Consider the following 57,671-nt stretch of genomic DNA (forward strand, 5'->3'; position numbering starts at 1 on the left):
AGCGAAGCTAGGCTAGGTGTGTGGGAGGCCTTTTTCATTAAATCTCATCCATCATACTTACGTTGAAAATAAAAAAGATTGTAGAAAAACATGAGTTTCTCTACAATCTGAGTGAGCAAATGCTCACTCTCACTTTTTCTCGTATGTCCAGCCTTCTTTTTGAAAGACTAGATCATTTTTCATCAGATGACCTAATGCGCGTTTAAAGGCTGCCTTGCTCATTTGAAATCGTTCACGGATATCTTCTGGATCACTTTTATCCCAGTATGGCATGGCACCATTTCTCGTTCTCATATAGGTTAATATTTCTTCTGCATCAACAGATAACGCATCCTGTTTTCTAGGAAGCAATGAAACGTTCACGGTTCCATCTTCTTTCACGGCAATGACGCGGCCTGTAACGATCGATCCTAATCTTGGTTCTTCCTTTCGTTCTGTGCGGTGGATGAATCCTCTCACCCCTGTATCTGTTAGCATAAAGGAGCCTGTCGCAATTAAGCGGTAAATTGTCCCAGTGATTTCTTTGTTCATTAAGGTTTCTGGCGCCTCAGTGAATAATTCACTGATCACATCCTCAGTGGCTGGCTTTGCAAACATTCTGCCGTAGCTTGTGACTTTCAGCATACAGTAGAGTTTGTCTCCTTTTTTCGGCCATGCTTCCTCAAAAGGCGGGAGGTGTTCTGTTGCAACAAGTGCATCCTTTGATAGCCCGACATCGACAAATGCGCCCATGTCTTCTACAACGTCTACGACTTCTACCCAGCCGTATGTATGTGCATTGATTGTAGGCATTTTCATCGTAGCTGCTAGTCTTTCTTCATGATCTACATATAAGTAGACCTCTACTTCATCCCTGTCATCAATATCCTCTGTCATCTCACTGCGGTGCAAGAGGACAGAATCTTCACCATCTGTCAAAAAGTAGCCGTACTCCATCTCGTTCTCTATTTGCAAGGTCAATTGCTCACCTGGTCTCATGTTCTCTTCCTTCCTATCTGCCCATAAAAGAGCGTTCGTTCATCTTTTGATTCACTTTATTCTACTATACTTCTCTCAACATGAACATCTCTAGTTCTGTTAGCTAAAGTGGACAAACTTCCCTTGATTTATACCGCAAGCGGCTGAACTCTTTGATTTGTCTATTCGATAAAGTTTCTTCTTGCCCTGTTTGCATGATAAAATAGACGCAATATCTATACTTGGAGGTCATGTGTTATGGCAAAAGAAAGTTCATTTGATATTGTATCGAAGGTGGAACTGCCAGAGGTGCAAAACGCCATTCAAGCAGCGCTAAAAGAAATTAAAAATCGTTATGATTTTAAAGGAAGTAAAAGTGATATTTCACTTGAAAAAGAAGAGCTCGTTCTCATCTCAGATGATGACTTCAAGCTTGAACAGCTAAAAGATGTGCTTGTGACAAAGCTGATTAAACGAAATGTTCCAACTAAAAACATCGACTACGGAAAAACCGAACATGCCCTAGGCGGAACAGTACGCCAGCGTGCCAAGCTGATTAGCGGTATCGATAAAGACAATGCCAAAAAGATCAACGCACTCATTAAGCAATCTGGCATCAAAGTGAAGTCGCAGTTTCAAGATGACCAAGTGCGTGTAACAGGAAAAAATAAAGATGATTTACAAGAGGTCATTTCACTCATGCGCAAAGCAGATTTGCCGATTGACGTCCAATTTATAAATTTTCGATAAATTTTAAATTTTCCATTGATTATTTCCGATTTTTTCGTTACAGTTGATGGAAGTTCAATTCATTGACATGTTCATATCGCTTTCTTATCAAGAGAGGCAGAGGGACTGGCCCTGTGAAGCCTCAGCAACCGGTGTAGTAGAAATGTATTTTCTATGACCAAGGTGCTAAATCCAGCAAGCAACTGCTTGGAAGATAAGGAGAAGAATTACGATACAGCCAAAAAGTCTTCTTCTTATCAGAAGGCTTTTTTTGTTACATAGAAATAAGGAGGAATACAATGGGCCTATTACAAGACTTACAAAATCGCGTATTGATTGCTGACGGAGCAATGGGAACACTTTTATACTCTTACGGCATTGACCGGTGCTTTGAAGAACTAAATTTATCAAAAGAAGATGAAGTGAAAAGAGTGCATGAGGCGTATGTGCAGGCTGGAGCTGACATCATCCAAACGAACACGTACGGTGCGAATTATATTAAACTATCCCGCTACGGCTTAGAGGAAGAAACAAAACGCATCAATACAAAAGCGGTACAAATTGCAAAAGCTGCCGCCGGCTCAGCTTATGTACTCGGAACGATTGGCGGCATTCGAACGTTTAACAAAAATGCCTACTCTATAGACGAGATCAAACGAAGCTTTAGAGAGCAGCTGTACATCCTATTAAATGAACAGCCTGACGGATTATTGCTTGAAACGTATTATGATATGGAAGAGGCGAAGGCCGTTCTCGAAATTGCACGCAAAGAAACGACTCTCCCGATTGTCATGAACGTATCCATGCACGAGCAAGGTGTTTTGCAGGACGGTACACCGCTGAAGGACGGTTTATCTGAACTATCCTCTCTTGGCGCTGATGTCGTTGGGATCAACTGCAGGCTGGGCCCTTATCATATGATTCAGGCACTCGAAGGCGTCCCGATTTTGGAAAATTCTCATTTATCTGTCTATCCTAACAGCAGTCTCCCGTCTCTTGAAGAAGGCAGACTCGTCTATGATACAGATAATGATTATTTCCGAAAAAGTGCACTAGAGTTTAGAAATCAAGGCGCACGCATTATCGGAGGCTGCTGCGGAACGACGCCTCAGCATATTAGCGCAATGGCTGAGGCTGTTAAAGATTTAGCACCGATCACTGAAAAAGAAGTGAAAATATTAAAAGAAGAAATCATTTCGATCCAAGACCAGCGCACTGAACCTGGACTTGACGAGCTGGCTGTTAAAAAACGATCGATTATCGTAGAGCTGGACCCGCCAAAGAAGCTGAACTTCAAAAAATTCCTTGTCGCAGCAAATGAATTAAAGAGTGCAGGCATTGATGCTCTGACGTTAGCTGATAATTCTCTTGCGACTCCGCGCATTAGCAATGTGGCTTGCGGCGCATTATTGAAACAGCAGCTTGATATGCGTTCACTTGTCCATATCACGTGTCGTGATCGTAATCTGATTGGACTACAATCCCATTTGATGGGACTCGACACTCTCGGATTAACCGATATTTTAGCCATCACAGGCGACCCGTCTAAAATTGGTGATTTCCCAGGTGCAACATCTGTTTATGATTTAACCTCCTTTGATTTGATCCGTTTGATCAAACAGTTTAACGAAGGACTTTCTTTCTCAGGGAAGCCGCTTGGTAAAAAGACCAATTTTTCAGTGGCTGGCGCGTTTAATCCAAATGTGCGTCATATCGATAAAGCAGTAAAACGTCTTGAGAAAAAAATAGAATACGGCGCTGATTATTTCATCTCACAGCCTGTTTATTCAGAGGAACAGCTAGTGAAAATTCATGAGGAAAGCCGTCATTTGGATAAACCGATTTACATCGGCATTATGCCGTTAACAAGCAGCAGAAATGCAGAGTTTATTCACCATGAAATTCCGGGCATCAAATTGTCTGATTCGATTCGTGACATCATGGCCAAGGCAGGCGAGGATAAGGAAAAGCAGCGAACAGAAGGCTTAGCGATTGCCCGGTCTTTATTAGATACGGCCTGCGAATTGTTTAATGGCATTTATTTAATTACTCCTTTCCTTCGATCAGATTTAACAGCAGAACTGACAACCTACATCCATCAGAAAGAAAAGGAGCCAAACGTACATGCCAACTATCACTGAACAGCTCAAGAAACGCATCCTCGTCCTTGATGGTGCAATGGGCACAATGATTCAAAACGCCAATCTCACAGCAGAGGACTTTGGCGGAGAAGAGTATGAGGGCTGTAACGAATATTTGAACATGACAGCCCCTCACATCATCTCCACAATCCACCGGGAATATCTTGAAGCAAGTGCGGACTTAATTGAGACAAATACATTTGGCGCTACGAAACTTGTTCTCGATGAATACGGGCTTGGCCATCTCGCCTATGAACTCAATGCACGAGCTGCTCAGCTGGCAAAGAATGAAGCAGACCGTTTCTCCACACCGGAGTGGCCTCGTTTTGTTGTAGGCGCAATGGGGCCTACAACTAAAACATTATCTGTGACAGGCGGCACAACCTTTGAAGAGCTCGTCGCAAACTATGAGGAGCAGGCCCGCGCACTCATTGACGGCAAATGTGATGCCCTTCTTTTAGAAACAAGCCAAGACATGCTGAATGTAAAAGCTGGATTCAAGGGCATTCAGGAAGCCTTTAACGCGACCGGCATTCAATTACCACTCATGGTATCAGGTACGATTGAACCAATGGGCACCACCCTTGCTGGTCAAGATATTGAGGCCTTTTATATCTCTCTTGAGCATATGAAACCTATCAGCGTTGGCCTAAACTGTGCAACTGGTCCAGAATTTATGACAGACCATATCCGCACACTCTCCTCCATCGCAAAGTCAGCTGTTAGCTGCTATCCAAATGCTGGTCTCCCAGATGAAGAAGGACAATATCACGAATCCCCTGCTTCCCTTGCTAAAAAAATCGCCGCCTTTGCACAGGAAGGCTGGTTAAATATCGTCGGGGGCTGCTGCGGAACAACACCTGCACATATTCAGGCATTATCAGACGAAGTGCGCTCGCTCCAGCCGCGCAGCATGGTTCATGAATCATCACAGCATACCGTATCAGGAATTGAACCCCTTATTTATGAAGAAGCAATGCGTCCGCTTTTTGTAGGTGAGCGGACAAATGTCATTGGTTCCCGGAAATTCAAACGGCTGATTGCTGAACAAAAGTTTGAAGAGGCGTCAGAAATTGCTCGTGCTCAGGTGAAAAATGGCGCTCACGTCATTGATGTGTGTCTAGCAGATCCAGACCGTGATGAAGCAGCTGACATGGAAGGCTTTTTACAAGAAGCCATGAAAAAGATCAAAGCTCCTTTTGTCATTGATTCAACGGATAAACACGTGATTGAAAAAGCACTTACGTATTCTCAAGGGAAAGCCATCATCAATTCCATTAATTTAGAGGATGGCGAAGAGCGGTTTGAAGAGATTCTTCCGCTTGTGAACTATATGGCGGCGCACTTGTTGTTGGAACGATCGATGAAACAGGGATGGCAGTGACAGCAGAACGAAAGCTCGAGATTGCCGTACGTTCCCATGAATTGCTAACGAAGAAATATGGAATTCCTGCAAGTGACATTATTTTTGATCCTCTTGTCTTTCCAGTAGGCACTGGAGACGCGCAGTATATTGGCGCTGCTGAAGAAACGATCAAAGGCATCAAAATGATCAAGGAAACACTGCCTGAGTGTCTCGCGATTTTAGGCATTAGTAACGTGTCTTTCGGACTCCCGCCTGTTGGCAGAGAGGTCTTGAATGCCGTCTATTTGTATCACTGCGTCCAAGCAGGACTTGATTATGCAATCGTTAATACTGAAAAACTTGAACGTTTCGCTTCAATTCCAAAGGAAGAAATCAAGCTAGCTGAAACATTACTTTATGAAACAAATGATCAAACCCTTGCCGAATTCACCCAATTTTACCGCGGGAAAAAGAAAACGGAGAAAAAACCAAAGGTCTCCTTATCGCTTGATGAGAGGCTGGCACTATACGTCGTCGAAGGAACAAAAGAAGGGCTGATTGATGATCTGTCCCTTGCCTTAGACCAATTCGAATCGCCTCTTCATGTCATCAATGGACCCTTGATGCAGGGAATGGCTGAAGTTGGACGTCTTTTTAATCAAAACGAATTGATTGTGGCTGAAGTGCTTCAATCGGCAGAGGTCATGAAAGCATCTGTTTCGTATCTTGAGCAATATATGGAAAAGCAGCATGCAAGCGGCAAAGGGAAGATTCTCCTTGCGACGGTTAAAGGAGATGTCCATGATATCGGGAAAAACCTTGTCGACATCATTTTGAGCAATAATGGCTTTCAAGTGGTCGATCTCGGGATCAAAGTCACACCTCAAACATTGATCGAAGCTGTGCAAAAGGAAAAACCAGATATGATCGGATTATCCGGATTACTTGTCAAGTCAGCACAGCAAATGGTACTGACCGCTCAAGATTTACAAAAAGCGAACATCTCCGTTCCCATTTTGGTCGGCGGTGCTGCTCTTTCACGGAAATTTACGAAGATGAAAATTTCGCCTCATTATGACGGACCCGTTCTTTATGCAAAAGATGCAATGGACGGCCTGTCATTAGCCAATGAGTTAAAAGCAAACCCTCTTCAATTTCAAACAAAGCCCTCAGCGGAACAAGAGGCACTTATCAAAGAGAAAGAAGTGAAACAGCCAAAAGCCGTCATTGAATTACTGGAAAAACGCGCGGCACTCCCGCAGGCACCCATTTTCACGCCAGAAAATACAAAACGCCATTATGTGCGTGACATCGATTTGCATCATATTATGCCTTATGTGAATGAGCAAATGCTTATTGGTCATCACCTCGGCTTAAAAGGAAAGGTCAAAACATTATTAGCTGAACAGCATCCAAAAGCATTGGAGCTAAAACAGCTTGTCACAGACCTTCTTCAGGAAGGCAGAGAGAAAGGCTGGTTTGCACCGGCATTTGTTTATCAATTCTTCCCTGCCAGTTCAAACGGGAATGATCTGCATATTTATGATCCGGAAGCGCCTGATCGCATCATTGAAACGTTTCAATTTCCAAGACAGGAGAAACTTCCATACCGCTCCATTTCAGACTATGTGCGGAAAAGCGAAGAAAATGAGAAAGATTATATCGCCTTATTTGCCGTCACAGCTGGTGCGCGCATACGTGAAGTGGCGCAGCAATTTAAGCAAGAAGGTGATTATTTAAAAATGCATGCTGTCCAAGCACTGGCGCTTGAGCTTGCAGAAGGCTTAGCTGAAAGAACCCACCAAGTGATTCGTGACAAATGGGGCTTCCCTGACCCAGTCGATTTCACAATGGACAAGCGGTTCCAGGCCAAATATCAAGGGCAGCGCTATTCCTTCGGCTATCCAGCGTGTCCAAATCTTGAAGACCAAGAAAAGCTGTTCAAGCTCCTTCAGCCTGAAAAAATCGGCATCCATCTGACAGAAGGCTTCATGATGGAACCTGAAGCATCTGTTTCAGCGATCGTCGTTTCTCATCCTGAAGCTCGATATTTTAATGTTCATTAATGCAGGACCTCCGTGATTGGAGGTTCTTTTTTTGATAAAGATTGGTACAAATATCAATTTTTACTCTTATTTACCGATATTACAAATGAAAGTCATTCACTTAAAAGGAGATGTTTGTCATGTTCAAAAAGAAAATGGGGATTTTACTGCTTACCGGCCTCTTCATCGCTACACCTCTCTTTCAATCACCTGCACAAGCAAGTGAAGCCTCTACGAAACAAACAAAATATTATACGGAAGAATTAGAGCACCTGTACCCTGACAGTGATTATGCAAACAATGATACGATGGAAAAAGCTCAATTCTTACAGCATTCCCTTCATCTGAGTAAAACGTATTTATATCATGAGGGCAGTATCTCTTCTATGGATGACATCGATTTTTACCGTTTCACCAGCTCCAAATTTGATGGAGCAGATGGCCGCTTTTCTATTAAACTCGTGAATGTGAAATCTGGAAATGATTTCGACCTCTACCTTTACAATAAGAACGGGTCACTTGTGTCTTCCTCTGTGCGGACAAACAACCAAAACGAGATCATTCATATGCCGAAAATTTCCGCCAGCACTGATTACTACCTAGCCGTTAAGCCAAAACGATTATTAAATGAAGAAGATAACATGTATCGCATTGTCTTTGACAAAAGCATTGAAAAAGGAACCCTCAAACGATACGGATCACCTGCCACACTCAACAGCTTCAATGAAGCCGGTTCTCCAAATTCTTCTTTTGATTTAAGCAGCTTGCCTCAGGATGCCGTCGTGACTGGCGTTTCATTAGAGGCTGAAAAAGGCAGTACAAACGCACACAATTATGTATTCACCGTTTCTTCCTTAAAAGGCGGGTCAGTGAACGTACCTTGGAACGGACAAAAAGTGGACATCTCTTCTTATAAAACAAGTCAGGTTCCGGCAAAAGATCGCTTTTTTGTGTCTTTCAATGCGACAGAGGTCCCTCAGTTGATCGGTGGACGATTAATCAAAGTAGGCGTTGTCTCAATTAAAAACTTGCAGCTCACCTTTGAATATGAATACAACCGTGACCTGAATTATTAATCCTGACAAAAAGGAAAAGGATCTCCCTTTTCCTTTCAAATTGTTGACAAAGGGCTAAAATGATCTTTATTTTAGCCCTTTGTCTTCTTTTCAGCGTGATAGAAAACCTTTGCAGTCTAGGAAGGACGAGTACCGGAGCGGAGCGAATTTGACATTCGTGAGCACCGGAACGCAGGACTGACACCGAATGCGAGGGTTTGTCTACACGCTGAAAGGAAAAGGATCTCCCTTTTCCTTTTTCTTATGACTTCTTATGGTACGATACAGATAGATCAATTCAGCTAAGAAGGAGTTGCGTGTATTGGCAAACGTTATTCAACGATCATTAACACTTGATGACATACCAGATCTCATCGCATTGTCAAAAGAGGTAGACTGGCCTGATTACAATGCAGAAGAACTCACATCTCTTTTAACAAATGGACATTTTACAGGTTTTACAACAACTGACGGACAAGTGATCTCATGTGCTGGACTTTTCCAATATGACAGGGTAGCGTCAATTGGGGCTGTCATTGTATCGGAGACACATCGCGGCTTAGGCCTTGCACGTAAAATGATTGACACCTTGCTTCGTCAAAGTGATCAGAGCGTTCCTGTCGTTTTAACGGCTACTGCACAGGGGCAGCCGGTTTACGAAAAGATCGGGTTTCACACGGCCGGTTACATTCATACATACAAAGCACAGAAAACAAACCCTTCGGCACTTCGCGTGTCAGGTAAGATCGACCTTTCTCCTGCTGGTGAAACGCACCTTTCGTCCATTGAAGCACTTGACGGGAAAGGTGCAGGCACCAATCGAGCAAGCTTTTTAAAAAAACGAATGGAACGAGCAGCGTTCCGGCTGATCGCAAAGGATGAACATCACGAAATAACCGGCTTTGCCTTTGGCGTCGAAACGCCAGCCAATCTGATGATTGGCCCGCTTGCAGCAAACGATGAACAAACGGCGCTTTCACTCATCCAATCGCTCATCTCGTCTTATTCTGGTGCCATTCGTTTAGATATGCAGGAGGAAACAGCTGAGCGCCTGCATACATCACTTATAGAAGCGGGGTTTACGAAAACAAACAAAGCGCATTTTATGATGATTCGTGGAAAAGAAAAGCAGAACGATCCGGCGCTTCTTTATTTCCTTGCGTCTCAAGCATTTTCTTAAAAAACCAAAAAGCTGTAGACAAAGGATGTCTACAGCTTTTCTTTTTTACTTCTCGCCAACGGATGAAAGAACATGAGCGAGTGCATTTGTGACCTTCCCATGCTCTGACGCATGCGGCCGGTCGTCTCCATCTCCATAGCCATAATCAATCATTCGATTACGGTTTAAGCAAAGCTTTGTCAGCTGAGGCTGGAATAGATCAAATAATTCAAAACGGTCCTTTAGCTGCGGGAATTGCTCTTGATAATGCTGAATTTCTTCTGCAAGCAAGCGCCAAAGAGTGGTTTCATCTAACAACTGATGATTGTCTAACACGTTTGATACGTAACGCAGGTTACAAATAAACAATCCTGTAAAGATAAATTGTACTAGACCTTCCGGCGGCTCACTGCGCAGCACTTCTTTTAACTCTTCTTCTAATGAAGCTAATTCAGGCAGCGGCTGATCACTAATGTTCACATCATCAACGAAATCTTTGATCGCCAAACGATGCGGCTGATGATCTTTTAACACAAGAATCGTATTTTGCCCGTGCGGTGAAAAGACTGTACCGTATTGATACATAAAGTGCAGCAGCGGCGGCATCACGACATGGAAAAATTTCGCCATCCATTCTTTTGCTGAGAGACCCGATTTTTCAATGAGCTGTTTAATATACGGCTCTCCTTCATGATCCTCATAAGTGAGTGCCGCAAGTGTAACAGGGCTCTCCTCTTCATCTAAGTACGTATAAATGCTTTCTCTAAAAATCACACCGAGCATTTCAAGATATTGATACGGCGCACCAGGCAATTTGCTGTAGTATGGATGATCGACATTGATACTTGCATTCTCACCTGGTAAAATCACGCGGCATACGTCAGATAAAAATGAGTCTTGATCAGCAATCCCTTTAATATGCGCTGTAATACGAGGGGCGATGACTGTACGTTCTGACGGGAGTCCTCGGTACACAAGTGTATTTAAAATACTCATTGGCAGTTTAATATGATGCTTACCTTTATTTGAAATGTTCGTAAAGGTTCTGATCGACTGCTGCGGAATATATTGATCAAGCCCCTCTCCTACATACACAATGCGGCGCATGGCCAAATCTTCTGGGAAATGCTGAATAATCATATGAGTCCACTGCCACTTATGAACAGGCATCATATAATAATCAGCCGCATTCAGCCCTTCATCCTTTAACACGCGGTGAAACTGGCGAATGGTCACTTCATCTAATTCTTTTGCGATCACTTGTTCATAGTTTTCATGTTCAACCGCATGGAATGTCGCAAGTTCTTTGTGAACAGCAATCCAAGACAGCTGCACACTTTCTTGCCTTTCAGGTGCATAGGCTAAGTAATCATCGTAACTGAATCCAATGCGCCCTTTGTTATACACAATCCAAGGATGTCCTGTCATTTCTCCTTCGATCCAGGCGTAATCTGTATCTGTCAGTTCATCCGCACGAAGTGCTTTTTTCGACAGCAAATGAACATCTGCTAACAGGGTATGATGAAGCTCTTTAATCAGATGGCCTGTTGTGTCAGAAGACATTGGAATGATCGGCTGGATGTCTAGTAAAAACACAATGGCACTGACATCCTTTGTCCACTTCCCGTCTTGACAGCACTCGATCGATTCAGCGATCGTATCATAACTATTAAACAAACGAGGTTTTGCGAGATAGCGATATTTCTTATGTTCATGAATGATTAATTCATATTGAGCGATGCCATCCTTACGATCTAGCTGAACGGGATGAAGCATGTCCTCATACATGTATTCAGACAGCATTTTTGCCACCATTCGCTGGTTTGCCTTTTTCCAAGCAGCAGGATTCACCGCTTTTTTCAATTCATCTTGTACACTCATCGCTTCATCCTCCTTAACCTTTGATTTCTTCAAATGTGTTTGCGTTCTTGTGTGTACCAAATGTCTGGAAGACGTGCTTTTGATATAGTGGATACACGGTTTGACGGGCAAGTTCATTGATAATCACACTGTTTCTGTAAGCCCCAAGTCCTAAATCTGGTGCGCCGACCCCATGTGTATGAAGCTCTGCATTTTGCACAAAAATATCATTTTCACCCATTGTGTTTGTTTTCAGGCGATATTCACGTTCAACTTGGAATCGTCCTTGATCATCCCACTCAATGTGGTGGGCAATCGGATCAATGAACGGCGGCAATACCGATTGGTAGCCAGTCGCCAAGACGACAACATCCGTCTCATGTGTAAAGGATTCCTCTTTTACCCATTGAGAGCAGGAAAGCGACAAGCCATCCGCTGTTTCCTCAATCAAGTTGACCTCGGTCATCGCTTGCAGCACCGTGTTCAACTGTTCTCCGCAGGCAGAACGTTCATAAAGCAAGTGATAAATATCACGGATCATCGCAGAGCTGATGCCTTTATACAGCAAGTCTTGCTGCTTTAATAACGCATCTTTTTTTGTTTGTGGAAGCTCATAAAAGAAATCAATATAGTCTGGAGAGAAATACTCAAGGCCAAGGTTTGAATATTCCATTGGGAAAAACCCTTTAGACCGAGTAAACCAGTGAATATCCTCCGCCTCATCATCTGATAAAATGTCATAAAACACTTCTGCCGCACTTTGACCAGAGCCGATGACCGTCACAGACTTTCCTTTAAAACAGCCTTCTTTCTTGCGTTTTAAATAGTCAGCAGAATGAAACACCTTATCTCCTAAAGCTGGCTGGAGCGATACTGGTATCGCCGGCTGCGTGCCAATTCCTAAGACGAGATGCTTACTTTCAAACACCTCTACGGTTTGGTCTTTCACATGACGGACATGCACTTCATATCGCTTTTCTCCTGCCTTCTCGATCAATGAGACAGATTCAACATTCATACCAAACCGGCAAGAGTCTAATTGGTCAGCGACCCAGCGGCAATAATGACTGTATTCCTTGCGCGGGATATGGAAGTCTTCCAGGAAGTAAAATGAATACAAACGGTTTTGCTCCTGCAAATAGTTGAGAAAGCTATATTTACTTTTCACATCTGCCATGCTGACAAGGTCCGCTAAAAATGGGACTTGAAGTGTCGTCCCTTCAATAAGCATACCTGGATGCCAGTGAAAGGCTTCACTTCTTTCAAAAAACAAAGCGTCAATTTCATTTACTTCTTCAGATAGTGCGGCAAGCCCTAGATTAAATGGGCCAATGCCAATCCCAATTACATCCACTACATTATTTTGCTTGTTGAACCACGTCATGGTTATACTTCCTTTCAAATCGATCTCGATCACAAAACATCAAAAGCCCTGTTTTATCAGGTAAAGTAACTGGTTTTACACGTTCAAAGCCGCATTTTTCAAATACATGAATCATTTTTTCATTGCGAATATCCGGTTCAGCAACGATTTTTTCTGTTCTTTTGTTCTGCTCAAATTGAAATGCTGTCATCGCCTGAAGCAGCGGCGCAGCAAATCCTTTTCCGACATAATCTGGCTCCCCTATTAACAGATGAATTCCTTGATCATGCGGAGAAGGCTGATAGTAGGATTCAATCACATCACCTTTGACGTTGTATGCCTCAAAATAACTCATTGGCGTCCCGTCAATGGTTCCTAAATAAAGAGTCTGATGCGGATCATGAATCGCCTGATAAAAATGCTTTTCAAAAGCAGGAAACGGAATATTCAAATGCCAAAATGGGTGAACGTACTCTTCTTGCATCCACTTATGGACAAGCTGGACGTCCCTTTCATATTCAGCGCGAATGAACTTAATACGATGCCTCATCCAATCAGCGCCTCCTTATGTAAAAAGAGAGGATTCAATACAGATGTGTATCGAGACTGTGTTTCCAGAGACCCCGTCAGCTCATCCATATCTTCAAACCTTGTCAGCAAATTCGCTTTTGAAGGCAGTTCCTTTGAGCGGAGAAGGCTGTTTGTCAGGTCAGATGTGCCATATTTCTCTTCATGAGCGAGCAATGTGTCTCTAACAAGTGCCAGCAAATTTTCTTCCTTTGCCAGCCCCTCTGTGCCAAAGCCGTTAATGAGACCAAATAAATGATTAAAGAAGAAATAATAACGCAGTCTCTCAACGGCAACATCATCAGCACAAATGGTTTCACTTCTGACGCTCAAGTTTTGGACAAGATTTGCGAGTTTATCCTTTTTCGATTCACTATAATAGTAGCCTTGGTTGTCACGGTAATAGAATGTGTCTGGATAACCATTCTTCAGCTGCACCACAGCATTTTGCTGATGGGCTTCCAGCGCAAGACCATACGTTTCAAACAGCCAGAGCATCGGCTCTAACGAAATGGTTAAATATTGTCTAAACCAATCTTGGCTGACATCCTCCGTTGATCTGCCTTCTGCGTCTGCAAGTTCATGAATGATCCCTGCTAATCTCGATTTTCCTCCATACGCATGATCCTGACATAACCCAGCAATTAAGCTTGCCCCTTTTTCATGATGCAAAAATGGATTTTGACGAATGACCACTTCAAAGCCAGATTCAGCCTCATCTCCTTGAATGGATAGATACGCTGGATCTTCAATCACCCGGAATCCAGAGAATTTGTCATATAAAGAAACACCCAATTCAGTTTTTAAAATGCGAGACATCTCAACTCCGCGGTCAAGTTCCTTTTGTTTGTTCACACGTAAGGAGTTCGTAATTTTCACAGGAACAGAGAATTTGAGCATGTAAGCAGAGTCCTTTTGATAAACGGTTCTAAAGGAAGAGGTCGCTGTGTATTCAGACCCTAGCGGCCCTAAATAAGTCAGTTTCCCTCCTTCCACATAACGCTTTACGAACGCTTTCTCCATGACCACTTTGACTTGTAGCGGGTGGATCGGAATGAGGACATATTCTCCGTCTTCTGTTAGTGTATGCAGTCTCTCTTTTTCTTCTGGCATCTGGCGCGAGAGTTCCTCTAGCATGAGGTTTGCGGCAGACTGTGAAATAGAAGAATCCTGAAGCACGATAGAATGGTGCGCTTTAAAGTAATGAAGCTGGAAAGACCCTTTCAGCTCAGGAGAATAAACCGCTTCCTCCTCTTCTGTCATTCCCTGTCTGCTCTTTGGTGTAGGATGCGTTAAATGTCCAAGGAGAAGTGACTGCTCCGCCTCAATATACTCAAAATCAGCTTGAGAAAGAGCCATTCGATCACTGACTCTTTCTTTTAAAAATCGTTCAATATTCCGGCAGCTTAAAATGATGCGAAGCATGAACTCATCCTCTGCATCTGTGCGGTCATATTCAATGAGAAGCTCCTTGGAACATAAAGCAACAAGTGTTGTGTAATCGACAATCGTGCCTTCTTGTTCACTGCCTTGCGGGCGAAAGCGAATCGGAAAATCAAATAGATGACGGCCTACAGATGAAAAATATCGGATCGGAATCACAAGCTCAAGATCTTGCTTTGCTAATTTTGCCACGAATACAAGTGAGCCATCTGCTTTGATCTCTTTTTTTGCAGATCGATCGATTCCTGTTTCACGTAAAAAACAGTTTAAAAAGCTTTGCATGGTTGCATTTTCAGCCATTTGTTTATATTGACTCAACGTAGTACCCTCCCGGATTGAATATGAGCGATCCCGATATCAACGATGTCAGAAAGGATTTCCTCAATATGTGTGATTGTCGTTCTCGGATTTAACAAAGTGAATTTCAAGCATGTTTGACCATCAACCACTGTTTTTGCAACGACAGCAGTACCTGTTTGGAATAATGTCCGGTGAATGATCTTATTGATGTCATCCTCTCGATGATCATCTATAAATCGAAACACAACCGCATTGATCTCTGGCTCAGGATTGATCACTTCAAGGTGAGCATTTTTTTCAATGAGCGCAGCCACATCCTTCGCAAAATGGATCGTATGGTCTATGATGTCGCCAAACCCTTCTTCTCCAATAAGACGAAGTGAGAGAAGTAATTTCAGTGCGTCAAACCGGCGCGTTGTTTGGACAGATTTATTCACGAGATGTAGAATTCCTTCCAGCTCATCTTCCTTTGGATTGAGATAATCTGCATGATAATCAATCAAACCAAAATGCCTTTTATCCTTTAGCAAAAATGCCCCGCAGGAGATCGGCTGATAAAATTGTTTATGAAAGTCGATCGTGATCGAATCAGCAAGCTCAATACCGTCTAATTTACTTCGGTAGGTTTCGCTTAACACAAGTGCTCCGCCATATGCAGCATCTGCATGAATCCACAGGCCGTATGGCTTGACGATGTCATACACATCTCGAACCGGATCAATACTGCCAAAATCAGTTGTCCCGCAAGTCGCCACTACCGCAAATGGCAGCAGATCATGCTCCTTTAACTCAACCAGCTTCTGCTTCAAATCATTGAGGTCCATTCGGTGATGCTCATCGGTCTCTACCAGTACGACTGCCTGTTCCCCTAAACCTAGCTGGGATGCTGATTTTTTCACAGTGAAATGAGCATTCTTAGAGCAGAGAATCCGCATACGGTGAGCTTCGCTCGGTAAACCTTTCTGCTGAACATTCCATTGCCATGTGTTTTCGCAAAATGCATCTCTCGCAAGCAGCAGTCCCATATAGTTAGATTGGGTTCCGCCGCTCGTAAATGTCCCATCTGCTAGATCTCCATAAGAAAACTTCGCACACAGCCACTTTAGGATTTCCTCCTCCACCAAAGAAGCAATGCCGCTTTGGTCGAAGGAATCCATTGATTGGTTAAAGGAACTTACCATCACCTCTGCTGCAAGTGCAGGAATGAGGGGAGGGCAATGAAGATGTGCCAAGCATTTAGGATGTGACACATCAACCAAATGCGGCAAAAGGTGTTCTTTTATATCTCGAAAGACAGAATCAATTGATTCACCAGACGGTTGAAATTGAAATAACGATTCGACACTAGCCGCTAATTTCCCAGGCAATATTCCGCTGTAGGGTCCTTTGTCTTTTTGCCACTGGGCCAGTAAGCTGTCGATGGATGTATGGAGAGCCACTTGGAAGGACTCTCTCCCAAGCTGGCTTTGATTAATAAATAATGAATCAACAGAAGACTTAGTTGATTGCATCGTAAACTGCCTCTTTAAAAATAGCGATGACTTTTTCAAGCTGTTCTTCTGTCATGATCAATGGTGGTAAGAATCGAATCACACTTCCGAAACGGCCTCCTGTCTCCACAATTAAGCCTTTATCGAAGCAATTCTTTTGAATGAGACTGGCTAGCTCTGGATTCGCTGGATAGCTTCCGTCCACATCTTGTTTCTCATTTGGATTGACTACTTCAACGCCAATCATTAAACCTCTTCCACGCACATCACCGAGTGCAGGTACTTGTTTTTGGATGTCTTTTAGATGAGCCTGCATACGATCACCTAATTGGTCTACATGATCAAGCAGATTGGATTCTTTTATAAATTTAAGCGTAGCGGTTCCAGCAGCCATCGCCATTTGATTTCCTCTAAATGTGCCAATATGTGCTCCTGGATTCCATTGATCCAAGTCTTTATCATAAATCACAACTGAAAGCGGCAGACTTCCACCAATTGCTTTTGATAATACAATGACATCTGGCACTATTCCTGCATGTTCAAAGGCAAACATCTTCCCTGTTCTGCCAATGCCTGATTGAACCTCATCGATAATGAGCGGAATTCCTTTTTCTTTTGTGATTCGTCTCATTTCTTTCATCCATTCAATGGATGCTGGTATTGAGCCGCCCTCGCCTTGCACGGCTTCAAAGATCATACCTGCAGGCGGAAGGATGCCGCTTTCAGGGTCATTTAATACACGCTCAATATAAGAGCTGGAAATGCGGTGCGAATCTTTACCACCAATCCCAAATGGGCAGCGGTATTCATATGGATAAGGCAGGAAATGAACATCTGGCATTAAACCTTGCACTCTTTCCTTTGGAGATAAGTTTCCGCTTAATGACATCGTGCCATGTGTCGCACCATGATAAGCCCCGTGGAAGGAGAGAATCGAACGATTTCCTGTCGCTGTCTTGACTAATTTAATGGCTGCTTCTATCGCATCACCACCAGTAGGTCCACAAAATTGAATTTTCGCTCTTTTTGCAAACTCCTCTGGCAAGTGAGAAAAAATCTCATTCACAAATTCTTCTTTAATTTCTGAGGTTATGTCCAACGTATGCAAGGGTCTTTTTTCATGAAGCATACGTTCAATAGCTTCTATAACAACAGGATGATTGTGACCAAGTGCAAGTGTTCCTGCGCCTGCTAGACAGTCATAAAACTCTCTGCCATCCGCATCTGTCACGATCATACCTTCGGCTTTTTGCATGGCTAATGGGAACCGTCTCGGGTAAGACCTTGCATTAGATTCTCTTTGATTTTGCTGCTCTAAAAACTGCTGATTTTTAGAAACGGTTTTGATGGACATAATAAAACACTCCTCCAATTGATAAAGATTATCATTTTCATTTACTAGACTAGAGGATATGCGATATGAAAGTCAATTGTATTCAAAAAGATGATTCGAAAATCATATGAATGCAATATTTTCTTTTTTACGAGTATTTTCGTGTATCTTTTACAAACATCTACTGCCGTAAGGAGATGAACGCTTGATTGTGAACATGTTGAAAAAAATGACAAATCATTCTTACTGGTTCTTTTATCCTACTCGTCACTGAGTGCTTATTTTATACAGAAAGCCGGATGAAATGAATGTAGAAAAAAAGAAATAACACAATTTTTATTGATATAAATGGTTATAATGGTATAATTCACCTGAAATGAAAGGGAATCGAGGGAGATCTGATGATTGTAACGAAGCATGATCTTCACCACTACTTGGCACAGGATAAGAAAGCATTAGCCATCACGCGCAGAAGACCAAAGTGGTTTGGGGATGATATATGGAAATATCAAAGGTATTTACGAAAATATGAATACTATACAAATAGCGGTGCCACATTACGCAAATGGTTTTACCGCTATTTACATAAAAAGAAAGGCATGCAGCTTGGCTTTGATATCCCGATTGGCGTCTTTGGCCCTGGGCTCAGAATCAATCATACTGGTCTCTTGATTGTGAACAGGCATGCAAAAATTGGGGCATTTTGTGATATTCATCAAGGGGTGAATATCGGTCAAAACCATCATGAAAAAGATGTACCAACCATCGGAGATCATGTATGGATTGGCCCTGGTGCTAAGCTGTTTGGAAACATCTATATTGCGAATCATATTTCAATCGGAGCAAATGCAGTGGTGAATCGTTCCTTTCATGAAGAGCAGATTGTCATTGCAGGTGTGCCTGCTCAAAAGGTAAAAGAAAAAAGCCCTTCTTCATGAAGGACCCACCTGATAAAAAAGAATCATACCGATCAAAACAGAGATCAGCAGCATGAGATAAAACAAGATGGTTAAAATGAGAATCGTCCAGCCGAGTCCCTTCCTTTCTGTCTTGATCAAGTAAATACCAAGAACGATTGTACTAAATAGCACGCCTAAAATGGCCCACAGCCATTTGTCTTTGCCATGCTTTGGAGCATCAAACCATAAATAAATGGCCACAGCAAGTGATACGAATAAACCCGTAATTCTCAAGATCAAACTCCCCCCTTATGTACACGCGTGCTCTCTATTTATGCATTTGAGTATCCAATGATCAGCAATAAGAAGTAAAAGACATAGACTAGAATGAAAATAGAATAGATGATAATGGACACGATCAGAACCGTCCAGCCCAATCCTTTTCTTCCTGTTTTGATGAGGTATATTCCAAGTGTAAAGAGCCCGAATAAAAGACCTAAAATCGCCCAAAGCCATTTATTCTTCCCATGTTTAGGCGCATCTACAAATAGATAAATGGCCGCTATAATCGACACAAACCAGCCGGTCATCCAGCGCAACTCATTCGCCGCCCTTCTTCTTCAGTTTATTCAATCATACGATACTTTTGTCCTAAAAATAAAAATAATTATTCAGAGGTATGGCGCGGGAGGCTTTGCCATTCCTCTCTCAGCATCCCATAGCGCATAGAATCATAATACTCTCCTTGGTAGTAACGGACCTTTCGCAGTCTCCCCTCAAGGGTAAACCCGCATTTCTCCGCGCACCGCATCATTCGTTCATTCCCAGACCAGGTGGTGAGACCGATTCGCGGGATATCAATGTGTGAAAATAGCTCATCTATCCATAGACTTAACGCCTTTGTTCCAACTCCTCCATTCCAAAAGCGTGAGTCATAAATAAGAATCCCGCATTCAAGCCAGCGTGTTCGTTCATTCTCCCAATAATAAGAAACGGTGCCTTTCATTTCGCCACCTATGACAATACCAAATAGCTTTGGCGGAATGGCGTCATCCTGTACGTATCGTTTCTTAAATGCAGCAAGCGGGATCTCGTGTTCATAAAAATAAGGTGCATTCCACTTTCGATAAGACTGGTCTGGTGCTTTAAATTTTAAATGCCACACCACCTCTAAATCAGTTTCGTCTAATGGCCGTATGCTCACAAGCTCCTCTTTTTTCCCTTTCATCATTTCACGTTCCTTTACTTTGTCGTTCTTCTTGCTAGATGACGGTATTGGATAGGCGGCATGCCTTCATTTTGCCGAAACAGCTTAGAAAAATAAGTAGGGTCGTCAATACCTACACGTTCTGCAATGGCCGTTATTTTTTCATTCGTTGAGGCAAGCATGCTTTTGGCTTTTTCGATTTTGAGACGATTGATGTACTGGTTAGGAGTCAGTCCATACACCGTCTGCATACATCTTGTGATGTAATCAGGATGATAATGAAGCTTCTCTGCCAGCTGCTCCATTTGTAATTTTTTCATAAAATGGCGCTCGAGATAGTGAACCACTTCTGATGCGACGGCCTCCTTTGCACTTGGAATATGAAATGCTTCTTTTTGTAAATGAATGAGCAGCTCCTCAAATTGAAGCTGTTTTTTTAACGGAAGTTCAGACGCGTCATCATTCAATGCCCTCATAGCTGAAAGGTGCTTCTCTAACACGCTTCTTCCTTTCACTTTTCCTTGACGGGGCAGGCTGAACTCATATTTTGCGGGTTTTTCAAAGGTGGCTTGATTTTGTTTCATATCAAACCAGTGTTCTCTCGGCCGGTTCGTAAACTCAAATGGATCAATTGAGAAATGCAGCCACTCATAATGGGTTTCTTCTTCGCATGGCAGATGTCCACCGTGGGACAGGCCGGGTGATAGAATGATATATTCTCCTTCTTTTACGTGATGAGCCGCCTCATCCTCTGTTATCCATAGTTTACCTTTTGTGACATAGAGAAGATCAAATACAGTGAAGATTCTAGAGATATGTCTTTCTCCTTGATGAAATACGCCTTTGCCTGAAGCAATATAAACCGGAAACGGCGGTACAGTAAATGTAATAAATAGATCCATATTCATCCCCTTATGAAGTCGGATTTCTCCAATAAGTTTCGGTTTCATCTCTTCTTATTATAGTCGAAGCAAGGTACACTATAAATCGGATTGATACGAAAGGGGGCTATGTGATGAAACCTCAAGCACTGCCATTTCAAAAGGTTCAAGCCAAAAGTGAAAGATCCCACCCTTCATTATTTGCGTTAACTTGGCCTATTTTTATCGAAATCTCTTTATATATGCTCATGGGAAGCGCGGATACACTCATGCTGAGCCAATACTCCGATAACAGCGTTGCCGCAGTAGGTGTAAGCAACCAGCTGCTAAATTTATTGATTGTCATGTTCAGCTTCATTACAACAGGTACGACGATTGTGATTGCTCAGCTTTTAGGAGCGATCCGCGAGCAGGAAGCGGCTCAAGTCGCCTATGTTTCACTAGGAACCAACTTCCTGATTAGCTTTGTCATTAGTCTCCTCATGTTTGTGTTAGCTGTTCCAATCTTACACATGATGGGGTTATCAAGTGAGCTGATGCCAGATGCAACGGTGTTTTTACAAATTGTCGGCCTGCTTTCTTTTATTCAAGCGTTCATTATGACCTATAGTGCTATTTTAAAAAGCTATGGATATACAAGAGACACGATGTATGTCACCATCGGAATGAACTTGTTAAACGTTGCCGGTAATTATTTGGTCATTTTCGGTCCGTTTGGCTTCCCAGTGTTAGGTGTGATGGGTGTTGCCCTTTCAACCTCACTTGCTCGGTTCATCGGATTAATAGCGATGATCCTGATTGTTCGCCGCCGAATTGGGTTACGGTTTTCACTGAAGAACATGTTTCATATCCAGCGGAAGCATTTAAAAAAGCTGCTAAAAATCGGGATTCCTTCTGCTGGCGAGCAGCTCTCTTATAACGGCTCTCAAATGGTTATTACGCTGTTTATTACATTTATGGGAACGCAGGCACTAGCGGCAAAAGTATATACTCAGAACTTGATGATGTTCATTATGTTGTTTGGTGCAGCCATTAGCCAAGGGACGCAAATTTTAATCGGACGCCATATTGGGGCGCAAGAATTCGATGCTGCCTATCGCAGGTGCATGAAAAGTTTATACTGGGCCATTGCCATCTCCCTTCTTTCTTCCATTGCTTTATCTTTATCATCGACGCATTTGCTTGCTTTTTTCACTAGCAACAGCGAGATCATTCAAATCGCCGGTCTACTCCTCCTATTGACGATGATTTTAGAGCCTGGACGTTCTTTTAATATGGTCATCATTAACTCCTTGCGGGCTGCTGGTGACGCGAAGTTTCCTGTGTATATGGCGATGATTTCAATGTGGGGGATCGGGCTTCCGATCGCTTATCTATTAGGCATTCAGCTTGAAATGGGCCTGATTGGGGTTTGGATTTCTTTTATCGTGGATGAATGGGTAAGAGGCATCTTCATGTATAGGCGGTGGCGTTCAAGGGTATGGACGGAGTATCGTTTTTCTTCCACATAAAAAAGACTGCGGGTGCAGTCCTTTTTCCATTACGTAATATCTTCTAAAATAAGTGCTTTTTCCTGATTTGAAAGAAATGATCGCTGCGTAAAGACGCGGTATTCATTTTCTCTAGTTTTATCTAAAATGGCTTTATAAAAGTGAGCAACTGCTTTCACCGGCATACGTGAATAAAGCGGAAATTCATGAAGATGGTCAAAAAATTCCTCGTAATACGCCTCTGCCTCAAAGGCAATGTACTCCCATACGTGCTTGAATGCTTGATTGACCACACCTTCTTGCAATTCTTGCTCTGTATACCCAAATTGATCCATCACTTGCTTAGGCAAATAAATGCGATTTCTTTCAGCTGCATCCTCACCAATATCACGAAGGATGTTGGTGAGCTGCATGCCAATCCCTAACGAAATGGCTGCTTCTTTTAGTTGTTCCTTTTTACGCGGAGCAATAATCGGAAGCAGCATGAATCCAACTGTACTCGCTACATGATAGGAATAGATGAGCAGTTCATCTAACGTTTCATATCTATGCTGCTCTAAATCCATCTCCTGTCCTTGGAGCAGGTCACGGAACGGGGCTTCATCCATACGAAACTCTTGAAATGTATGCTCTAGCGCCACCCACATCGGATCATTCCGGTCTACCTCACCATGTAAGAATCGATCAAACGCCTCCCGAAAGGATGTTAACTCCTCTTTTGGTGAAGGAGACTCATCTACAATGTCATCCGCTCTCCGGCAAAAGGAATAAACAGCCCAGACTGCCTGTCTTTTCTTTTTAGGCAGCATAGAAAAGGCGCGATAAAACGTTTTTGAATGGGTTTGAATGGTCTCCTCACATACTTTCAATGCTGTTTGCACATCAACCACTTAGCTTCACTTCCTTTCTGTCGTTCAAATCTTTTAGTAGCACAGAAGACATGAGCTTCGCACTTTGCATGACGATCGGTACCCCGCCGCCAGGATGGATGGAAGCACCTATCGCATAAAGATTGTCTGTCTCTGCCACCTTCACTTGCGGGCGAAAGACGCCTGATTGAAACAAATTAGGCGCAAATCCAAAGCTGCCTCCCTCAAACAATCCTTCTCGCATTGAATCATTTGTTGTTCTTACCTTTTTCCATACAATCGACTCTCGCAATTGCGGAAAACCTCTTTTCTCAAGACGCTTCAGCATTTTTTCCACAAAGTCTGTCTCCTCTTCCCAGTTGGTGTGATCTCCTGAAGGAACAGGAATGAGCATATACAAGACACTGCAGCCTGCTGGGGCAAGAGATGGATCAATGATGGATGGATTAAATGTATAAAATGACAGGTCTTGAGGGACTGTTTTCGTTTGAAAGACCTGTTTCATATGCTGATCAAAGTGTTCTCCCATAAAAAATTGATGAACAGGTGCTTCATGGTACACCTTATTTAAACCGAGATACACCATCACGCAGCCAGAGGATGGAACGTATTTACGCCGGTCTTGTTCATCTAAACCAAGCTGTTTTAACGCCGCTGGATAATCCCCGTTGATTACAAAGACATCAGCTGCTAACTCCAATTGCGCTACTTCTTCATTTCGTCTTACATGCACACCCATCTCTATGAGTTGTCTCTCCAATATATCTACTAAACTTGCATATCCGCCTTTTAAATAGTAGATTCCGTGGGCGTGCTCACTATATGAAACAAGCGAATAAATAGCAGATGCTTCATACGGATTTCCTCCGACATAGAGGGTTTGAAGTGCGTATGCATCTCGCAGGCGTTCATCTGAGAAATATTTTTTTAGAGCGCTTTGAACCGTATGGCACGCTTTTAATTTCATTAAAATCTTCATATTTACTTTTGTAAAAAATGTACGTTTTTCATGAAACGATTTTTCTAGAAAAGCTTGCTGCATTTCTTGAAACCGATTCGTCATGTCTTCCATAAAATTCAGAAACCCTTGATCTTCCTTTGGCAATACACGTCTGATTTCATCTAACTGGCGCAGTGAATCAGAGTACTTCGTGTAGGAGGTTCCATCCTGATATTGGATCGTGTACAGCGGATCAAGCTGCAAGAGATCAAGAGATGTTTCGTCAATTCCTACCTCATGTAAAATGCCTTTTAACATATCAGGAAGCAGGACAATGGTCGGACCTTCATCTACTTTATATCCTTTCTCACGTACAAAAGCAAGTCTCCCGCCCGTTCATTTTTTTCGACAAGGGGGACATCATGTCCAGCTTTTTTTAAATAGAGCGCTGAGATCATTCCGCCAATACCGCCACCTGCAATCAATATATGTTTCTTCATGAGGCGCTCCCCTTTTATCCTTTTTCCTCCAAATTAATTCACTTTAAGTTAATTATAAAAATTAGAAAGGTTAGATCAACTTTCGATGTGCTCTAAAAGTCTCTTGTTATGTATCAAAAAAGCCGGCTTCCTTTCAACAAGTGCAAGAAAGCCGGCCCTTTATTACGCGTCTATATCAATTCGATATGTTTCAAACCAATGATGAATCTGCGCCAGATGGGCGATTAGCTGCGGGCCCTTCATTAGCTGGCCATACCAAGGCACTTGAAAGGAAGCCCCTTCGGTTTCAATCAGCTGTTTCAATTGGTGTGGATCTAAAAATTCATGAAGCACAGAATCTTTTTGCGCAAGGCAATCTGTTAACATTTCTTTCACAGCCTGGGTATAGGCTGGATGATGCGTTTTCGGGTAAGGACTCTTCTTGCGATAAAGCACTTCATTCGGTAAAATTCCCTCTAATGCTTTTCGTAAAACCCCTTTTTCACGATTTCCATGCATTTTCATTTCCCAAGGAATATTCCAAACATATTCGACAAGGCGATGATCTGCAAATGGCACACGCACCTCAAGGCTCGCGCCCATACTCATTCGATCTTTTCGATCTAGCAGCGTTGTCATGAACCAGATCATATTTAAGTAAAAAAGTTCTCTCCGGGCTTTATCTACTCCAGTTTCTCCATCTAAAAGAGGTGTTTCTGCCACGGTTTCTTCATATTTGCTGTGCGCATATTCCTTCAGTGATAGTTTCTTTTGCCACGAGTCTTGAAGAAGCTGCGTGCGGGCTTCAGTCGATCTCATCCAAGGAAAACCATTCGTTTCATTTGCCATATGAAACCACGGATAGCCTCCAAATATTTCATCAGCACATTCACCTGAAAGGCCGACAACGAAATCCTTTTTAATTTCTCGGCAGAACCAAAGTAAGGATGAATCAATATCTGCCATGCCCGGTAAATCTCGAACTTCAACTGCTTCCTTCAAATAAGAAGCCAGTTCCTTTTGGCCGATGACACAGCTGTGGTGATTCGTTTGAAATGCTTTGGTCATTTGATCAATCCAAGGGCCGTCAGCATTCGGCTGGAATTGACTTGCCTCAAAGAATTGATCATTTCCTTCGTAGTCAATGGAATACGTATGAAGCGGCGCTTTCCCTATTTTCTCAAAGTGCTTGGCGGCAATGGCGGTTATGGCACTAGAATCAACGCCACCAGATAGAAATGTACAAACAGGCACATCAGAGACGAGCTGTCTTGTGACAGCATCTGTAAAGAGATGCTTGACGTGCTGAGCGGTGTCATCAAGTGAGTCTGTATGCTGCTCGCTTTTGACATTCCAGTACCTCCATACACGCAGGCCATCTTTTGAAAAGGTCAAAGCATGTGCAGGTCTCAGCTCTTTTACACCTTTAAATACCCCTTGCCCTGGTGTTCTAGACGGTCCTAAGCCAAAGATCTCCGATAACCCCTCATGATCGACTTTTGCTTTCATATCAGGGTGAGCAAGAAGTGCTTTGATCTCTGAACCAAATAAAAAGGAATGATGACGTTCTGTATAGAAAAATGGCTTGACGCCGAGCCGGTCTCTCCCTGCAAATAATAATTCACGCTCACTATCCCAGATCACAAATGCAAAAATACCATTAAAATGGGTGACACACTCTTCCTTCCATTCTGTGTAAGCGTGAAGAAGAACCTCTGTATCAGAATGCCCAAGAAAGCGGTGCCCCTTTTTTAATAATTCTTTTCTTATATCCTCCGTGTTATAGAGCTCTCCATTGTATACAACCGTATAATCATGGTTTTGATGTGTATATGTCATCGGCTGCTTTCCGCCTTCTACATCTACAACCGCTAACCTTTTATGCCCGAAAAGCACATGCTCACTTTTCCACGTATTTGTATCATCTGGCCCTCTTTTAGATAATGTCTCTGTCATTTGATTGATTACATGATCCTGTTGGATGAGCTGCTTTTTAAAGTCTGCCCAGCCTGTTATTCCACACATCATCATCAGCTCCCATCCGTTTTTCATCAAGTGTTCTCTTTCAGCCTTTCTTAGTCTATGCATCGTCTCCTTGATAGTTGATTTGTCCTTTTTTCCTAGCGTATAGGACAAGCATCATTTGGTAAGAAAAGAAAGAGGAAAGGAGCTTTTGCAAATGGAGAAACGAATGAAGCATCTCGAGCGCTGCAGCCGAAGGTGGTGTAACGGGTATTTGCTGATTGAAAACGGGCATTGTTTAATCGAAGATGAAGAAGGAGAGATCATGCTGCCAGAAAGTCTTCAAAGCTCTATGATCAGTTTGAAAGAGAATGACCGATGGACAAAAGGAGAATTGCTCGGGTCTATGATTCTTCATGAAAACGGGCAGTTGCTGGAGGTACAAGGCGGTGAAATGATTCAATATACAGCATCTCTTGCCAAAGGGTGGCTTGACCTACTCATGTTCGTACCTGAAAACGTTTTTTATCAAATCATTGAACAAGTAGAACAGCTTGGCTTTTCCGTCTACGATTGTGTCTTCTCTTCCTTTCACCCTTTTCAATGCGTCTCTTTCTTTCAGTTTTCAGCAGATACACAATCGCTAGCACTACAATGTCACCATGAGTCCACCGCCAGTCAAATTCGTTTTGAATGGACCACTTCTGACGGTCACCGGTCGGTTTTCAAGTTTGATGTCACATAAAAAGGGCACTGCTTCATATAAGCAATGCCCTTTTTATGTTAAAAGATATGGAAACCGATCGGCAGACGTAAACCAAGAAGAATGGTCACAATCGCAATCACGATAAAACCAATAAACACACCCGTCACTGATTTTCCTTTTTTCTTGCGTACAAGGACCATTTCCATTAAACCGATCACAAGGATACCGAGTACCATTTTGCCGATATACTCGCCCCCGAAACTTGGAATTTTCATTCCTGTGCGAACATACAGCTCTACACCTGTTGCGATAATGAGCAAGTAGAATAGTCTGACGATCATGTGCACAATTTTAGCACCTTTGTCGTTTTTACCTGCTAGAGCAAAGGCCACGAAGAATAAAATAATCCCTAGTACCCACGCTGTAATATGTAAATGTGTTCCCATCTGTTATTTCCCCCTTTATCAGAACAAGTACCTTCTCATCGTACCACGAAATAAGTCGAACACAAAGCGACAATCCTGTGTCAACATGCCCTTTATTTGACGCGATTCGATAACGTCCCAATCGGTTCAATCGTGATTTCAATATGATCTCCTGAAGCTAAAAACTTTGGCGGTTCAAAGCCTTTGCCAACCCCAGAAGGTGTACCCGTTGCAATGATATCACCTGCTTCTAGCGTCATCCCTTTTGAAAGAGTTGAAACAATGTCCTCAATTGGGAAAATCATTAATTCTGTACTGGCAGACTGACGAACCTCTCCGTTTACCTTTGTTTCCACATGGAGCGCTGCATGATCCTCGATCACTGACTTATGGATGATATAAGGTCCCATCGGACAGGATGTATCTAAGCTTTTGCCTATGAAAAATTGTTTATGTTTTTTCTGCAAATCTCTTGCCGTTACATCATTTAAAATGGTGTAACCGAAGATATAATCGCGTGCCTGTTCAGGTGCAATATTCTTCCCTGATTTGCCCATGACGATGGCAAGCTCACCTTCGTAATCCAATTCACTTGTCACACCTTCATGAAGAAGAATGTCCGCTTCGTGTCCAACCACTGAAGTAGGCGCCTTTGTAAAAATCATCACGTCTTTAGGAATATCTGCCGCACTTCCCATCTCCATGACATGATCTTGATAATTCTTTCCAACACACATGATGTTTTTAGCTGGTTTTGGAATCGGTGCATGGAGTTTGACCTCCGAAAGCGGATATACATAAGAGCCGCGGTCTTCTTCTTTTTTCTCAGCCCAATCTAGAAGCTGCCTGACGTGTTCGACAAACTTGTCCCCCATGTTGATGCATTCAGCTAAAGAGTTTGGCAGTGTCTCCAGCTCAAATAATTTAGCCTCTGCTTTTTTAACGTCCATCACCCATTCATCATCAATGACTACCCCAATAAACATCCTGTTATGTATCTCACCTGTAAAAAACTTCATGCCTTCCCCTCACAATCTTCATTTCGCTAAGTTATGATGTCTCATTTTATTTCTCTACGAAATAAAAAAAACCCTTTTTTATCATACTCTCTTTTAAAAAGGGTTTCAAAAATGATGACCTCATGTTTAGCGGTAGCGTCGATACTCCCACATATTCCCTTGATCCCATTTACGATCAACATTTCCTCTGCTTCGGGAATGATGCTTTTTCTTTCCGCATCTTCGGCAAGAATGACTTCGTCTGTGATGATGAGAACGTTTAGATCGATGGCTGCGGTGTGACTTGCGGCAGCTTTTCTTATGATGGGATCTGTGTTTGCTACGGCATGATTTTTTTGGTTCACTCTTTTTGCTTCGGCATGATTTTTTACTTTTACACGACTTTTTACTTTTGCATGGTTTCTCGCTCTTCACGCTTTTCTTTGAACAGCGGCTTTTTTTAGAGCGATAGCTTTTGTGGCTTTTTTTACTGCGGTGTGACTTACGGCAGCCGCCTCCACCAAAGAACCAATGACGGCGTTTTGAATGACGAGAACGATCTGATTTGTGCGAATGTCTCGATTCTGGTTCACGATCTAAGTGATGATCACGTCCCTCACTTCGAAGTGAATCAACTGCATGTTCAATATGTGAATGATCAAATGTGCTCACGAACAATTCCCCTCCCCAGTCTATGCTTTGACAAAACAAACAGACAAAACTGTTTATCTTCTCTGCTTTATGTTACGAGACTGGGTAGACAAGTGTTCTTGGCGAATGCCTCTTTCTTTTAAAACTCCATGATTACCTATCAGCAGGGGTACAGGACATTCCTTCATTTTCATATAGTAAAGAAGATCATAGGAGGCTGATGAACGCATGACCACAGAACCTTTACAACCACTTGATATTTGGATTCACCCAAAGGATCTTATTGCATTAAGAAAAGACATCTGGAACGATGAACCTGTTGAGGCCATTCTTAAAACCGGCCAGACCAAATCACATATTTATGCTTCATACCGCGGATCACACATTAGAAAGCTCAAGAAAAAGTCCTATCAAATTGAATATAGAAAACCAAAAAAAAGACAAGGTGAAGCCATCTTTCATTTAAATGCAGAGTACAATGACCCTTCTTTTATTCGAAACAGGCTGTCCTTTTATTTCTTCGAACAGATGGGGGTGCTAAGCCCTGCCGCTTCTCATGTATTCCTGACCATCAATGGAAGAAAAGAAGGCATTTATTTAAAAATAGAATCCGTCGATGAGCTATTTCTTCAAAAAAGGCAGCTATCAGGAGGCGGTATTTATTATGCAGTAGATGACGACGCCAATTTCTCCCTTTTAAGTTCGTTTGATAAAAAGCCCAAAAAGCATCTTCTTCTCGGGTACGAGAAAAAAACGGGTACATCAAGACATGACGAGCAACTGAGCGAATTTATTTACTTTCTGAATACAGCAACAGACGACATTTTTGCAGAAAAGATTGAGCAATACCTTGATGTCAATCAATATTTCCGCTGGCTCATTGGTGTCGTGTGCACCCAAAATTTTGATGGCTTTGTTCATAACTACGCTCTTTATGTGAATGAACAAGGGAGGTTTCAAGTGCTTCCTTGGGATTATGATGCGACATGGGGCCGTGACATTCATGGAGAAGAAATGGCGTTCGATTATATCCCAGTAAGCGGATTTAATACATTAACCGCTAGATTACTAGATATTCCTTCGTTTAAGAGAGCCTATTTTGCTCTTTTCCAGCATGTACTAGATACACATTTTTCACAGGACCGTCTCTGTCCTATTATCGAGAAATGGCATGACTCTATTGAGCACCGAATCACAGACGACCCATATACGAAAGATCGAAAAGAAGTACTACAGTCAGAGCGAGAGTTAATTCGGCAGTATATCAACAAAAGAGGACGTTATTTACAAGCTGAGATTAGAAAAGAGACCTCTGGCACGTAAGAACTTTTTCGAATTTTGTCACTTTATTACTCATATTGACGAAACAGCTTTTTTTATAGAAAAATAGAGTATACTAACCATATCCTTCTATTTGATAAAAAATGTGAGAGTTGGCGTCCGTTATGATCAATTATGAAATTGAACAAAAAAGATTACATTTAATTGAGACTGCAAAAAAATTCGGTATGAATGCTGAAGAAACCATCAGGTGCAGTCAAGAGCTTGACACACTCTTAAATAAAGGCATCAAATACACCTCTAAAGAATGCTCGAATAAAGGGTAAACCATACACTTCAACCTCTTATTAAAAGTCTTCAAAAAGACAATCACATATTGAAAGACCCATCATAAGCTATGGTGAAACGCCCAAGATCAAAGCGCCCTAATTTTATAAAGGATGTGCACCGCTATGCCGGCTATTGTTGGAGCCTTTAAAGTAAATGCCGTCGGAACGAGCGGAGTCGTTCATGTTGGAGACTGCATCACCATTTCTCCAAATAGTCAGGTTAAAACGTTTGCTGGCGCAGGCAGTTTTAACACTGGTGATCAATTGCGCATTAGCAACTATAAAAGTGTGACAAATACGTACGACAGTGATGTCATTGATCAACCGCTTGTTGGTAACTTGTAAGGAGTGAGAATCCGTTGAACTTCTATATTAATCAAGCGATACAAATTAATTATTTACGTGTGGAGTCTGTGAGTAACTCATCTGTTCTGCAAATTGGGAGTGCTGGATCAATCAAGGCGCTTTCCAACCTGTATAACACGGGTAGTTACCTTGAACCAGCACCTGCCGCAGTAGGCACAGAAGGAAATGAAGAATCGGAAGGCGCAAGCACAGTACCTTTTGTACCGCTTCAGTCACCAACAACTTAAGTTCATCTGCAATCCCCGGAGGTGTATGTAAATGTATGACTATCAAAGCAACGCTTCACAAGTGTATGGCATCATTCAAAAGCAAACACAACAAATCATGATGCTTGAAAAAAGGCTTAACGAGCTTCAGCAGGAAATACAAATGATCAAAGATAAACCGACAACGAATATTGAACGGATTGATTATCAATTTGATCAACTGAAAATCGAGCGGCTGGAAGGTACATTGAATATTGGCCTCAATCCATCTGATCCAAACAGTGTTCAAAATTTTGAAGTGGGCCAAACAACAACCCCGGGAATTGGAATGATGCAGCAAGAAATGGCTGATCAATTTTTCAATCAAACACGCCAGCTTGTCGATGCATTTTTAAATGAAGAAGCACCAGAACTTCTTGAAGAACTAGAGGAGCGATATGAAGGCTCTCTTGATGAAAGCAATAAACACCATATCATTGAGGACATTCGAAAACAAATTGACAGCAGAATCAAATACTATGCAGGACAGCTGCCACAACGGGAAGATATGACCCCGCTGCAGCGTTCAGAGCAAATTGCTGAATATGTGAAACATGATGTGAAGCGGGCGATTGAGCATTTTTTAGCCCATATTCCAAGTGAAACGAAAGGAGAGGAAAACGGATGAATTTCACAGTTGTCAACCGCAACATCGAGACCGGAAGCATTAAAGTAGTTGGGGTATCGTCCTCTTCCCTATTTATCATCGGGGACACAGACCATGTACAATTATCCTCGATTTTCGATACACCGCCAGAATCTCTTATTATTGGCCCGTTTGTTCCTCTGTCACCTCAATAATGATGAAGCGCACATCTCAAGTGAAGTTCACGAAGGTGAATTCTGTCGGGATTTCGAGTGTGGTTCAAATTGGTGATACACAGGAGCTATGCCCGAAGGTCAAGGTGCTGGCTGTTCAACGAACGATTAGTTTGTTTTATGGGAATGAAGCAGAAAACTTAGATGCAAAAGAATTTGAAGTGTATTATGAGCCAATTCCATTGATGCTGCCTGAACGATCAGTTAGAACTGCGTTTTACCATGAAAAGCCTGTAATTAAAGTTTCTTCAATACATGTAGAAGGGGTGTCGTCCTCTTCTATATATCAAATCGGCTCAACGTGTGGAATGAATGGCGTTGCACGAGTGAAGCATATTCGAGAGTTATTTAGCAGCGATGAAAGTCCGCCAACCTCACAAGTGGACCTACCTGAGCATATGATGGTGATATGACTTCGAATAAAGGATGTCGATTATGCCAGCAATTGTCGGACCCATTTACATTAACTCTATTTCTGGAGGCGTCGTCAACGTCGGTGACTCATTTTACCTTTCGCCTAAAAGTTCGTCAAAATCTGCTTTAGGCTCTGGAGCGGGGAATACCGGAGATTTCTTGATATTAAATAATGGCATTAGCGCCACCAACTATGTGGATCCTGACTTAAATGATCAGAATATGGTAGGCAATGCATAAAGCGACTCCTCTACGCTCATTTCATTTAGAGGAGTGCTTTTTTATGCTCATTTCTTTCTGCGTTGTCTCGATTTTTTTGTTTTGACCAGCTTGCTTGCCGGCTGTTTTCGAATCCATTTGATGTACGGAACAAGATTTTCATCTTGTCTTAGCGCATCAAGCATGTTCAAACGTGCGGCAAGCTCCTGGTTTGTAAAAAGGGCATGCACTTGTTTATGGCAAGGGATGCACAGGAAGGCAGTCGGTAAACATGCCCCGCCTTCTTCTCTTGGCGTTAAGTGGTGTTCCGTGAGCAGGACATCTTGTCTTCCGCACAGCTCACATAATCCAATCGTTTGCTTTGCCACCCTGTCATCACCTCAACATTTACATTAATTCCATTGATACCGTTGTCCCTTTCCCGCTTGGATCTGCTGGGTGGACAATCAGTTTCTTCGGCAGTCTCATCTTCAATTCTTCCACATGGCTGATCACACCAACTGCTAAATTTTGAGACTGTAGTTTCTCTAGTGCAGTAATCACCGTATCCAACAAGTCTTGATCGAGTGTACCGAACCCTTCATCAAGGAAGAAGAATTGCAGCGGAAACTCACCTCTCAGCTGGATTTGCGCTGAAAGAGCAAGCGCAAGCGCCAATGACGTTAGGAAGGTTTCTCCGCCAGACAAGCTGGACACTGGGCGTCTAACGCCGCCATTGGCATCATCACGCATCACAAAACCGCCTTCTGAGTCGACTTCAATCGCATACCTTTGTCTCGTCAAAATGCCTAGACGGGCTGATGCATCACGGCTGACACTTTCTAACTGTTCTTCTGCTAAGAACTCAACAAATGTATTCCCTTTAAAAACAGTTTGCAGCTTATCGAGCCGATCAATTTCTTGCTGTAGTCCTTCCAAGCGTTCATGAATACTTGCAAAACGCTGATGATTTTCTTCAATCACACGCAGGTGTTCATGTGCAGACCCGCTCATCACTGTCGCTTCTTCAAGTGCCTTTTCTGCCGCTTCTTTTCTTAATTGAACATCTGTCCACTGCTCTTCATCTAGTGACTCATCTTTCAGCAGTTCAGAAATTCGCTTTAAGTTTGCAGCACACTGCTTTCTTTTATCCTCAAATTCCTCAATTTCCTGTTTGACCGTATGACGTACTGCTTGATCCATGAAAGCAGGCTCAATCTCCTGCGGCTTATGAAAAGGAGAAGACTCTGTTTCTTTTTGCCATGCTGCTTCAGCTTCTTGTTTTCGCCGGTTAGCCTCTTGGAGTTGACGCTCACTGCTTGAAAAATGGCTTTGCGCCTCACTAAACAGTTGCTGCGTGTGCTTTAATTGCTGGTACGATTGCTGTTCTTTTTCATTTAGATGAGCAAGAGACTGTTCAACCTCGATCAGCTCATCAGAAATAGAGGCAGCTTTTAATGGATATCGCCCTATATCTGTTTCATATTGATGGATGAGCTGCTGCTGACTTTCTAGCTGATGTGCTAGTTTATCAAGCTCCTTCTCTAAATCGTATATGGTTGTTTGCAGCTGCTCTTTTATCTGCTGTTTTTCTTCTAAAAACGACATACTTTTCTCAATACGCTCTTTATAGCCTTCTGCTTGTTGGTCCTTTACATCGATTTGCTTTTGCATCTCTTGCACTTGGCTCAATATAAAGTGCGGGAAGGCCTGCTCAAATTGTGTTGTTTGCTCTGAAAGCTCAGATTGAAGCTCCTTGATCAGCACCTCTAATTCTTGAATACGCTGCTGTTCAAATGTCAATTGATCTTCCATTTTGCTCATCTCTGCTGCTTGATCATGGGTTTCATCCATTAAACGAGCACGTTTACGTTCAACTTCTTGAATATCTTGTTTCATGCCTTTCCATTCTTGAATCAGATGATGCAATGACTGCGGATTTTGCACTGCTTCTACTGCTGCAGCTACCTCCGCACCGGGGGCTTTTTGAGATAAAAAGGCAAACTGCTTTACTAATTGATTGGCATGCGTTTCTAGCAGCTGCTTTGCGGCATACATGTCTCTAGTATATTCCTCTGCTTGCTTGAGCTCTTTGTCTATTCTTTGAATGACTTCATCGATTTGGGTAACAGTTTCTTCATGGTCATTGGCTATCGCAGCCTTTGGATCATGATGAATCGACCCACAAACGGGACATGGCTCACCATCTACAAGCTCTGCCGCTAATTCTTTTCTTAATTCTGCTGCCCTTACAGCATCACGCTGTTTTAATTTTTCGAGCTTCTGATTTTGTTCTCTCTTACTCCATTCTGTAAGCGCTCGCTCAAATTCACATACATAAAAATAGAGTTGTTCAATCGCTTGAAACGACTGGTCTATTTTTTCATGATGGTCTTTTTGCTGTTTTTGAAGCTTTTCATAAGCTTCTGCAGCCTGTGAGTATCGCTTTTTTAGCTCCCCAATCTTTTGTTCTTCCTTTTGAATGCTCTGGTTGATTCTTTGAACATTTTCACTTAAACGCAAAGCCTCCTGTACACTTTTCCGCTCTTTTACAGAGACTTGTAATTGCTCCAGCTCACGCTTCAGCTGTGTTTGTTTCGTCAGTGCACGCTCTAATAGAGATTGGAGATTCTCTGCTTCTGCTTTTTTTTGTATCAATTGCTGCGCTTTTTCATTTTTTTGCTGCTCTAGTCCCGTCTTTTCCTGAAGAGCCGCCTCTTTTTTACGTTCAATTTCCTTTAACTGAATCAGCTGTTCTTTCTTTTGAAGAAGCGCTGGCTCAGTCTCTATTTTTGTCTGCCGGGCTCGCTCATACTCCTGCGTCATTTGTTCATAGATCGTTCGTTGATGAAGTAACTGTTTTTCTGCTTCCTGCTTCTCTTTTGACGCTTGAGAAAGCTGCTTTTCAGCCTTTGTTAATGCATCCGCATAGGGCTTTAATGTCTCTGCTTGCTCCGCAATGTTGAGTTGAGTTTTTTTCTCTTCCATCGTTGGTGCCAACAGGTTGAGCTTGTTTTGTTCAGTCTCATATGCCTCTTGTTCTTTTTGATACTGCCAAATCGCTTGCGCCTTTGTAAAAGCAGTTAACGCTTCGTCCCGCATTTGTTTTTTTTCATGAAAAATGGCCTTTGCCTGCTCAGCGGCTTCCTTCGCTTGCGCTAATGCCTCTGGGCCAGCTTCTCCTAAGCCATTCAGTTCAGCCAGCAGTTCATTTTTCTGCCCATACTGGTTCTGAGCCTTTGCCCGCAAACGCTTGACGAGCTGATCACCATACTTTTCTAGATTAAACAAACGCTGAAGCATTTGGCGTCTGTCGGCTCCTTTCAATGAAAGGAATTCTGCAAACTTTCCTTGTGGCAAGACAACCGCTCTCGTAAAATCATCAATTGTTAATCCAAGTAATTCTTCTATTTTACGATTGACCTCACTCGCTTTATCTGCAAGAACTGTCTGCGTATCACTGATTTCAATCAGGCGGCATAATGTCGTTCTGACTTTCATTTCATCTGCTCGCTTGAAAGCACGTTCAACTTTATAGGAAATGTGATGCTCCTTTTGCAAAGCGAATGTAAAGGAAACAGACAGTTTTTCTTCAGCTTGGTTCAAAATACCATGTGTATTATTTAACGCACGTTCGACTTTGCCATAGAGTGCTAGTGTCATGGCATCTAATATGGATGACTTTCCGCTTCCTGTCGGTCCAAAAATGCCAAACACACCTGCATCACATAAGGAGCTAAAGTCAATGGTTTGTTCTTCTCTGAAGCTATGAAGTCCTTTAATGGTTAGCGTGATCGGCTTCAAGTCGCTTCCTCCTCTTGCATGTCATTGGCAAGCTCTAAAAACAGCTTGACTGTTTTTTCATCAGGCAGACCGCCACCTGTCTGGCGTTCATAAAATTTCACGAATCGCTCTTCGATTGAGAGCTTTTCCACTTGTTTTTCTTCTTCTATTTTCTCTAATTCTTTGAACTTTGGTCTAATGTGGACAAAACCACTATGCTGCTTTCGGAGCTGATGGATCTCTTCAATTGACAGTTGATCTGTTAAATGAATCTCTAAATCAATCCAGGCATGAAGATCCCGTTTCTCATCTAGCCACTCGTGTACTTGACTCAGCCCCTCAGTCGCCTTCCACTTCACAAGTGGTTTACCGCTTGATAAAAACACTTCTTTCCAGCTTGCTTTTTCATTAGGCTTTGCATCTACAATGGTGACTGATTTGGCATAGCCTGACTCTGAAAAGCTATAAGCAAGCGGTGATCCAGAATAGCGGGCAATCGTTTTGGCACGTTTAATAGTTTGCGGACGATGCAAATGACCAAGTGCGACATAACATGCGGCTTCGGGAAGACTTTCAGCCGCAACGGTATATGCACCTCCTACTTCAATCGGTCTTTCTGAATCTGTTTGACTTCCTCCTGCCACATAAATATGGCTCGTTGCGATATTGACCGTATCAGCTTGGAATTGAGCACTTAAATGTTGAAACGCTTGTTGTATTTTTAAATTGTAATGATCACGAAGCAGTTTCTCTTCAAATGTTTCAGCCAGCACCTCGTTTAGCCTCGCCTCGGACGGATAAGCGAGTGCTGCAATGGATAGACGTTCACTTGAAGAAGGAACATTGACGCGGATCATGTCATTTGTCGGATAGCCAATTAAATGAATTCCCTGATCATTTGTTAAAGGAGATGCGGCTGATAAGCGATCCGGATTATCATGGTTGCCTGAGATGACCACAACCTGACGCTTTCCTTTATCAGATAATGCAGACAGACTTTCATAAAAAAGCTGCTCTGCTCTAGCAGGTGGGTTCACTGTATCAAAGGCATCACCAGCCATCACAATGACATCAATTTGTTCGTCTTTGACGATTTGATACAGTTCATCTAAAAACTGAGCTTGCTCGTCAAGCCGGCTTCGGCCTTCAAGGGTTTTCCCGAGATGCCAATCCGCTGTATGCAGAATCCTCATGTGATTCACCTCTCATTCCGTTACTTTTATAAAGAAATTTCTAAATTCCCATCGAAGAAATAGAGAATTTTCCCCTCTAATGATCTGTTTGTTAAACGTTCTACTGCTGCCGCGTATAACGCTAATTGGGTTTCATAGCGCTTTTTCAAAATGGGTTCGGCAGCCTCTAGTCCGCCTGAATATCTGCCTTGCACTCTATCTGTTTTATAATCAAGTAAATAAAGCTTTCCATCTGATTCAAACAAACAATCAATCATTCCTTGAATAAGCACAGATTCATCCTTTGCATCAATATGGCTGTACACCTCTTTGACAGGTAAAATCATACTAAATGACACTTCTCGTTTCACCCAGTCCGCTTTCCGCAGTTTTTGACCAATAGAAGTAGAAAAGAAGGCCATAATCCCTTCTCGATCAATAGACTGGATTTGCTCATCTGTTAGTAAGTCTCGCTGCTGTAAGGAATCGAGCAGCTGCTCTATACGAGATTCATCATAGGGCTCTTCTGAAGGAAGCGGAATGTGCTGCATGACTGTATGCATCGCAGTACCTTGTTCTGCGGCAGTGAGTGTTTTTTTCTTCATAAAAGCCGGGCGTTCATACAATGCGGCACGAGCTTTTCGAATAGAAGCAGGAACACTGTACTCATCCTGTATTTCTTTCATCCTTTTTATCTCTGAAACAGACTGCTTTGTACCGACTTGTGAAGCTGCTACATATGGGTATTTCCATGTGAGTCTCTCTGCAACCTCCTCTTCATAATCACCATGTCCTTCAACAGGCAGACCTTCCATTAATGCTTGTACCACTTCGTCATGCTGCTTCTTTTCAAGTGACACATCTTCTTTTAGAAGATCTGAGGCTTGAGTAAATGAGATGGTGAATGATGATGGATGCGAGAGAACAACATCGCCTGCTTCTTCTAAAATGGATGACATCGCTTGATGACGGATGAGAGCAGGTCCTATAAAATCTAAGTAAGTTTTAGCTTGGTATCGTTCAAAATCAGGGAGGAGCCACTCTTCTCCATTTGCGGCATTTTGCCATTTACTTAATGCTTTCACCTGATTTTTGACGGAGCCGACAAGGAATAATTTTTCCTTGGCCCTTGTAAGCGCCACGTATAGAACCCTCAGCTCTTCAGATAATAATTCCTTTCTCATCTTTTTTTTCATCGCCACAAGCGGTAATGTCGCATAACTAATTCTCAGCTCTGGATGAATATATTTGCTTCCAAAGCCTAGTTCTTTATCGAGCAAGTAGGACTGGTTTAAGTCCATCATATTAAAGTTTCTGCCGAGTCCTGCGGTAAAGACAACTGGAAATTCTAAACCTTTACTGCTGTGAATCGTCATCATGCGAACAACGTCCTCTGTTTCACTGAACGTTTTCGCTGCTCCAAGATCATCTCCACGCTCTTGCATTCTTTCAATAAAACGAAGGAATCGAAACAGTCCTCTAAAGGCAGCCTTTTCATACTGCTTTGCTCGATCATAAAGAGCACGAAGATTTGCCTGCCTCTGCTTCCCACCAGGCATCCCGCCAACATAATCTACATACTGGGTATCGCGGTACACTTCCCAAATCAATTCTGCTACCGAATGATTCATGGAGAAATCACGCCACTTACGCAGAAATTGGAAGAATCTCTCTAGTTTTTTGCATGTAGGGTGATCAGAATGGGTTACACTCATGAATGCCTTCACAGCATCATAATAAGTGCCTTTTTTATCACTCGTTCTAATAAGTGCCATTTCATTTTCGTCTAAATGAACAATAGGTGATCTTAAAACAGCTGCAAGCGGGATATCCTGATATGGATTATCGATTACTTTTAACAGAGAAAGAATCACAGACACCTCTGTTGCTTCGAAATAGCCTGAGGAAAGATTCGCATACACAGGGATTCCCTGCTTCTTCAATTCTTCCATCATTTGCGGGGCCCACGGCATAGAACGAAGCAAAATCACGATATCTCGATATTGCAAGTTGCGGGTCATTTGCTGTTTTGCATCGTACACTTGAAAAGGCTGTTCAACCAATTCTTTTATTTTCTTTGCAATGACTTTCGCCTCAAATTGCACGGTCTCTAGTTCTTCTCGTTCTTCGTCGTTTTCCGCTTCATGTTGATCTAGATGGACAAGGAGCATTTCTGTCGTTGTATCTTCGCTTTGCGGATAACTCGCCCCAAGCTTTAATTCAGCTTGTTCATCATATTCAATTTCTCCAACTGTTTCCCCCATCAGCTGTTTGAACAAAAAGTTCGTACTGTCTAAAACATCAGAACGGCTACGGAAGTTTTTATTTAAATCAATTCTCTTACCTGTTTCATTGCCGTCTGTTTTAAAGTGTTTATATTTGTTTAAAAAGAGCATTGGCTCAGCCAGTCTAAACCGATAAATGGACTGCTTTACATCACCAACCATAAAAAGGTTGCCTTCTGCAGGATGTTCCCCTTTAGACACAAGCTTTAAAATCGTTTCTTGTACAAGGTTTGTATCCTGGTATTCATCAACGAGCACTTCTTCAAATTGCTGTTGATAGTATTTAGCTGCTTCTGTTTCGATCAAATTTCCTTCCGCGTCCTGCTTCGCTAAAATACGTAAGCAATAATGCTCTAAATCCGAAAAGTCTACGATTGATTTTTCTTGTTTTGCTCTTTCGAAACGTTCTCCAAATTGGATGACAAGCTCCACAAGGGTCTCAACAACTGGCTTCATTTCAGCCAAGCTATTTAAATGCTGTGCAGGACTGCGCATAAAGTATTCATCTTTTAGCTTTTCTAATTGTTTTTTCGCTTGATTGCGTGCATCTGTGGCTTTTTCTAACAGATCAGGGTCGTATTCGTCCCCTTTGCACGTCTTTAGCCTTTTAAAATTGATGTTCGGTAAGAGCTCATAAAGCTTCTCAAAAGCATCTTGATGCCTGATTAATTCATGTACTTGCTCTAAATCATCTATAAAATTCTCTGCTCTCGGTGCTGGACCACCCGGCTCTTTTGATAGGGTAAGAGCTCGTTCGAGCAGCTCCTGACAGCTCCGGAAAACGAGAGAAAGATCCTCTCTTATATATGGATAAAACGGTAATTCATCTACTTTTGTTTGTACATCCACATCATAAAGAGAAAGGAATGCCCGCATCCATTGCTCCGGAGAAGGATGAGACCTAGAAAATTCATAAATTCTTTTCACGAGCCATTGCAAATCTAAGTCATGCCGATCCGATGTGTAACGATCAACCAGTTCAAAGAATGCTGGCTTTCCAGCCTTATATTCATCTTCAAACAGCTCATCTAACACTTCATCTCCTAATAATTCTCCTTCTGTTTGATCAGCCAAACGAAAGCCTGGATCAAGATCAATCTCATAATAAAAGGTGCGTAGAACTTGCAAACAAAATGAGTGCAAAGTAGAAATGTTGGCACGGTTCATGAGTGACAGCTGTCTCCTCATATGAAGTGACCCTGGGTTTTTGGATAATTCTTTTTCAAGTGCTTCAGTGATCCGGTGCTTCATTTCTGCCGCAGATGCATTTGTAAAAGTCACAACGAGCAGACGGTCTACGTCAACTGGATCCTCAGGCCGGGTCATTTTTCGAATCAGCCGTTCAACCAAGACAGCCGTTTTTCCTGACCCCGCCGCAGCAGCAACAAGGATATCTTGTCCTTCTGAAACGATGGCTTCCCATTGGTCATCCGTCCAAGTACTGTTATTCGGTTTTGGTATTTGCATACTGATCTCCTTCTTTTTTGATCCGGTCTATCATGACATCATCTTTCTCTGATGTGAGCACCCTAAATTCATTATCCTCTATTGATTCATCAAACTGGCAAATAGACTTGAATGAACAAAAGCGGCAAGGTGTTTGATCCTTCAATTTATATGGATTAATTTCTACCTCACCGTTCGTAATTCTTTCTCCTGCCTCTTCAAAAGTGCGCCGAACGTGTTTGGTGAGTATGTGGAAATGATCTTCACTTAAAACTGCAGAATCCGAACGGAAAGATCCATCCTTTTTCAAGCCCGCTTGAATGACTTGGGATCTTCCTGACTCAAGCGTTTGATCCATTAGTTTTACTGCTTCTACATCTTCAAGCAGCAGACCCTTCATTTTAAATTTCTTGAATATTTCCTGCTCAATTTCATCCTCTGCGAGCGGAATAGGCGCTTGAATGAGAGGATCATGAATATGGAAATATAAAATTCCAGCAGGAGTCGCCTCCATGCCTAGCCATTCTTTAGAATAAGTAATTGTCAGGTCTAAGTAAGTGAGCATTTGCAAGGCCAAGCCATAGTATACCTCTGCTAAATCCAGCCCTTTCTCGCTAGACTTATAGTCGACAATTCTCAAAAGCAGCCCTTTTGAACCTTCTGCTTTATCCACTCGGTCTATTCTTCCGACAAGCTCCATCGTACAGCCATTTTTCAATTGAAAAGTAAACGGCGGCAGAGACCCTTGACCTCCAAAACCTAATTCAAGTCCAACTGGAGAAAATCCACTCACTTTGGCATGTTCACTTAATATAGAAGAGACGCGAATCAGGATCTTCTGAAGTTTTTCTTTAATATAAGCATGCCGATTAGAGCTTAATAAAATTTCCTTTTGCAGACGCGGAGCAAGCTGTTCAATCGCATGTCTTGAGTAGGTGACACAATCTTCCTTCGTTAAGTTCTTCCAATCCTTTTTTTGTTCATTGAGCGTATCTGAAATATGTTTTAAAGCTGAGTGAAACAGCTGACCGATATCGGGTGCTTCCAATTTATAAAATTGTCGATCCTTTAGTTTTAACCCGTGGGAAGCAAAGTGAGAAAATGCACACGCATTGAATTTCTCCATCCTTGAAACACTGCCTTGAATATGATCACCGTAAAGCTCTTTTGTGACATTTGGCTTTAAGCGCTTCGCTCTATTTGTAAAAAACAAACTTGACATGATCTTTTTTGATACATCCCGATTGGGTGACGTCATTAAATCATTATATACACTCCACCATACACCGCTGATGGGATATTGATTGAGCCATTGCTGCAGCTGCGAGACGGTATAGGATAACGAGACATGCTCATTCGCTACAAATTTTAATTGATCCTCGTCATCCAGCTGTTCTGGATCTAACACATAAAGAGCATGCTGGTGATTTGGCATAAGCTCTTGGCAATACTTGATGAAAGTCGAAGGCAATAGAGAACGTCCTTCTTCATCTGAAGCCGAATAGGATAGATACAAATGACGGGATGGACTTGATAACGCTTGGTAAATTAAAAATTGCTCATCTAGCAGCCGTTCCTTCCCTGTCTCTGCAAGCTCTGCTCCTGCTCGCTTTAACCATTCCCGGTCATCCTCAGACAATACACTTTCATCAGAAGGACGCGCTGGAATAACGCCATCATTTACACCAATGATAAACGTGCACTTCACTTGATACATTCTAGATAGATCCATACTTCCGATAAATACTTGGTCAAGTGAAGGCGGAATCAAAGCAAACTTTAGAGATGCCAGACCTGTATCCATCATCTGTTGGAATAAAGGAAATGAGAGCTTCTCTTCTCCGAGCATTTCAACAAATTCATCCATTAATTGAATAACAGCATCCCATACTTGTCCATGCTGCATCGCTTCAGCTAATCTACCTGCTTCTTCAGCCTCAAGCCTTGCCTTTTCAAGCTTATCCGGCACTTGTATTTCCTCTAGAAAGACATAGATGGCCTCCACCATGTCCCTCACCTTTTGTGCTTTTTTCAATCTTTTTTGCAATTGAAAAAGAGGGGGAACAATCCATTCTTTCACGTCATTCAGCATTTGTTCCATTTCAATTTCTTGATCTGTTTGTCCAAAATCTTCATCTAATGATTGGAATCGCCTGTAATGAAAACGGGAGCCGTTTGTCCAGCGTTCCCCTTTTACACCATAAGCAATACAATAGTTTTCAAGCTGATCTGCCTGTTCTCTCGCTTTGTTTTTGGCGAGTTCTAGCGGAAATAGGAACTCTGTTTTCACACAGCGAAACACTGCTTCATACCGCCAGTTCCCTTTTATGACGTCCAAGCTCGAACGAATCAATTCAATGAGCGGATGATACTGCATCGATTCATTTCCATCAATAAAAAAAGGAATATCGTAATCTCGAAAAACCTCTTTTAACGTATCTTTATAGTCGTCTACATGCCTTGCAACAATCGAAATATCTCGTAACCTGAAGCCTTGCACTCTCACTAAATCAAGAATGTCTCTCGCTACTCCCTCAATCTCAGCTCGTTTGTTTGCACTTTTAGATACTGTGAGATGAGGCGTTTCTTCTTGATACGGCTGCAGTGGTCTCTGCTCATATTGATTTTCTAAATAAGCAAGGTCTGGTGTATGAAGATGCCGGTTATTTCTCTCCAAAATGTTCTCAGAAATGTCCGCTCCGCACTCTTTGGCAAGCTGATAGAGTTGAAAATACGTTTTGCCTGTCATGCGAAATAGATCAAGTTCATTTGGCTGCGTGTCATGATATGAACGATCCACTGTGAAAGCAGCGGTTACTTTTGTGGCATGCAGCAGGAGCTGCTCAATGACGAGAAGCTGCTGCGGGGTAAACTGATAAAAACCATCTATATAAATATGCGCTCCTTTTAGTTCATCAGATAAAGGAATTTGCTGCGTGAGAAGTGTCAAATAATCTTCTGAGTGCACATATTCATCTTGTAAATGCTGCTCCATCTGCTGATAAAGAACATGCAGATCATGCAGTTTTTCTGCTGCCCGTCTTTCTTCTGTATACTCTGAATGCATGCTGGACGCTGAAATTTTTTCAATATCCTCCGGCAGCATGCAGTACCTTTTGAATTCAGCCATCGTTTTTTCTATTTGTTCAACAAATCCCGGCTTATCACTCGCTTTTTTGAATACTTTAAACTTTTCTTTCTGCTCTTCAATCACTTTTCTTAAAAGCATTTGAATCCCTGTGCTTGTGACAAATTGCCGGTTCGCTCCGCCAGTCTGCTGTAAAATAGACCAAGCAAGACGAGTAAAACTAAATACTTTGGCCCTAATCATTCCGCCAGCTTCAGACGTTTTTGCAAGCTCGTATTCCATTAAAAATGTCATTTGATCCGGGACTAAAAAAATGATTGGCGGACCCAACGGATCAAGCCGAAGCTGTTCTTTTATCTCCTCTAAGATTGCAGTCGTTTTTCCACTCCCCGATCTGCCTGCTAAAAACTGAATCTCCACGTTCCACAACACCTTTCTTATGTACCCATATTCTAGCGAAAATAAGGGTAAATAGCTATTTTCCTATCATATTCCCTTTCTCCTTCTTCATTGAAAAGAAATAGGCACCTTTCCTAGCTCTTTTCATATCATAAACCACCATGATCTAAAAGGAGCTGGCAATATCATGTATTACGGTTACTATGACTACTCGCCCTATGACATGCGCCAAAACACAAGAATCATTTCAGACCTTGAGAAGGCTCTTAATGGTGAATATTCTGCGATCCAATGCTACGAAAAACTTGCCCAAAAAGCAAAAAATCCTGAGGCGAAAAAAATCATTCAAGAAATACGCCAGGATGAAGTCAGACACTATCAACTGTTTTCAAAGCTATACTATTCTTTAACTGGTAAAAACCACAAACCAAGCATGACAGAACCTTGTCCAGATCAATTCAGAGAAGGCCTTGTTTTTGCCTTTAAAGACGAACAAAAAACGGTCGATTTTTACTTATCGATATCAGACTATGTCCGGGATCAAGGAACAAAAGAGTTAATGAAACGTATCGCTTCAGATGAACAGCAGCATGCGGTGTGGTTTTTATATCTTTTAACGCACCATGTTTCCTAGATAGTCCTATTTTAATAGGAGATCATACGTTCCGTCAAAAAATGAAAATCCCTTTTTGTTCATTCAACATGTAAAATAAACTGCTATCATCAACAAAACCTCTCATCTCTTTCACTTTTTCAAACGAGAAAAAGGCGATTTGACCAATAAAAAAACTCCTCTGCTACAAAAAGCAGGAGGAGTTTTTCATGATATTTTAATGAAATTTTGCTTCATTGCTTTGCTGCTGATGTTTTAACAACCCATCAATTGACAGTATCTTACTGCCGCTAAGTGTCAAATAAAGCGCCATGACCAATAAAGAAAGTTCAAATTCATAACCGCCAACAAATCCTTTGGAAAAACTAACTGTTATAATCGCCACAGCCATAATTGGCACAAATAAAGCTGCGAAAATACGTGTTCCTAGACCTAAAATCAGGGCCATTCCACCGACCAGCTCAATTGTCTTCACAATATAGGCCATAAATTCCGGCACACCGATTTGACCAAAGAATGCAGCTGTGCCCCCTAGCCCTCCTTGATAAGCCTGAAGCCCGTGTAAAAAGAAAATAATACCTAGGATAACGCGTACGAAAAGTGTTCCTATTTCTTGATTCGTTTTCATATAGTGATTTCCTCCTGTTTTTACACTACATAATGTAATGTGAATAAGTAAAAAAATTAGTAATTTAGGTTGAGCATAATCATTAAGACCACCATGAGGATGGCTGATGTCACGATTGGAATGAGCGGTACATTGAAAGGAATATTGTATGTTGGGTTTAAGATCTTTTGTATTCTTAAATTTAACGCCCGATCTCCAAAGGACACCGCAAACTTCGTTTGTTTTTGAAACTGGGTTCTCTTTTTAATGAGTTTCAAGAGGGCCTGCCCCACTCCAAGCTCCGTGCCTGTCTGCCGAATAGCATAGTCATCTGCAATCACTTCACGAAAAACGGAGTAACTTTGTCTCATATGCTTTAACACTGGAATGTACCAAATCACCTTTGTGAGCATTGAAAAAGCGAAAGCCTTTAAAGGGTCATAGCTGTATTTGTGATGTAATTCATGATGAACAACAGCATCAATCTCCCCTTCATCAAGCATGTCCATAAGTGCCGTTGATAAGTAAACCTTTGGATGAAGCATCCCCATTGCAAAAGCAAGTGGTTCATGACAATGAAAAACAATGATGTCGTTTGCATATTTCTCTGATAGAAAATCGGTCGTTTCCTGATCGACTGCCATCATTATATTTCCTTTGAATTGGAGGTACTTTCTGATTTGCTTCGTCATATAGAAAACCGCAAATCCCAATGTGTAGAGAACTAAAGCATCCAGAAAATATTTTAAAGGAGTGAATCCGTAGAATTCGAGAACAGACTGGCATACATGGATCAGGTTATATGCTTGATTCCACCCGAAAAAGCTTGAGAGCACATAATACCCCATCTGATAAAAAATCGTTGAACCAATCAATATACCGCCTAAAAACAGCAGACTCGACTTCATTTTATTCATTTTGCTGCTCCTCTTTTTTTGATGCAAGCCTTGCTTCAAGTACTTTGAGTAATTCAGGATCAGCACTTTCAATCGCATCCATCATATGATTCACTGCCAGTGGACCGAAATCGTCCATCAGCCCTTGCGTAATCCACTTTGTTTGCTCATTTAGAAATTCTTCTTTTGTTAAAATGGGATTATAAATAGATGAACGCCCTTTTGTTTTCTTTTCCACAATTCCTTTTTCGGTTAAGCGATTCAGCACAGTCATCACCGTGTTGAAATTAATCGGCTTCTCATCTGACAGCTTCTGCTGTACTTCTTTAATCGGCATATCCTCGCCTTGATAAAGGATCTCCATAATCCTTCCCTCTAAAGGACCAAAAAAACGATTCAATCCCTTTTCGTTATATTTAAAAGAAGGAATTTTCATGTAATCACCTCACACTATGCATTGTAGTGTAATTAAAAATGATAGTCAACTGATAACAAATTTTTTTTACTTTTGGTAAACATGATATCTTCATTTATATAAATCCGATATTTTTACATGAAGATACATGGAGCATATTAACGATAAGATAATCTTATGAAAATGGTGAAAAAATTCGTATTTTATTTATAGAGATTTTTGTATTATAGTGAATATAACAACATTTCACTTACTGAATAAACATATAGGAAGAAGGTTTACATGTGATGAAACAAGGAAACAGCCTTCGAACCGATCTGATTCTGATCGCGATAAGCGGTTTAGGTGGATTTCTTTTGTCTTTAACAGGAATGTCTATTGGCTGGATGGTCGGTACGTTAATCACAGCTGCATTTATTGCCATGCGCCGCCCCACCCTGTTTCAGCGTAAAGGAAACAACACCTTACGTATTCACAGCAGATGGCTACTCCTTGGTCAATTCATTCTCGGAATCGAACTTGGACAGAAAATGAACATGAAAGTCCTTCACATTTTCGCTGACAATTGGCTCCCTGTGAGTTTCATGCTCGTCTTTTCTATTCTACTAGCGATGCTCTCCGGCTTTCTCTTATGGAAGCTGAGCAAAACAGATATGCTGACCAGCTTTGTCGGAACTGCACCAGGCGGTCTATCCGCAATGCCAGGGATTGCCCAAGAAGTTGGAGCAAACACAGCTGTTGTGAGTCTCGTACAAACGATACGTGTATTAATGGTTGTACTCACCATCCCATTTACGGTGTTCTATTTAAATACAAAAAACCAATCTGCTGCGGCTATAACAGCACAAGGCAGCGCCTTCTCATCAGGCGTTTTCACGCTGTCAAACATCTCTTGGACCGCCGCGCTCATTTTAGGGGCGTGGCTCATGTCACGCCTAGCGGTTCGGCTTCACTTTCCTGCCCCTTGGCTGATCGGCAGCATGTTAGGGGTCGCAGCTCTTCAAGTAGGTGCAGGTGCGCTCACAGGTCATGATTTGATTCCTTATTGGCCAGCACAAGCGAATATTGCTTCACAGGTATTTCTAGGTGCAACCATCGGTTCAAAAATGAATAAGCAGATGTTTGTTGGGCTAAAAAACACCTTCATTGTGGCCGTCGTCAGTTCAGCCGGGCTGATTGCTGCGACTGTGCTCAGTTCAATTGCCATTGCAGAAATCACAGGTATTTCTGTCATTACAGCCATTCTTGCTTTTTCGCCTGGGGGTATTGCAGAAATGGCGACAACAGCTGTCACCCTTCACGAGGACTCTACCTTTGTTGTGGCTGTACAAGTCGTCAGAATCATTCTTGTGATTGCCATGCTGCCACCGTTTTTTCGATTCTTACACCATTTCTGGGCAAAAAGACAAACTGATTATAAAGCTGCAAAATAAAAAGAGACGCTTTGCATGAGCAGAGCGCCTTTTTTTTATTCATCGTTATTCCTCTTTACACCGACTACTTGGTCCTTTGAGATGGTCCCAAAATGCCGGCTGTCAAAGCTATGTATTCGGTTATCTCCGACCACGAAGTAATGATTTTTTTGTATTTTATCGTGTCCTGTGATGGCTTTCAGCTGAAAATCTCCTGTCAGGACGTTCCCCATTTTATGTTTTTTCTGCTCTTTTAAGTACGGTTCTTTCCACTTTGCACCGTTGACAAATAGCTGATCATCTTCATACTTGATCTTTTCTCCTGGAAGCCCAATGACCCGTTTGATCAAAATTTGATTTTTAGGCCCGTGAAATAAAACGTAATCAAACCGGTTAATTTTCGTGAGTTTTGGCGAGAACTTATTGATTAATAATTCTGTTCCATCTGTAAATGTCGGGTCCATACTAACCCCTTCTACTTTGTACGTGACAAACATGAAATTCTTTACTTGGAACAATAAGACGATGGATGTAATAATCATCAACCATAGTAATGGCTTCTTTTTCATTAAGAGCCTCCTTTGTCCTCACGCTTGCTCATTCGAATATTCAACCTATTTTCTACTCTCTTTCCAACATACCATAATAAAGCGATAACTAGAACCGCAAAAACACTTCTTAACGGATTCTTTACTAAAGCAGAAAGATCATAGCCAATAAAACTAATGATAAAGAGCATGACACACTTACCTGATAAAGCAGCTAATGAAAATTGCCAGATGCTAATTCTTGATAGACCTGCTACTACATTAACGGCAGCAGAAGGTGTGAAAGGAAAGCAGAGTAAAATAAATAACGGACCAAACCCCCGCTTTTCCACCCAAAGCATCAATTTCTTAATGGAAGGGTGTCTGCTGATAAAGTTCAGCATTCTCATCTGCCCAAATTTTCTGATCAGTACAAAGACAAGGATAGACCCTGCGCTTGCACCGATCCATGTCAATAAAAAGCCTTCCCAAAGGCCGAACGCATTTGCATTTGCCACAGCAAACGCAACAAGAGGTAAAAACGGTAGAAATGCTTCTATTAAAGGGAGCAATATGGCGACAATTGGTCCAAAGGCCTTGTAGCTCTCAAAAAATGATGTGATATTTTCATGAGTAAAGATGGAAAGAAATGATGGCAACTTGTTTGACTCCTTCAAGGTTTGTCTACTTTTCATTTTACATGGAAAACATAAAAATATACAAATGAATCCCTCTCCATCCCCCCCCTTGAGATTCTTTGACTCATCCGATATAATAAATGAGAACAAATGTTCTATCATTAAAGAAAGCAGGCATGGACATGACAAGACTATCAAGAATACAGCTTCAAATGATGGAACAGGCCATCTTTCTTCCAATGGTCATCTCCATCCTCAATCGTGATTTGACACACTTAAAAGAACATCAAACATTTAAACTAAATGAACCATATATTCAGCTTGTCACCTCTGCATTACAGGAAGCTCAAAAAGCACTTTATCAGTTGAAGCAGCATTTACGTAAAGAAAAAATGAAGGTACAGCAAATTGAACACGATGAAGGGTTTACGACGTATTTATTTATCATGAATGGCTATGAAGAAAAGCATAAATACTTTAATCCACGTATACGGCATCGTGTAGAGGAACTGCTTACTCGTTATTTTCTCCATCAAGAAAAATAAAAATGGTTATATTTTACAAAATTAAAGGAACCCTTCGATTTTTGGCGAATTGATCAATATACCAAAAATTAGGAGTATTCAAAAAAGATGATCAAAAAATAGCAGCATTCACTTTAGCAGCAGGATTACTTGTGCCAAGCGCAGTTTCTGCAACAGAACCACTACAAACAGGAAAACAGGAACCAGCAGCACCGGCACAATTTACAAGTGTAGCCTACACAACGGTTTCCATCGTTGGAAAACGAGTGAAGTTTGAAGTAAAGGCACTTGAAAATCATTTTAATTCAACTTATTATCAGCGCATCGCTTGGACGAGTAATGATGAAGAACCGAGTGTATTCAATGACAATATTTTATCTGTCATTGTCGCTAAAAAAACCGGTCAGGCTTATCAAGTCACTTCATACGAAACGCTCACTTCAGTGAAGGACAAGATTGAATCAGGTCAAAAAGTGTATGGCTGGGCGCTTGCTTTAAATGGCGTGTGGTACCCAACGATGCCTGCAACCCTCTACTATTAAAAGAAAAAAGCCTGCCGCGGCGGTGAAGTGCACCCCAATTATTGAATGTTCACTTGAAATTGTCCCTTCAGTTCCTCTTCTGCTTCTTGAAATAACTGCCGCAAGCTTTCTGCATAATGGCCAAGCTCCTTTTTGCTTATTTGATAATTCACCCATGTAAGCTCTACAGGAAGACTCAATTCTCCTGTCATACAGTCCCAAAGAGCATCAAGATTTTTCCCGTAATGATCTGGCAGATGCAAGATTGTTTGAAGTTGATGATGAAGCTCCTCTTGTGATCTACACGCCGCACCGTCCAGCCGCACTTTTTTCATATTCATCTTCCCCTCTCTTGCCTTTATTTTAAACGAATTGATCAAAAAAGAGAAAGATGGACATCTCACTTTTGTTTCCGCCTGAAACCTGAGATAAACAGTATGAGACAGGCGGCCAAAACGACCAAGAAAAAGAGGGTTAACACCGTCTGAGTACCGTACATATCAGCAAAGAGACCGACAAAAACACTCGGAATGCCAAGACCTAAGTAAGCAAACAAGTAATATCCTGCAACCGCTCTAGCCGCCTCCCTCTTCCCTCGCTCGACAATCAGCTGAAGACCACCTAAGTAAGTAAATCCATAGCAAGCAGTGCCCGCAAGCATAGTCCCGGCAAGCACAAGGAAGATGGACCCGCCATTTGCGCCGAACAGCAGCAGGCCATATCCGCACGGAAGACAGATAAAACCCACCCGGAGCGCTGCGCTGCTATTCATCTTACGAACAAAGGGCTGCATGAGGACACCTGCCATATTAATAAAAAACAGCGCCGGCCCTACCCATAATTCATATCCATTTAATTTCAGCTGTGCTGGTAAAATAGAAATAACAAGCCCACACACCGACCACGCGATGGCAATCGCCAAGTTCGCCGGCAGCGTCCCTTTTGGAAACCTTGGCATATTCATCACCGGTTTACTCTCATTTCCCTGTACAGGCGGCACAAAAAAGAATACACCAACAATCGTCAGCATTAAAAAGACCAAAACAATCCAATAGCTAAGCGGCGTGAGCGACACACTTTGAAAAGAAAGAAGCGCTGTAAAAAGAGCACCTCCCCCAAATCCAACCGAACTACATAATGCAATAAAGGTTGGTATCCAGCCAGATTTCTCTGGATATAAAGCAATCAAATAGGCCGTGCATGTTCCAACACTTAGACCAAGCCCCACTCCTTGCAGCATCCGGGCAGCAAAGAGCATCTGTATGGAAGAATGCACGATCATCAAAAGGGTGGCACATAACGAAAAGCAAAGCGCGACCAATAAAATTGGTTTGCGTCCAGCCCGGTCAGAAATGCCGCCGAGAAAAAGCAATACTGGAATAAGTCCGAATACATACGCAGCAAATACAAGTGCTGTTGCCGCCTTTCCATACCCTGCTTGATCTGCATACGCCGTATAAAGAGGCACTTGCAAGTTCACAGCGGTCGTAATCATGAAAAGACCAAATAAAACGAAGATAAACGGGATCATGGATCGTTGTCCCGTTTCTTCTTTTAATGCAGGAATCATTTGACTCTCTCCTCTATGTAAATGACATCTGACAACAGTTTACACACCATTTGGCTTTCTTCCCACATCCAAAAATACCTCTATTGACCAGTCCATAATTCCGTGTCATCATCATATGATGACGTGACAAAGAGAGAAGGTGCCTCATGTATATTCATTTAGACCGCTCAAGCTCTACCCCGCTATGGCAGCAAATCGTGACTGGTATCATTCAAAAAATTCATTCACAAAAACTGAATCCTAACGATCAGTTAACGCCGACACGCGTGTTAGCACAGGAGCTAAACGTATCAAGATCAACCGTACAGCTTGCCTATGATGAACTGCTGGCAAGAGGCTATGTCAGCACATCTAGAAGAGGCGGGACAAAGGTTATCTCAAGTGACCAATACGCCGCTTCCACTCCCCATCAAAGTGAGCCGCCCTTTGCACTTCCCGTTAGGCCTCATTTTGACGAGGCTGAAAAACAAATGGAGCACTGGCTCTCGGCCAATCAATTTCATGAGAAGCTCGATATCGACTTTCGCCATCAAGAGCCAGCCATCGACGAACATTTTCAAAACATATGGAAACGCTCACTTATGAAAGCATTACAGCGCTTAGACTTGAAGGATTGGGGCTATTCTTCCCCGCACGGATTATGGGAAGTACGCTCAGAAATACGCCAATATTTATCTGTTGAACGCGGAATCGATGTAGAAGAAGATCAAATGGTGTTAACAGGGGGCACGCAGCAGGCCATTGACTTGATTTCACAAGTCCTGCTCAAAAAAGGCGATACGGTGGCTGTTGAAGATCCAGGTTTTCCTGGGGCAAGGCTTTCGTTTTTACATCGTGAAATGAACATTCACCCCGCACCAGTAGATGAAGAAGGAATGATTGTGAACACACTGCCCGGACGAACCAAGCTGATCGCAGTGACGCCTTCCCATCAGCGTCCAACAGGTGTATGTATGAGTGTAAACAGAAGACAGCAGCTAATACAGTTTGCTGTCAGCCACCAGTCTTATATATTAGAGGATGATTTTGATGGGGATTATCGTTATCATGGCGGGCCGCTTCCTTCCTTATTTTCAGAAGCACCCGATCATGTGTTATACATCTTAAGCTTTTCAAAGGTGCTGGCACCCGGCATACGCCTTGCTGCAATCATCGGCTCCAAAGCTGTCATCAAAGAAATCGCTGCGCTGCAATCACTCATCCAAAGACAGCTGCCGATCATGGAACAAATTACACTTGCTTCATTTTTCAGAGAAGGAGAATTCACGCGATATGTCAGACGAATGAGACAGCTTTATAAAAAAAGGCAGGCGGCCATGATGGAAGCCCTTTTGATACATCAATTCGACAAACACTTCCACTTATATGGAACCGATACTGGCCTTCATGTCTTTTTAGAAGGAGCGCCACACTTTGATGAAAAAGGCAGTATTGCGGCTGCTAAAGCCGCTGGTGTCGGAATTTATCCATTAAGCCCCTATTGTTATGAAAGCAATAGAAAGGGATTGCTGCTTGGTTTCGCCTGTACAGATGAAGAAATGATTCAAGAGGGCGTGCGCCGTTTAAAGCAAACACTTCATATCTAAAAAAGCCTGGAAGTGAACTTCCAATCTTCAGCGTGTAGACAAACCCTCGCATTCTTTGTCAGGTCTCCGCGCCGGTGCTCGTCCTTCCTAGACTTCAAAGGTTTTCTATCACGCTGAAAAGAAGACAAAGGGCTAAAATAAACATCATTTTAGCCCTTTGTCAACAATCTGAAAGCCTGGAAGTGAACTTCCAAGCTTTTTTCATGATTGCTGTATGTGACCTACTTCTTCAATAAATGTAGCTATCTGTTGCAAACCATCTTGTAAATGATGGGTAGCGGAAATAAACAGCTTTTCGTGATCAGGATGCTTCAACAGCTGCTCCACCTTATCGATCCCTTTTTCAAATGAAGCAAGGCCTGTCTTTAATTGTTTGTCAGCCTGTTTGTACGCAGCTGGAACTTCTTGATGAGCAAGTCCTTTTTGAATCACACGATCAAATGCTTTCGTCGCTTTTGCCAATTTTTCATTTGCTTGAATCTTTCCATGTCCATCTGAAATGAATTGGTCTGTCATGTTTTCATATGCTTCATTTAACTCATCCATATAACGCTGAACCCATTGTTCATACGCAGCTTCTTTTGTGTCTTGTTTTGAAGGCGACTGACCTGCCTCATGACAGGCTGCTAGTAATGTCACTGTCACGGTGAATAGCAGCATCAAATGCAATCGTTTTTTCATACAGAGCCTCCATTTCTAATTCCCATTCGTTCATATCGGTCAAATATGAGTATCCTTTGCCTCATACGAACACTTTTAAGAAATGATTTCTTTTATTGTAACAGACGGCTCGTGTCACTTCTGTGATTTATGAGCAAATGGATGAAAAGACGTTGAATGATCCACATTTCCCTGTCATTTCATTGACATCCTACCGATACAGTCACTAGACGACTAGAGAGATATATTTGGTTTCAGTGTATGTCATTTTCATGATTTTTTCTAAAAAAAGACCCCTTTCGGCGCCTTTTCGCTTTGCATTAAATCCACACATCATTTTCTGCTGTCAGCTTAGAAGAGGCATCCCCTGTATTGACAACTCCCCGCGGTTCAACCAGCATGACATGACATTCTTCTTTGGCATATGGTTTGTGTTCTTTTCCTTTTGGGATCACGAACATTTCTCCTGCATGCAGTTCGACCTTGCCATCTCTAAACTCAATTCCCATCTGGCCATCAATGACGAGAAACACTTCGTCCGTATCATCATGCTGATGCCAAACGAATTCGCCTTGTATTTTCACTAACTTAAATTGCACATCGTTCATTTCTGCGATGACCTTCGGTGACCAGTGCTCAGTAAATGTTGTGAGTTTGTCTTTTAGATGAATTGATTTCAACCTGTGATCCCCCTTTGATTTAAACTGCTTTTAAACCCGCTCCGCATAGTGGCATCACAATCAGTTCTTGTGCCGCTTTTTCATGCTTCAAATAGGCAGCATAATTGGCAGCTGTTGTCGGTTCAACGTAAAACCCTTTTGCCGCAAGTGCTGTGTGTGCCGCTTTGATTTCTTGCTCGTTTGCTGTCACGATATATCCATTTGTCTGCTTGATAGCGTGAAGGATTTGTGTTGCACGTTCAGGTGCTGCAATTGCAATGCCCTCAGCGATCGTTCCTTTATTTTGAACCGTTACTTTCTCAAGACGCTGCTCATGAAAAGCTTGTGCAAGTGGAGCACAGTTTTCTGCTTGAACCGCGGCGATTTTTGGCAAAACCTCTATGAGACCTTCCGCTAACAGTTCACAGAAACCTTGGTACACACCTAATAAGAGTGTACCATTACCGGCAGGAATGATCAGGGTATCCGGCACGCCTCTAAGCTGTTCCCATATTTCGTAAGCGTACGTTTTTGTTCCCTCATAAAAGTACGGATTAAATACATGACTAGCATAAAACGTACCTTCTTGCTGAACTGCGAGCTGCGCTGCCTTTGCCACATCCTCTCGGGTTCCATCTACCATACGAATATTCGCTTCATGTGCCTTTATTTGAGCGATTTTTTTCGGTGAAGTGCCTGTCCCTAGGAAAATATCACATTCCACCTGAGCACGCTTCGCATAGGCGGCAATAGATGTTCCTGCGTTTCCGCTGCTATCAGCAATGACCTTTTTGACGCCCCACTCTTTCGCCTTTGCGATCAGGACGGCTGCTCCTCGATCTTTAAAAGAAAGCGTAGGCATCATGTAATCGACTTTCACAAATGTATGCGGATCTTCTTGGGATAACGGCACAAGCGGCGTATATCCTTCTCCCATTGTGATCTCTTTCCACACGCTGTTTTCAGAATGAAAAGGCAGTGCGCCCGCATACCTCCACATCCCAGTCCATTCACTTCGAATATGTTCCTTTGAAAATGCTGGTCTCTCCCAGTCTACATTCAATAAACCGCCACACGGACATCTCCAAATATCAGGTGTACTTGGATAGACTGCGTGACATGAAGCACAAACATAGGTTTCTTTTAACATAGCCAGCCCCCTACTGAATTCAAAGCTTTACGATGTTTCCTCTGATTCTTTTATTTTCTTCAATTCGTCTAAATAGCTGTAAACCGTCACCTTTGATATACCTAAACGCTCCGCTACTTTATCCACAGAGCCTTTCATGAGAAAAATACCTTTCTCATCCATAAAACGTATGAGTTCAATTTTTTCTTGCCGTTTTTTTAATGATCCTTTTTGATGAGAAATAATTTGTTCGATGAGACGATCCGCAATTTCATCTACACTTTGCAGTGAATCCTTGTCTTCATTTCGCTGCGTTGCCGGCACCTCTTTTGATAAGCCAGGGACGAGCTCTTCAATCAATTCTTTCACATGACTGACTGCACTCATGTCGTAATTGATACACAGCGCACCAATCACCTGCTCCTTGTCATCACGGAGCAACGTTGTAGACGCTTTGATGGTTCTTCCATCCTCTGTTTTTATTTCATAGCCAGCTAAATAATCTTCGCCAAATTCATCCGACAAGAGGACCTGTTTCACTAGATGATCAAAGGACTGTCCGATCTCTCTCCCTGTTACATGATTGTTGATCGTAAAAATGACAGACGATTGCGGTTGGGTCAGATCATGAATGACCACTTCACAAGAAGGGCCAAACATATGCGCAATCGTTTTAGCGATTGGTATGTAGCGATTGAATTGATTTTTCACTTCTGACATTTCTTTCACTCCATTGTTCTATCAGTTGATTTATTGAAGTTTTCCTTTACAAGCAACCACAAGCTCTTCTACCAC

General features: G+C 42.2%; 53 protein-coding genes, 2 pseudogenes and 1 riboswitch (1 of these 56 running past the window's edge). Of the genes and pseudogenes, 21 read left to right on the plus strand and 34 right to left on the minus strand.

All coding sequences use genetic code 11. The features are described 5' to 3' along the window. Positions 1-129: 129 nt before the first annotated feature. Positions 130-978, minus strand: a complete 849-nt coding sequence (locus ACSLGF_RS10890) for a CvfB family protein (protein ID WP_456005265.1) — start codon at positions 976-978, stop codon at positions 130-132. Between the two features lie 237 nt (positions 979-1,215). Between ACSLGF_RS10890 and ACSLGF_RS10895 the strand changes: the two genes are divergently transcribed. The 5 genes and pseudogenes from ACSLGF_RS10895 (at position 1,216) to ACSLGF_RS10915 (ending at position 9,452) form a co-directional block, all read left to right on the plus strand. Continuing rightward, positions 1,216-1,707 (plus strand): YajQ family cyclic di-GMP-binding protein, encoded by a 492-nt coding sequence (locus ACSLGF_RS10895; RefSeq protein WP_034324959.1) that lies wholly within the window; start codon positions 1,216-1,218, stop codon positions 1,705-1,707. An 81-nt stretch (positions 1,708-1,788) separates the two neighbouring features. Continuing rightward, positions 1,789-1,907: riboswitch (SAM riboswitch) on the plus strand. Between the two features lie 78 nt (positions 1,908-1,985). Next, entirely contained in the window at positions 1,986-3,827 is a 1,842-nt protein-coding gene (locus tag ACSLGF_RS10900) for a bifunctional homocysteine S-methyltransferase/methylenetetrahydrofolate reductase (protein WP_456005268.1), read from the plus strand. Beyond that, positions 3,811-7,238 (plus strand): annotated as a pseudogene (metH, locus tag ACSLGF_RS10905) (methionine synthase). The gene ACSLGF_RS10900 and the pseudogene metH overlap by 17 nt, the downstream one beginning before the upstream one ends. Positions 7,239-7,357: 119 nt before the next feature. After that, positions 7,358-8,293 (plus strand): anti protein, encoded by a 936-nt coding sequence (locus ACSLGF_RS10910; protein ID WP_456005271.1) that lies wholly within the window; start codon positions 7,358-7,360, stop codon positions 8,291-8,293. Positions 8,294-8,594: 301 nt separating this feature from the next. Continuing rightward, positions 8,595-9,452, plus strand: a complete 858-nt coding sequence (locus ACSLGF_RS10915; RefSeq protein WP_456005274.1) for a GNAT family N-acetyltransferase — start codon at positions 8,595-8,597, stop codon at positions 9,450-9,452. Between the two features lie 45 nt (positions 9,453-9,497). On the opposite strand, the gene ACSLGF_RS10920 is transcribed toward ACSLGF_RS10915, so the two are convergent. The 6 genes from ACSLGF_RS10920 to ACSLGF_RS10945 are packed head-to-tail and all read right to left on the minus strand — an operon-like array spanning position 9,498 to position 17,808. After that, complete coding sequence (locus ACSLGF_RS10920) at positions 9,498-11,312, minus strand: IucA/IucC family protein (RefSeq protein WP_456005276.1); 1,815 nt, start codon at positions 11,310-11,312, stop codon at positions 9,498-9,500. A gap of 13 nt (positions 11,313-11,325) precedes the next feature. Further along, positions 11,326-12,675: a lysine N(6)-hydroxylase/L-ornithine N(5)-oxygenase family protein gene (locus ACSLGF_RS10925; protein WP_456005279.1), complete on the minus strand. Its 1,350-nt coding sequence runs from the start codon at positions 12,673-12,675 to the stop codon at positions 11,326-11,328. Further along, the gene (locus ACSLGF_RS10930; RefSeq protein ID WP_456005281.1) at positions 12,650-13,204 is read right to left on the minus strand and encodes a GNAT family N-acetyltransferase; all 555 of its coding nucleotides are present in this window, start codon (positions 13,202-13,204) and stop codon (positions 12,650-12,652) included. Before ACSLGF_RS10930 ends, ACSLGF_RS10925 begins: the two co-directional genes overlap by 26 nt. Further along, complete coding sequence (locus ACSLGF_RS10935) at positions 13,201-14,982, minus strand: IucA/IucC family protein (RefSeq protein WP_456005283.1); 1,782 nt, start codon at positions 14,980-14,982, stop codon at positions 13,201-13,203. Before ACSLGF_RS10935 ends, ACSLGF_RS10930 begins: the two co-directional genes overlap by 4 nt. Beyond that, positions 14,979-16,475, minus strand: coding sequence for a pyridoxal phosphate-dependent decarboxylase family protein (locus tag ACSLGF_RS10940; protein ID WP_456005285.1), 1,497 nt, complete (start codon positions 16,473-16,475; stop codon positions 14,979-14,981). Before ACSLGF_RS10940 ends, ACSLGF_RS10935 begins: the two co-directional genes overlap by 4 nt. After that, positions 16,462-17,808 carry an aspartate aminotransferase family protein gene (locus tag ACSLGF_RS10945; protein ID WP_249705437.1) on the minus strand — a complete coding sequence of 449 codons (1,347 nt, stop codon included), beginning with the start codon at positions 17,806-17,808 and terminating at the stop codon, positions 16,462-16,464. Before ACSLGF_RS10945 ends, ACSLGF_RS10940 begins: the two co-directional genes overlap by 14 nt. 380 nt (positions 17,809-18,188) lie before the next feature. Between ACSLGF_RS10945 and ACSLGF_RS10950 the strand changes: the two genes are divergently transcribed. Continuing rightward, complete coding sequence (locus tag ACSLGF_RS10950; protein WP_456005287.1) at positions 18,189-18,725, plus strand: serine O-acetyltransferase; 537 nt, start codon at positions 18,189-18,191, stop codon at positions 18,723-18,725. Here ACSLGF_RS10950 and ACSLGF_RS10955 read toward each other — a convergent pair. The 4 genes from ACSLGF_RS10955 to ACSLGF_RS10970 all read right to left on the minus strand — a co-directional run bounded on the left by ACSLGF_RS10955 (position 18,720) and on the right by ACSLGF_RS10970 (position 20,795). Further along, positions 18,720-18,980 (minus strand): hypothetical protein, encoded by a 261-nt coding sequence (locus tag ACSLGF_RS10955; RefSeq protein WP_456005289.1) that lies wholly within the window; start codon positions 18,978-18,980, stop codon positions 18,720-18,722. The two genes, ACSLGF_RS10950 and ACSLGF_RS10955, sit on opposite strands and share 6 nt — an antisense overlap. Positions 18,981-19,018: 38 nt before the next feature. After that, positions 19,019-19,276 carry a hypothetical protein gene (locus tag ACSLGF_RS10960; protein ID WP_456005458.1) on the minus strand — a complete coding sequence of 86 codons (258 nt, stop codon included), beginning with the start codon at positions 19,274-19,276 and terminating at the stop codon, positions 19,019-19,021. A gap of 77 nt (positions 19,277-19,353) precedes the next feature. Then, complete coding sequence (locus ACSLGF_RS10965) at positions 19,354-19,914, minus strand: GNAT family N-acetyltransferase (protein ID WP_456005291.1); 561 nt, start codon at positions 19,912-19,914, stop codon at positions 19,354-19,356. Between the two features lie 14 nt (positions 19,915-19,928). Further along, on the minus strand, positions 19,929-20,795 hold the full coding sequence (locus ACSLGF_RS10970; protein WP_456005461.1) for an AraC family transcriptional regulator: 867 nt from the start codon (positions 20,793-20,795) through the stop codon (positions 19,929-19,931). A gap of 113 nt (positions 20,796-20,908) precedes the next feature. Here ACSLGF_RS10970 and ACSLGF_RS10975 point away from each other — a divergent pair, with 113 nt between their 5' ends. Next, the gene (locus ACSLGF_RS10975; protein ID WP_456005293.1) at positions 20,909-22,285 is read left to right on the plus strand and encodes an MATE family efflux transporter; all 1,377 of its coding nucleotides are present in this window, start codon (positions 20,909-20,911) and stop codon (positions 22,283-22,285) included. 29 nt (positions 22,286-22,314) lie between these two features. Here the strand turns inward: ACSLGF_RS10975 and ACSLGF_RS10980 are convergent, their stop codons facing one another. The 3 genes and pseudogenes from ACSLGF_RS10980 to asnB all read right to left on the minus strand — a co-directional run bounded on the left by ACSLGF_RS10980 (position 22,315) and on the right by asnB (position 26,577). After that, a complete protein-coding gene (locus ACSLGF_RS10980) occupies positions 22,315-23,154 on the minus strand; it encodes a phytoene/squalene synthase family protein (RefSeq protein WP_456005296.1) in 840 nt (279 codons plus the stop codon). Next, positions 23,147-24,573, minus strand: a pseudogene (locus ACSLGF_RS10985) (phytoene desaturase family protein). Before ACSLGF_RS10985 ends, ACSLGF_RS10980 begins: the two are co-directional and overlap by 8 nt. Positions 24,574-24,735: 162 nt before the next feature. After that, positions 24,736-26,577, minus strand: coding sequence for an asparagine synthase (glutamine-hydrolyzing) (asnB, locus tag ACSLGF_RS10990; RefSeq protein WP_456005463.1), 1,842 nt, complete (start codon positions 26,575-26,577; stop codon positions 24,736-24,738). Positions 26,578-26,731: 154 nt separating this feature from the next. Between asnB and ACSLGF_RS10995 the strand changes: the two genes are divergently transcribed. Beyond that, positions 26,732-27,259 (plus strand): DUF2777 family protein, encoded by a 528-nt coding sequence (locus ACSLGF_RS10995; RefSeq protein ID WP_456005299.1) that lies wholly within the window; start codon positions 26,732-26,734, stop codon positions 27,257-27,259. Between the two features lie 38 nt (positions 27,260-27,297). Here ACSLGF_RS10995 and ACSLGF_RS11000 read toward each other — a convergent pair whose 3' ends face one another. The 3 genes from ACSLGF_RS11000 to cotG all read right to left on the minus strand — a co-directional run bounded on the left by ACSLGF_RS11000 (position 27,298) and on the right by cotG (position 29,315). Beyond that, positions 27,298-27,666, minus strand: coding sequence for a YisL family protein (locus ACSLGF_RS11000; RefSeq protein ID WP_456005302.1), 369 nt, complete (start codon positions 27,664-27,666; stop codon positions 27,298-27,300). A 92-nt stretch (positions 27,667-27,758) separates the two neighbouring features. After that, positions 27,759-28,664 (minus strand): fumarylacetoacetate hydrolase family protein, encoded by a 906-nt coding sequence (locus ACSLGF_RS11005; protein ID WP_456005304.1) that lies wholly within the window; start codon positions 28,662-28,664, stop codon positions 27,759-27,761. Positions 28,665-28,790: 126 nt separating this feature from the next. Next, positions 28,791-29,315: a spore coat protein CotG gene (cotG, locus tag ACSLGF_RS11010; RefSeq protein WP_370461118.1), complete on the minus strand. Its 525-nt coding sequence runs from the start codon at positions 29,313-29,315 to the stop codon at positions 28,791-28,793. Between the two features lie 207 nt (positions 29,316-29,522). Between cotG and ACSLGF_RS11015 the strand changes: the two genes are divergently transcribed. From ACSLGF_RS11015 to ACSLGF_RS11050, 8 genes are all read left to right on the plus strand, one after another. Next, positions 29,523-30,617, plus strand: coding sequence for a CotH kinase family protein (locus ACSLGF_RS11015; RefSeq protein WP_456005306.1), 1,095 nt, complete (start codon positions 29,523-29,525; stop codon positions 30,615-30,617). A 122-nt stretch (positions 30,618-30,739) separates the two neighbouring features. Continuing rightward, on the plus strand, positions 30,740-30,901 hold the full coding sequence (locus ACSLGF_RS11020) for an aspartyl-phosphate phosphatase Spo0E family protein (RefSeq protein WP_008355160.1): 162 nt from the start codon (positions 30,740-30,742) through the stop codon (positions 30,899-30,901). 126 nt (positions 30,902-31,027) lie between these two features. Beyond that, positions 31,028-31,249 carry a spore germination protein gene (locus ACSLGF_RS11025; protein ID WP_003211745.1) on the plus strand — a complete coding sequence of 74 codons (222 nt, stop codon included), beginning with the start codon at positions 31,028-31,030 and terminating at the stop codon, positions 31,247-31,249. A 14-nt stretch (positions 31,250-31,263) separates the two neighbouring features. After that, positions 31,264-31,497 (plus strand): spore germination protein GerPB, encoded by a 234-nt coding sequence (locus ACSLGF_RS11030; RefSeq protein WP_456005309.1) that lies wholly within the window; start codon positions 31,264-31,266, stop codon positions 31,495-31,497. Positions 31,498-31,528: 31 nt separating this feature from the next. Then, on the plus strand, positions 31,529-32,143 hold the full coding sequence (gene gerPC / locus ACSLGF_RS11035) for a spore germination protein GerPC (RefSeq protein WP_456005311.1): 615 nt from the start codon (positions 31,529-31,531) through the stop codon (positions 32,141-32,143). After that, on the plus strand, positions 32,140-32,316 hold the full coding sequence (locus tag ACSLGF_RS11040) for a spore gernimation protein GerPD (RefSeq protein WP_099728144.1): 177 nt from the start codon (positions 32,140-32,142) through the stop codon (positions 32,314-32,316). Before gerPC ends, ACSLGF_RS11040 begins: the two co-directional genes overlap by 4 nt. Next, positions 32,316-32,747 (plus strand): spore germination protein GerPE, encoded by a 432-nt coding sequence (locus tag ACSLGF_RS11045; RefSeq protein WP_456005314.1) that lies wholly within the window; start codon positions 32,316-32,318, stop codon positions 32,745-32,747. The genes ACSLGF_RS11040 and ACSLGF_RS11045 overlap by 1 nt, the downstream gene beginning before the upstream one ends. 22 nt (positions 32,748-32,769) lie before the next feature. Further along, positions 32,770-32,988: a spore germination protein gene (locus tag ACSLGF_RS11050; RefSeq protein ID WP_003211468.1), complete on the plus strand. Its 219-nt coding sequence runs from the start codon at positions 32,770-32,772 to the stop codon at positions 32,986-32,988. A gap of 47 nt (positions 32,989-33,035) precedes the next feature. On the opposite strand, the gene ACSLGF_RS11055 is transcribed toward ACSLGF_RS11050, so the two are convergent. From ACSLGF_RS11055 to addB, 5 genes are read right to left on the minus strand one after another with little or no spacing between them, the layout of a single operon-like run. Next, a complete protein-coding gene (locus tag ACSLGF_RS11055; protein WP_456005316.1) occupies positions 33,036-33,335 on the minus strand; it encodes an HNH endonuclease in 300 nt (99 codons plus the stop codon). Between the two features lie 19 nt (positions 33,336-33,354). Then, a complete protein-coding gene (sbcC, locus tag ACSLGF_RS11060; protein WP_456005319.1) occupies positions 33,355-36,750 on the minus strand; it encodes an exonuclease subunit SbcC in 3,396 nt (1,131 codons plus the stop codon). Continuing rightward, positions 36,747-37,922 carry an exonuclease subunit SbcD gene (sbcD, locus tag ACSLGF_RS11065; protein ID WP_099728140.1) on the minus strand — a complete coding sequence of 392 codons (1,176 nt, stop codon included), beginning with the start codon at positions 37,920-37,922 and terminating at the stop codon, positions 36,747-36,749. Before sbcD ends, sbcC begins: the two co-directional genes overlap by 4 nt. A 26-nt stretch (positions 37,923-37,948) precedes the next feature. After that, positions 37,949-41,653 (minus strand): helicase-exonuclease AddAB subunit AddA, encoded by a 3,705-nt coding sequence (gene addA, locus ACSLGF_RS11070; RefSeq protein ID WP_456005322.1) that lies wholly within the window; start codon positions 41,651-41,653, stop codon positions 37,949-37,951. Next, positions 41,631-45,140, minus strand: coding sequence for a helicase-exonuclease AddAB subunit AddB (gene addB / locus ACSLGF_RS11075; RefSeq protein WP_456005325.1), 3,510 nt, complete (start codon positions 45,138-45,140; stop codon positions 41,631-41,633). The genes addA and addB overlap by 23 nt, the downstream gene beginning before the upstream one ends. A 166-nt stretch (positions 45,141-45,306) precedes the next feature. Between addB and ACSLGF_RS11080 the strand changes: the two genes are divergently transcribed. Next, on the plus strand, positions 45,307-45,753 hold the full coding sequence (locus ACSLGF_RS11080) for a ferritin-like domain-containing protein (protein WP_456005328.1): 447 nt from the start codon (positions 45,307-45,309) through the stop codon (positions 45,751-45,753). A gap of 196 nt (positions 45,754-45,949) precedes the next feature. Here the strand turns inward: ACSLGF_RS11080 and ACSLGF_RS11085 are convergent, their stop codons facing one another. From ACSLGF_RS11085 to ACSLGF_RS11095, 3 genes are read right to left on the minus strand one after another with little or no spacing between them, the layout of a single operon-like run. Beyond that, entirely contained in the window at positions 45,950-46,360 is a 411-nt protein-coding gene (locus ACSLGF_RS11085; RefSeq protein ID WP_456005330.1) for a DoxX family protein, read from the minus strand. A gap of 56 nt (positions 46,361-46,416) precedes the next feature. Beyond that, positions 46,417-47,256 (minus strand): M56 family metallopeptidase, encoded by an 840-nt coding sequence (locus ACSLGF_RS11090; RefSeq protein ID WP_456005332.1) that lies wholly within the window; start codon positions 47,254-47,256, stop codon positions 46,417-46,419. Then, positions 47,249-47,671, minus strand: a complete 423-nt coding sequence (locus ACSLGF_RS11095; protein ID WP_456005334.1) for a BlaI/MecI/CopY family transcriptional regulator — start codon at positions 47,669-47,671, stop codon at positions 47,249-47,251. The genes ACSLGF_RS11090 and ACSLGF_RS11095 overlap by 8 nt, the downstream gene beginning before the upstream one ends. Positions 47,672-47,937: 266 nt before the next feature. Between ACSLGF_RS11095 and ACSLGF_RS11100 the strand changes: the two genes are divergently transcribed. After that, the gene (locus ACSLGF_RS11100) at positions 47,938-49,083 is read left to right on the plus strand and encodes an AbrB family transcriptional regulator (RefSeq protein WP_456005466.1); all 1,146 of its coding nucleotides are present in this window, start codon (positions 47,938-47,940) and stop codon (positions 49,081-49,083) included. A 35-nt stretch (positions 49,084-49,118) separates the two neighbouring features. On the opposite strand, the gene lepB is transcribed toward ACSLGF_RS11100, so the two are convergent. Both lepB and ACSLGF_RS11110 read right to left on the minus strand, forming a co-directional pair. Further along, the gene (gene lepB, locus ACSLGF_RS11105) at positions 49,119-49,631 is read right to left on the minus strand and encodes a signal peptidase I (protein WP_230030944.1); all 513 of its coding nucleotides are present in this window, start codon (positions 49,629-49,631) and stop codon (positions 49,119-49,121) included. Then, on the minus strand, positions 49,631-50,248 hold the full coding sequence (locus tag ACSLGF_RS11110; RefSeq protein WP_099728132.1) for a TVP38/TMEM64 family protein: 618 nt from the start codon (positions 50,246-50,248) through the stop codon (positions 49,631-49,633). The genes lepB and ACSLGF_RS11110 overlap by 1 nt, the downstream gene beginning before the upstream one ends. Positions 50,249-50,409: 161 nt before the next feature. On the opposite strand from ACSLGF_RS11110, the gene ACSLGF_RS11115 reads away from it, so the two are divergent. Beyond that, positions 50,410-50,772 carry a hypothetical protein gene (locus ACSLGF_RS11115; protein ID WP_456005336.1) on the plus strand — a complete coding sequence of 121 codons (363 nt, stop codon included), beginning with the start codon at positions 50,410-50,412 and terminating at the stop codon, positions 50,770-50,772. 131 nt (positions 50,773-50,903) lie between these two features. After that, the gene (locus ACSLGF_RS11120) at positions 50,904-51,293 is read left to right on the plus strand and encodes an enoyl-CoA hydratase (protein ID WP_456005338.1); all 390 of its coding nucleotides are present in this window, start codon (positions 50,904-50,906) and stop codon (positions 51,291-51,293) included. A gap of 38 nt (positions 51,294-51,331) precedes the next feature. Here ACSLGF_RS11120 and ACSLGF_RS11125 read toward each other — a convergent pair whose 3' ends face one another. Both ACSLGF_RS11125 and ACSLGF_RS11130 read right to left on the minus strand, forming a co-directional pair. Further along, positions 51,332-51,607: a barstar family protein gene (locus ACSLGF_RS11125; RefSeq protein ID WP_456005340.1), complete on the minus strand. Its 276-nt coding sequence runs from the start codon at positions 51,605-51,607 to the stop codon at positions 51,332-51,334. Between the two features lie 65 nt (positions 51,608-51,672). Then, positions 51,673-52,842, minus strand: coding sequence for an MFS transporter (locus ACSLGF_RS11130; RefSeq protein WP_456005342.1), 1,170 nt, complete (start codon positions 52,840-52,842; stop codon positions 51,673-51,675). 146 nt (positions 52,843-52,988) lie between these two features. Between ACSLGF_RS11130 and pdxR the strand changes: the two genes are divergently transcribed. Continuing rightward, a complete protein-coding gene (pdxR, locus tag ACSLGF_RS11135; protein ID WP_456005345.1) occupies positions 52,989-54,428 on the plus strand; it encodes a MocR-like pyridoxine biosynthesis transcription factor PdxR in 1,440 nt (479 codons plus the stop codon). A 201-nt stretch (positions 54,429-54,629) separates the two neighbouring features. On the opposite strand, the gene ACSLGF_RS11140 is transcribed toward pdxR, so the two are convergent. From ACSLGF_RS11140 to ACSLGF_RS11160, 5 genes are all read right to left on the minus strand, one after another. Further along, positions 54,630-55,109, minus strand: coding sequence for a hypothetical protein (locus ACSLGF_RS11140; protein ID WP_456005347.1), 480 nt, complete (start codon positions 55,107-55,109; stop codon positions 54,630-54,632). Between the two features lie 299 nt (positions 55,110-55,408). After that, positions 55,409-55,768 (minus strand): cupin domain-containing protein, encoded by a 360-nt coding sequence (locus ACSLGF_RS11145; RefSeq protein WP_230030949.1) that lies wholly within the window; start codon positions 55,766-55,768, stop codon positions 55,409-55,411. A gap of 19 nt (positions 55,769-55,787) precedes the next feature. Then, positions 55,788-56,897 carry a threonine synthase gene (locus tag ACSLGF_RS11150; protein ID WP_456005349.1) on the minus strand — a complete coding sequence of 370 codons (1,110 nt, stop codon included), beginning with the start codon at positions 56,895-56,897 and terminating at the stop codon, positions 55,788-55,790. A 27-nt stretch (positions 56,898-56,924) separates the two neighbouring features. Beyond that, the gene (locus ACSLGF_RS11155; RefSeq protein ID WP_456005351.1) at positions 56,925-57,596 is read right to left on the minus strand and encodes a helix-turn-helix transcriptional regulator; all 672 of its coding nucleotides are present in this window, start codon (positions 57,594-57,596) and stop codon (positions 56,925-56,927) included. 30 nt (positions 57,597-57,626) lie between these two features. Next, positions 57,627-57,671, minus strand: the 3' portion of a protein-coding gene (locus ACSLGF_RS11160) for a D-TA family PLP-dependent enzyme (RefSeq protein WP_456005354.1). Its footprint extends 1,062 nt past the window's final position; the window shows 45 of its 1,107 coding nt (coding positions 1,063-1,107); the start codon falls outside the window, past its right edge — the gene reads right to left on this strand; its stop codon occupies positions 57,627-57,629.

The sequence above is a fragment of the Bacillus sp. A015 genome (assembly GCF_053851875.1).

What these genes read in the sequence shown, in the direction of transcription:
- ACSLGF_RS10890 (WP_456005265.1), bottom strand. Translation starts at nt 978, where the DNA reads ATGAGACCAGGTGAGCAATTGACCTTGCAAATAGAGAACGAGATGGAG.
- ACSLGF_RS10895 (WP_034324959.1), top strand. Translation starts at nt 1,216, where the DNA reads ATGGCAAAAGAAAGTTCATTTGATATTGTATCGAAGGTGGAACTGCCA.
- ACSLGF_RS10900 (WP_456005268.1), top strand. Translation starts at nt 1,986, where the DNA reads ATGGGCCTATTACAAGACTTACAAAATCGCGTATTGATTGCTGACGGA.
- ACSLGF_RS10910 (WP_456005271.1), top strand. Translation starts at nt 7,358, where the DNA reads ATGTTCAAAAAGAAAATGGGGATTTTACTGCTTACCGGCCTCTTCATC.
- ACSLGF_RS10920 (WP_456005276.1), bottom strand. Translation starts at nt 11,312, where the DNA reads ATGAGTGTACAAGATGAATTGAAAAAAGCGGTGAATCCTGCTGCTTGG.
- ACSLGF_RS10925 (WP_456005279.1), bottom strand. Translation starts at nt 12,675, where the DNA reads ATGACGTGGTTCAACAAGCAAAATAATGTAGTGGATGTAATTGGGATT.
- ACSLGF_RS10930 (WP_456005281.1), bottom strand. Translation starts at nt 13,204, where the DNA reads ATGAGGCATCGTATTAAGTTCATTCGCGCTGAATATGAAAGGGACGTC.
- ACSLGF_RS10940 (WP_456005285.1), bottom strand. Translation starts at nt 16,475, where the DNA reads ATGCAATCAACTAAGTCTTCTGTTGATTCATTATTTATTAATCAAAGC.
- ACSLGF_RS10945 (WP_249705437.1), bottom strand. Translation starts at nt 17,808, where the DNA reads ATGTCCATCAAAACCGTTTCTAAAAATCAGCAGTTTTTAGAGCAGCAA.
- ACSLGF_RS10950 (WP_456005287.1), top strand. Translation starts at nt 18,189, where the DNA reads ATGATTGTAACGAAGCATGATCTTCACCACTACTTGGCACAGGATAAG.
- ACSLGF_RS10960 (WP_456005458.1), bottom strand. Translation starts at nt 19,276, where the DNA reads ATGACCGGCTGGTTTGTGTCGATTATAGCGGCCATTTATCTATTTGTA.
- ACSLGF_RS10965 (WP_456005291.1), bottom strand. Translation starts at nt 19,914, where the DNA reads ATGAAAGGGAAAAAAGAGGAGCTTGTGAGCATACGGCCATTAGACGAA.
- ACSLGF_RS10970 (WP_456005461.1), bottom strand. Translation starts at nt 20,795, where the DNA reads ATGGATCTATTTATTACATTTACTGTACCGCCGTTTCCGGTTTATATT.
- ACSLGF_RS10975 (WP_456005293.1), top strand. Translation starts at nt 20,909, where the DNA reads ATGAAACCTCAAGCACTGCCATTTCAAAAGGTTCAAGCCAAAAGTGAA.
- asnB (WP_456005463.1), bottom strand. Translation starts at nt 26,577, where the DNA reads ATGTGTGGAATAACAGGCTGGGCAGACTTTAAAAAGCAGCTCATCCAA.
- ACSLGF_RS10995 (WP_456005299.1), top strand. Translation starts at nt 26,732, where the DNA reads ATGGAGAAACGAATGAAGCATCTCGAGCGCTGCAGCCGAAGGTGGTGT.
- ACSLGF_RS11000 (WP_456005302.1), bottom strand. Translation starts at nt 27,666, where the DNA reads ATGGGAACACATTTACATATTACAGCGTGGGTACTAGGGATTATTTTA.
- ACSLGF_RS11005 (WP_456005304.1), bottom strand. Translation starts at nt 28,664, where the DNA reads ATGAAGTTTTTTACAGGTGAGATACATAACAGGATGTTTATTGGGGTA.
- ACSLGF_RS11015 (WP_456005306.1), top strand. Translation starts at nt 29,523, where the DNA reads ATGACCACAGAACCTTTACAACCACTTGATATTTGGATTCACCCAAAG.
- ACSLGF_RS11020 (WP_008355160.1), top strand. Translation starts at nt 30,740, where the DNA reads ATGATCAATTATGAAATTGAACAAAAAAGATTACATTTAATTGAGACT.
- ACSLGF_RS11025 (WP_003211745.1), top strand. Translation starts at nt 31,028, where the DNA reads ATGCCGGCTATTGTTGGAGCCTTTAAAGTAAATGCCGTCGGAACGAGC.
- gerPC (WP_456005311.1), top strand. Translation starts at nt 31,529, where the DNA reads ATGTATGACTATCAAAGCAACGCTTCACAAGTGTATGGCATCATTCAA.
- ACSLGF_RS11040 (WP_099728144.1), top strand. Translation starts at nt 32,140, where the DNA reads ATGAATTTCACAGTTGTCAACCGCAACATCGAGACCGGAAGCATTAAA.
- ACSLGF_RS11045 (WP_456005314.1), top strand. Translation starts at nt 32,316, where the DNA reads ATGATGAAGCGCACATCTCAAGTGAAGTTCACGAAGGTGAATTCTGTC.
- ACSLGF_RS11050 (WP_003211468.1), top strand. Translation starts at nt 32,770, where the DNA reads ATGCCAGCAATTGTCGGACCCATTTACATTAACTCTATTTCTGGAGGC.
- sbcD (WP_099728140.1), bottom strand. Translation starts at nt 37,922, where the DNA reads ATGAGGATTCTGCATACAGCGGATTGGCATCTCGGGAAAACCCTTGAA.
- addA (WP_456005322.1), bottom strand. Translation starts at nt 41,653, where the DNA reads ATGCAAATACCAAAACCGAATAACAGTACTTGGACGGATGACCAATGG.
- ACSLGF_RS11080 (WP_456005328.1), top strand. Translation starts at nt 45,307, where the DNA reads ATGTATTACGGTTACTATGACTACTCGCCCTATGACATGCGCCAAAAC.
- ACSLGF_RS11085 (WP_456005330.1), bottom strand. Translation starts at nt 46,360, where the DNA reads ATGAAAACGAATCAAGAAATAGGAACACTTTTCGTACGCGTTATCCTA.
- ACSLGF_RS11090 (WP_456005332.1), bottom strand. Translation starts at nt 47,256, where the DNA reads ATGAATAAAATGAAGTCGAGTCTGCTGTTTTTAGGCGGTATATTGATT.
- ACSLGF_RS11095 (WP_456005334.1), bottom strand. Translation starts at nt 47,671, where the DNA reads ATGAAAATTCCTTCTTTTAAATATAACGAAAAGGGATTGAATCGTTTT.
- ACSLGF_RS11100 (WP_456005466.1), top strand. Translation starts at nt 47,938, where the DNA reads ATGAAACAAGGAAACAGCCTTCGAACCGATCTGATTCTGATCGCGATA.
- lepB (WP_230030944.1), bottom strand. Translation starts at nt 49,631, where the DNA reads ATGAAAAAGAAGCCATTACTATGGTTGATGATTATTACATCCATCGTC.
- ACSLGF_RS11115 (WP_456005336.1), top strand. Translation starts at nt 50,410, where the DNA reads ATGACAAGACTATCAAGAATACAGCTTCAAATGATGGAACAGGCCATC.
- ACSLGF_RS11125 (WP_456005340.1), bottom strand. Translation starts at nt 51,607, where the DNA reads ATGAAAAAAGTGCGGCTGGACGGTGCGGCGTGTAGATCACAAGAGGAG.
- ACSLGF_RS11130 (WP_456005342.1), bottom strand. Translation starts at nt 52,842, where the DNA reads ATGATTCCTGCATTAAAAGAAGAAACGGGACAACGATCCATGATCCCG.
- pdxR (WP_456005345.1), top strand. Translation starts at nt 52,989, where the DNA reads ATGTATATTCATTTAGACCGCTCAAGCTCTACCCCGCTATGGCAGCAA.
- ACSLGF_RS11140 (WP_456005347.1), bottom strand. Translation starts at nt 55,109, where the DNA reads ATGAAAAAACGATTGCATTTGATGCTGCTATTCACCGTGACAGTGACA.
- ACSLGF_RS11150 (WP_456005349.1), bottom strand. Translation starts at nt 56,897, where the DNA reads ATGTTAAAAGAAACCTATGTTTGTGCTTCATGTCACGCAGTCTATCCA.
- ACSLGF_RS11155 (WP_456005351.1), bottom strand. Translation starts at nt 57,596, where the DNA reads ATGTCAGAAGTGAAAAATCAATTCAATCGCTACATACCAATCGCTAAA.